The organism is Bacillus sp. PS196, from assembly GCF_037963555.1.
Lineage (GTDB): Bacteria > Bacillota > Bacilli > Bacillales > Bacillaceae > Bacillus > Bacillus subtilis.
This window is the reverse complement of record NZ_CP150159.1, coordinates 3,854,490-3,912,160: the sequence shown is the minus strand read 5'-3', so window position 1 is coordinate 3,912,160 and position 57,671 is coordinate 3,854,490. Positions and strand designations below refer to the sequence as shown.

At 46.3% G+C, this 57,671-nt stretch carries 57 protein-coding genes and 1 other annotated feature (2 of these 58 cut by a window edge); of the genes, 34 read left to right on the top strand and 23 right to left on the bottom strand.

All coding sequences use genetic code 11. The features are described 5' to 3' along the window. On the bottom strand, window positions 1-1,499 hold the 5' portion of the coding sequence (locus NST79_RS20250; RefSeq protein ID WP_212060185.1) for a M56 family metallopeptidase. The gene continues 190 nt to the left of window position 1, outside the view; 1,499 of the gene's 1,689 nt are visible here — the first part of the coding sequence; the start codon lies at window positions 1,497-1,499; its stop codon lies off the left edge, out of view. Between the two features lie 121 nt (window positions 1,500-1,620). Continuing rightward, on the bottom strand, window positions 1,621-2,973 hold the full coding sequence (gene cimH / locus NST79_RS20245; RefSeq protein WP_003227271.1) for a citrate/malate transporter CimH: 1,353 nt from the start codon (window positions 2,971-2,973) through the stop codon (window positions 1,621-1,623). Window positions 2,974-3,527: 554 nt separating this feature from the next. Here cimH and cydA point away from each other — a divergent pair. The 5 genes from cydA (at window position 3,528) to NST79_RS20220 (ending at window position 10,277) form a co-directional block, all read left to right on the top strand. After that, window positions 3,528-4,934, top strand: coding sequence for a cytochrome ubiquinol oxidase subunit I (cydA, locus tag NST79_RS20240; protein ID WP_003243795.1), 1,407 nt, complete (start codon window positions 3,528-3,530; stop codon window positions 4,932-4,934). Then, window positions 4,918-5,934 carry a cytochrome d ubiquinol oxidase subunit II gene (gene cydB / locus NST79_RS20235; protein ID WP_003244559.1) on the top strand — a complete coding sequence of 339 codons (1,017 nt, stop codon included), beginning with the start codon at window positions 4,918-4,920 and terminating at the stop codon, window positions 5,932-5,934. Before cydA ends, cydB begins: the two co-directional genes overlap by 17 nt. Then, complete coding sequence (gene cydD / locus NST79_RS20230; RefSeq protein WP_212060188.1) at window positions 5,934-7,637, top strand: thiol reductant ABC exporter subunit CydD; 1,704 nt, start codon at window positions 5,934-5,936, stop codon at window positions 7,635-7,637. The genes cydB and cydD overlap by 1 nt, the downstream gene beginning before the upstream one ends. Continuing rightward, complete coding sequence (cydC, locus tag NST79_RS20225; RefSeq protein WP_212060197.1) at window positions 7,634-9,361, top strand: thiol reductant ABC exporter subunit CydC; 1,728 nt, start codon at window positions 7,634-7,636, stop codon at window positions 9,359-9,361. Before cydD ends, cydC begins: the two co-directional genes overlap by 4 nt. Window positions 9,362-9,446: 85 nt before the next feature. Next, on the top strand, window positions 9,447-10,277 hold the full coding sequence (locus NST79_RS20220; protein ID WP_212060199.1) for an NAD(P)H-hydrate dehydratase: 831 nt from the start codon (window positions 9,447-9,449) through the stop codon (window positions 10,275-10,277). Between the two features lie 14 nt (window positions 10,278-10,291). Here the strand turns inward: NST79_RS20220 and NST79_RS20215 are convergent, their stop codons facing one another. Then, a complete protein-coding gene (locus tag NST79_RS20215; RefSeq protein WP_003244111.1) occupies window positions 10,292-11,665 on the bottom strand; it encodes a cytosine permease in 1,374 nt (457 codons plus the stop codon). A gap of 211 nt (window positions 11,666-11,876) precedes the next feature. On the opposite strand from NST79_RS20215, the gene sigY reads away from it, so the two are divergent. From sigY to NST79_RS20185, 6 genes are read left to right on the top strand one after another with little or no spacing between them, the layout of a single operon-like run. Further along, window positions 11,877-12,413: an RNA polymerase sigma factor SigY gene (sigY, locus tag NST79_RS20210; RefSeq protein WP_015250905.1), complete on the top strand. Its 537-nt coding sequence runs from the start codon at window positions 11,877-11,879 to the stop codon at window positions 12,411-12,413. After that, the gene (locus tag NST79_RS20205; protein ID WP_003227289.1) at window positions 12,406-12,726 is read left to right on the top strand and encodes a YxlC family protein; all 321 of its coding nucleotides are present in this window, start codon (window positions 12,406-12,408) and stop codon (window positions 12,724-12,726) included. Before sigY ends, NST79_RS20205 begins: the two co-directional genes overlap by 8 nt. Further along, entirely contained in the window at window positions 12,723-12,929 is a 207-nt protein-coding gene (yxlD, locus tag NST79_RS20200; RefSeq protein ID WP_003242917.1) for a sigma Y negative regulator YxlD, read from the top strand. Before NST79_RS20205 ends, yxlD begins: the two co-directional genes overlap by 4 nt. Continuing rightward, window positions 12,926-13,114, top strand: a complete 189-nt coding sequence (yxlE, locus tag NST79_RS20195) for a sigma Y negative regulator YxlE (RefSeq protein WP_003227293.1) — start codon at window positions 12,926-12,928, stop codon at window positions 13,112-13,114. The genes yxlD and yxlE overlap by 4 nt, the downstream gene beginning before the upstream one ends. 6 nt (window positions 13,115-13,120) lie before the next feature. Continuing rightward, window positions 13,121-14,008 carry an ABC transporter ATP-binding protein gene (locus NST79_RS20190; RefSeq protein WP_024573403.1) on the top strand — a complete coding sequence of 296 codons (888 nt, stop codon included), beginning with the start codon at window positions 13,121-13,123 and terminating at the stop codon, window positions 14,006-14,008. Then, window positions 14,005-14,781, top strand: coding sequence for an ABC transporter permease subunit (locus NST79_RS20185; protein ID WP_212060201.1), 777 nt, complete (start codon window positions 14,005-14,007; stop codon window positions 14,779-14,781). The genes NST79_RS20190 and NST79_RS20185 overlap by 4 nt, the downstream gene beginning before the upstream one ends. On the opposite strand, the gene NST79_RS20180 is transcribed toward NST79_RS20185, so the two are convergent. Together NST79_RS20180 and katX are read right to left on the bottom strand one after the other, a co-directional pair. After that, on the bottom strand, window positions 14,778-15,980 hold the full coding sequence (locus NST79_RS20180; protein ID WP_212060203.1) for an MFS transporter: 1,203 nt from the start codon (window positions 15,978-15,980) through the stop codon (window positions 14,778-14,780). The two genes, NST79_RS20185 and NST79_RS20180, sit on opposite strands and share 4 nt — an antisense overlap. Window positions 15,981-16,083: 103 nt before the next feature. Next, window positions 16,084-17,727, bottom strand: coding sequence for a catalase KatX (gene katX / locus NST79_RS20175; protein ID WP_003243042.1), 1,644 nt, complete (start codon window positions 17,725-17,727; stop codon window positions 16,084-16,086). A 128-nt stretch (window positions 17,728-17,855) separates the two neighbouring features. Here katX and NST79_RS20170 point away from each other — a divergent pair, with 128 nt between their 5' ends. The 7 genes from NST79_RS20170 (at window position 17,856) to licH (ending at window position 24,208) form a co-directional block, all read left to right on the top strand. After that, window positions 17,856-18,446 carry a DNA-3-methyladenine glycosylase gene (locus tag NST79_RS20170; RefSeq protein ID WP_003227303.1) on the top strand — a complete coding sequence of 197 codons (591 nt, stop codon included), beginning with the start codon at window positions 17,856-17,858 and terminating at the stop codon, window positions 18,444-18,446. A gap of 28 nt (window positions 18,447-18,474) precedes the next feature. Continuing rightward, window positions 18,475-18,633 carry a hypothetical protein gene (locus NST79_RS20165; RefSeq protein ID WP_009968374.1) on the top strand — a complete coding sequence of 53 codons (159 nt, stop codon included), beginning with the start codon at window positions 18,475-18,477 and terminating at the stop codon, window positions 18,631-18,633. A 162-nt stretch (window positions 18,634-18,795) separates the two neighbouring features. Then, the gene (licR, locus tag NST79_RS20160; protein WP_003243034.1) at window positions 18,796-20,721 is read left to right on the top strand and encodes a transcriptional regulator LicR; all 1,926 of its coding nucleotides are present in this window, start codon (window positions 18,796-18,798) and stop codon (window positions 20,719-20,721) included. Between the two features lie 128 nt (window positions 20,722-20,849). Then, window positions 20,850-21,158 (top strand): PTS lichenan transporter subunit IIB, encoded by a 309-nt coding sequence (licB, locus tag NST79_RS20155; protein WP_003218755.1) that lies wholly within the window; start codon window positions 20,850-20,852, stop codon window positions 21,156-21,158. Window positions 21,159-21,173: 15 nt separating this feature from the next. After that, a complete protein-coding gene (gene licC / locus NST79_RS20150) occupies window positions 21,174-22,532 on the top strand; it encodes a PTS lichenan transporter subunit IIC (RefSeq protein ID WP_015250911.1) in 1,359 nt (452 codons plus the stop codon). A gap of 18 nt (window positions 22,533-22,550) precedes the next feature. After that, window positions 22,551-22,883 carry a PTS lichenan transporter subunit IIA gene (gene licA / locus NST79_RS20145; RefSeq protein ID WP_003227313.1) on the top strand — a complete coding sequence of 111 codons (333 nt, stop codon included), beginning with the start codon at window positions 22,551-22,553 and terminating at the stop codon, window positions 22,881-22,883. Next, window positions 22,880-24,208, top strand: coding sequence for a 6-phospho-beta-glucosidase LicH (gene licH, locus NST79_RS20140; RefSeq protein WP_003244285.1), 1,329 nt, complete (start codon window positions 22,880-22,882; stop codon window positions 24,206-24,208). Before licA ends, licH begins: the two co-directional genes overlap by 4 nt. A gap of 33 nt (window positions 24,209-24,241) precedes the next feature. On the opposite strand, the gene NST79_RS20135 is transcribed toward licH, so the two are convergent. The 7 genes from NST79_RS20135 to NST79_RS20105 form a co-directional block, all read right to left on the bottom strand. Then, entirely contained in the window at window positions 24,242-25,333 is a 1,092-nt protein-coding gene (locus tag NST79_RS20135) for a branched-chain amino acid aminotransferase (RefSeq protein WP_003244231.1), read from the bottom strand. Between the two features lie 140 nt (window positions 25,334-25,473). Continuing rightward, window positions 25,474-26,232 (bottom strand): SDR family oxidoreductase, encoded by a 759-nt coding sequence (locus NST79_RS20130; RefSeq protein WP_015714939.1) that lies wholly within the window; start codon window positions 26,230-26,232, stop codon window positions 25,474-25,476. 90 nt (window positions 26,233-26,322) lie between these two features. Next, window positions 26,323-27,501: a D-alanyl-lipoteichoic acid biosynthesis protein DltD gene (gene dltD, locus NST79_RS20125; RefSeq protein ID WP_003227323.1), complete on the bottom strand. Its 1,179-nt coding sequence runs from the start codon at window positions 27,499-27,501 to the stop codon at window positions 26,323-26,325. Next, window positions 27,501-27,737 carry a D-alanine--poly(phosphoribitol) ligase subunit DltC gene (gene dltC / locus NST79_RS20120; RefSeq protein WP_003227325.1) on the bottom strand — a complete coding sequence of 79 codons (237 nt, stop codon included), beginning with the start codon at window positions 27,735-27,737 and terminating at the stop codon, window positions 27,501-27,503. Before dltC ends, dltD begins: the two co-directional genes overlap by 1 nt. 16 nt (window positions 27,738-27,753) lie before the next feature. After that, window positions 27,754-28,941, bottom strand: a complete 1,188-nt coding sequence (gene dltB / locus NST79_RS20115; RefSeq protein ID WP_003227327.1) for a D-alanyl-lipoteichoic acid biosynthesis protein DltB — start codon at window positions 28,939-28,941, stop codon at window positions 27,754-27,756. After that, complete coding sequence (dltA, locus tag NST79_RS20110) at window positions 28,938-30,449, bottom strand: D-alanine--poly(phosphoribitol) ligase subunit DltA (protein ID WP_038429848.1); 1,512 nt, start codon at window positions 30,447-30,449, stop codon at window positions 28,938-28,940. The genes dltB and dltA overlap by 4 nt, the downstream gene beginning before the upstream one ends. A 17-nt stretch (window positions 30,450-30,466) precedes the next feature. Beyond that, window positions 30,467-30,616, bottom strand: a complete 150-nt coding sequence (locus NST79_RS20105) for a teichoic acid D-Ala incorporation-associated protein DltX (RefSeq protein ID WP_003227330.1) — start codon at window positions 30,614-30,616, stop codon at window positions 30,467-30,469. Window positions 30,617-30,765: 149 nt separating this feature from the next. Between NST79_RS20105 and NST79_RS20100 the strand changes: the two genes are divergently transcribed. From NST79_RS20100 to NST79_RS20075, 6 genes are all read left to right on the top strand, one after another. After that, the gene (locus NST79_RS20100) at window positions 30,766-30,900 is read left to right on the top strand and encodes a hypothetical protein (RefSeq protein ID WP_003227332.1); all 135 of its coding nucleotides are present in this window, start codon (window positions 30,766-30,768) and stop codon (window positions 30,898-30,900) included. 162 nt (window positions 30,901-31,062) lie between these two features. Continuing rightward, a complete protein-coding gene (locus NST79_RS20095) occupies window positions 31,063-31,998 on the top strand; it encodes a 1,4-dihydroxy-2-naphthoate polyprenyltransferase (protein WP_015250916.1) in 936 nt (311 codons plus the stop codon). Between the two features lie 141 nt (window positions 31,999-32,139). Then, entirely contained in the window at window positions 32,140-32,772 is a 633-nt protein-coding gene (gene ywaC / locus NST79_RS20090) for a GTP pyrophosphokinase YwaC (protein WP_003244564.1), read from the top strand. A gap of 128 nt (window positions 32,773-32,900) precedes the next feature. Beyond that, on the top strand, window positions 32,901-34,094 hold the full coding sequence (locus NST79_RS20085; RefSeq protein WP_015714936.1) for an MFS transporter: 1,194 nt from the start codon (window positions 32,901-32,903) through the stop codon (window positions 34,092-34,094). Between the two features lie 6 nt (window positions 34,095-34,100). Further along, complete coding sequence (locus tag NST79_RS20080) at window positions 34,101-34,484, top strand: carboxymuconolactone decarboxylase family protein (RefSeq protein WP_033882888.1); 384 nt, start codon at window positions 34,101-34,103, stop codon at window positions 34,482-34,484. Between the two features lie 67 nt (window positions 34,485-34,551). Next, window positions 34,552-35,391 carry a helix-turn-helix domain-containing protein gene (locus tag NST79_RS20075; RefSeq protein ID WP_212060205.1) on the top strand — a complete coding sequence of 280 codons (840 nt, stop codon included), beginning with the start codon at window positions 34,552-34,554 and terminating at the stop codon, window positions 35,389-35,391. A 46-nt stretch (window positions 35,392-35,437) separates the two neighbouring features. Here the strand turns inward: NST79_RS20075 and ywaD are convergent, their stop codons facing one another. From ywaD to ywaE, 3 genes are all read right to left on the bottom strand, one after another. After that, window positions 35,438-36,805 (bottom strand): aminopeptidase YwaD, encoded by a 1,368-nt coding sequence (gene ywaD, locus NST79_RS20070; RefSeq protein ID WP_003242515.1) that lies wholly within the window; start codon window positions 36,803-36,805, stop codon window positions 35,438-35,440. A 154-nt stretch (window positions 36,806-36,959) separates the two neighbouring features. Further along, window positions 36,960-38,201, bottom strand: coding sequence for a tyrosine--tRNA ligase (gene tyrS / locus NST79_RS20065; protein ID WP_080351463.1), 1,242 nt, complete (start codon window positions 38,199-38,201; stop codon window positions 36,960-36,962). Between the two features lie 41 nt (window positions 38,202-38,242). Next, window positions 38,243-38,457: a binding site (T-box leader), on the bottom strand. Then, window positions 38,452-38,967, bottom strand: coding sequence for a tyrZ transcriptional regulator YwaE (gene ywaE / locus NST79_RS20060; protein WP_080529956.1), 516 nt, complete (start codon window positions 38,965-38,967; stop codon window positions 38,452-38,454). (Overlaps the previous feature by 6 nt.) 150 nt (window positions 38,968-39,117) lie before the next feature. Here ywaE and NST79_RS20055 point away from each other — a divergent pair, with 150 nt between their 5' ends. Next, window positions 39,118-39,831: a TIGR02206 family membrane protein gene (locus NST79_RS20055; protein ID WP_033882895.1), complete on the top strand. Its 714-nt coding sequence runs from the start codon at window positions 39,118-39,120 to the stop codon at window positions 39,829-39,831. Between the two features lie 109 nt (window positions 39,832-39,940). After that, window positions 39,941-40,801, top strand: a complete 861-nt coding sequence (locus NST79_RS20050; RefSeq protein WP_015250924.1) for a glycosyltransferase — start codon at window positions 39,941-39,943, stop codon at window positions 40,799-40,801. A 52-nt stretch (window positions 40,802-40,853) separates the two neighbouring features. On the opposite strand, the gene sacY is transcribed toward NST79_RS20050, so the two are convergent. From sacY to epr, 3 genes are all read right to left on the bottom strand, one after another. Next, window positions 40,854-41,696, bottom strand: a complete 843-nt coding sequence (sacY, locus tag NST79_RS20045) for a transcription antiterminator SacY (RefSeq protein WP_003227349.1) — start codon at window positions 41,694-41,696, stop codon at window positions 40,854-40,856. Between the two features lie 53 nt (window positions 41,697-41,749). Further along, complete coding sequence (gene sacX, locus NST79_RS20040; protein WP_212060215.1) at window positions 41,750-43,129, bottom strand: sucrose-specific PTS transporter subunit IIBC; 1,380 nt, start codon at window positions 43,127-43,129, stop codon at window positions 41,750-41,752. 426 nt (window positions 43,130-43,555) lie between these two features. Next, on the bottom strand, window positions 43,556-45,493 hold the full coding sequence (epr, locus tag NST79_RS20035; RefSeq protein ID WP_212060217.1) for a S8 family serine peptidase: 1,938 nt from the start codon (window positions 45,491-45,493) through the stop codon (window positions 43,556-43,558). A gap of 202 nt (window positions 45,494-45,695) precedes the next feature. Here epr and celB point away from each other — a divergent pair, with 202 nt between their 5' ends. Continuing rightward, window positions 45,696-47,027 carry a PTS cellobiose transporter subunit IIC gene (celB, locus tag NST79_RS20030; RefSeq protein WP_212060219.1) on the top strand — a complete coding sequence of 444 codons (1,332 nt, stop codon included), beginning with the start codon at window positions 45,696-45,698 and terminating at the stop codon, window positions 47,025-47,027. A 49-nt stretch (window positions 47,028-47,076) separates the two neighbouring features. Here the strand turns inward: celB and glxA are convergent, their stop codons facing one another. Beyond that, the gene (gene glxA / locus NST79_RS20025; RefSeq protein WP_003243380.1) at window positions 47,077-47,457 is read right to left on the bottom strand and encodes a glyoxalase GlxA; all 381 of its coding nucleotides are present in this window, start codon (window positions 47,455-47,457) and stop codon (window positions 47,077-47,079) included. Window positions 47,458-47,577: 120 nt separating this feature from the next. Here glxA and NST79_RS20020 point away from each other — a divergent pair, with 120 nt between their 5' ends. Beyond that, window positions 47,578-48,765 carry a class I SAM-dependent rRNA methyltransferase gene (locus tag NST79_RS20020; RefSeq protein ID WP_019712835.1) on the top strand — a complete coding sequence of 396 codons (1,188 nt, stop codon included), beginning with the start codon at window positions 47,578-47,580 and terminating at the stop codon, window positions 48,763-48,765. 33 nt (window positions 48,766-48,798) lie between these two features. Here NST79_RS20020 and NST79_RS20015 read toward each other — a convergent pair whose 3' ends face one another. From NST79_RS20015 to NST79_RS20000, 4 genes are all read right to left on the bottom strand, one after another. Continuing rightward, the gene (locus tag NST79_RS20015) at window positions 48,799-48,996 is read right to left on the bottom strand and encodes a YwbE family protein (RefSeq protein WP_015385004.1); all 198 of its coding nucleotides are present in this window, start codon (window positions 48,994-48,996) and stop codon (window positions 48,799-48,801) included. A gap of 33 nt (window positions 48,997-49,029) precedes the next feature. Beyond that, window positions 49,030-50,232, bottom strand: a complete 1,203-nt coding sequence (locus NST79_RS20010; protein WP_015250930.1) for a major facilitator superfamily domain-containing protein 6 — start codon at window positions 50,230-50,232, stop codon at window positions 49,030-49,032. Between the two features lie 103 nt (window positions 50,233-50,335). Continuing rightward, window positions 50,336-51,013: a CidB/LrgB family autolysis modulator gene (locus NST79_RS20005; protein WP_024713160.1), complete on the bottom strand. Its 678-nt coding sequence runs from the start codon at window positions 51,011-51,013 to the stop codon at window positions 50,336-50,338. Beyond that, entirely contained in the window at window positions 50,995-51,381 is a 387-nt protein-coding gene (locus NST79_RS20000) for a CidA/LrgA family holin-like protein (protein WP_003227375.1), read from the bottom strand. The genes NST79_RS20005 and NST79_RS20000 overlap by 19 nt, the downstream gene beginning before the upstream one ends. 105 nt (window positions 51,382-51,486) lie before the next feature. Between NST79_RS20000 and NST79_RS19995 the strand changes: the two genes are divergently transcribed. The 6 genes from NST79_RS19995 to efeB all read left to right on the top strand — a co-directional run. Further along, on the top strand, window positions 51,487-52,392 hold the full coding sequence (locus tag NST79_RS19995; RefSeq protein ID WP_015250931.1) for a LysR family transcriptional regulator: 906 nt from the start codon (window positions 51,487-51,489) through the stop codon (window positions 52,390-52,392). A 7-nt stretch (window positions 52,393-52,399) separates the two neighbouring features. Next, window positions 52,400-53,218: a hydroxyethylthiazole kinase gene (gene thiM / locus NST79_RS19990; RefSeq protein ID WP_212060221.1), complete on the top strand. Its 819-nt coding sequence runs from the start codon at window positions 52,400-52,402 to the stop codon at window positions 53,216-53,218. Continuing rightward, the gene (gene thiE, locus NST79_RS19985) at window positions 53,215-53,883 is read left to right on the top strand and encodes a thiamine phosphate synthase (protein ID WP_212060229.1); all 669 of its coding nucleotides are present in this window, start codon (window positions 53,215-53,217) and stop codon (window positions 53,881-53,883) included. The genes thiM and thiE overlap by 4 nt, the downstream gene beginning before the upstream one ends. A gap of 156 nt (window positions 53,884-54,039) precedes the next feature. Next, a complete protein-coding gene (efeU, locus tag NST79_RS19980; protein ID WP_212060231.1) occupies window positions 54,040-55,485 on the top strand; it encodes an FTR1 family protein in 1,446 nt (481 codons plus the stop codon). After that, a complete protein-coding gene (gene efeM, locus NST79_RS19975) occupies window positions 55,482-56,639 on the top strand; it encodes an iron uptake system protein EfeO (protein WP_212060233.1) in 1,158 nt (385 codons plus the stop codon). The genes efeU and efeM overlap by 4 nt, the downstream gene beginning before the upstream one ends. Window positions 56,640-56,657: 18 nt before the next feature. Next, window positions 56,658-57,671: the 5' portion of an iron uptake transporter deferrochelatase/peroxidase subunit gene (gene efeB, locus NST79_RS19970; protein WP_063334857.1), read on the top strand. 237 nt of this gene lie beyond the right edge of the window; only the first 1,014 of its 1,251 coding nucleotides appear in the window; it begins with the start codon at window positions 56,658-56,660; its stop codon lies off the right edge, out of view.

Sequence of the window (57,671 nt, the reverse complement as noted above, 5' to 3'; positions counted from 1 at the left end):
ATTTTAGAGCTGTAGGCACTTTGTTTCTGTATGTCCTCATCCTGCCGAACCGCCAAGATTTTCAAGGCTTCAGCCATTTGTTTGTAACCGCCCTCCAGCAATGATGCGCCAAGATTGTCAGCACGCACCTCCATCCATTGTGAACAAAAGGATTGATAGAGCTGGAATAGGATAATGATTGCCATAATGAAAGCCCAAAGCACAATTTTGTGGGCCTCGGGATGGGTGATATGCTGCTCAAACAAGAGGAAAATCCCAACGACAGCTCCAAGAAATAGAAAACGCAAAAGCTGTGATGACAGAACGTCACGTTTTTTGATATGAATTGCCTCATGGGCCAGAATGCCTTCAATGACACGCTGTGGAAGTGTTAGTGTGGCGCTTGTCAGGATGACCATTGACCTCCCGACATTCATGCCTACTGCCATTCCGTTGTAATCATCACTCTCCGTTTCGTATATGCGGACATGGGAAATGCCGGCCGATCGGAAAATCTTATCGGCCGCTGCCTGTACATGCGGATGATGACAAGGCTTGGCGTCCATCGCCGCCCGCAACACACGGTCTGACATATACATGTTGAATACCCAATACAGGATTACGGCAACAGCCATGACCCATGGAGAGGCGTGTAATGCGTATAACGCGAGCACCAATAAGGCGTAAGCGGATACCCCTTTTACGCTGGCGGCAAAATAAAGCTTACCGAGCAGCCGCTTCACATTTTTTCGATGATAAAACGGCAAAACAGAAATCACATTGTCCACATTGTTTTTTGCATCTGTGTATTCCTGAAGAATTGTTTTCCATTTTTGCGGTTCCTTCACCGTCAGAAACAGTGTTTCGCCGGGAAGAGACAGTTTAATGACTTGCTGAAAGCTTGTTGTCAAATCTAAACGTGATGAATACATCGTCAGAAGCGGATGGAGCTTTAAGAGATCAGCTGTTGATTCAAGCTGAATGTCCTTCAAATCGGAAAGCGGGTATGTACGGGTTTCATAGTGTGAGCTGATATGCAATTTTTCTAAGGCTGCTGAATAAAAAACCTTTACGCTGAAAACATTCAGTATACGCTTCACCAGTGCCCCTCCGCCGGAGATCATGCCGAGAAGGATCACATATTTGAGAGGGCTTGGGTCAGGTCCATAGATGAAAAAAATAACAGCCCCTGCAAACACAATGGCGGTCAGCGTAATGTCTGACAGGAGACGTGTTTTGTTTCTGGCCAGCTCGATTTCCTGCCAGTCTCCCGAAGGTTTTTCCACACGCTCTGAAACAATGAGATCCATTGCGGTCCAATAGCAGTAGAACATTGTCGCGAGTGAGACAATGCCGTCCATGAATGAGAGATGAGAGAAGATGTAAACTGCAGCGCCGACCCATAGAACAATATCAATCCAGAAGTCTATGGCCGGAATGAGTTTTGCAGCTAGGGCTGATATCAAATAAAATCCCAGCCCGAGAAGCATAAAGAGAAATAGATGAGTTCCCATAGGCATGCCAGATTCCTTTCTATCTAGTATTTCCAACTATTACTATAGCATGGGATGGGAACTTGCAAAAATATGGACATGCAAAAAAGCAAGCTCTTTCGTTTGACGAAGAACTTGCTTGCGGGGATCAATAAAACTGGTGCAGCAGCAATAAGGTTAAGGATACTGTGATCGCTCCCCCGATGCGGGTAGATACCTGGGCGAACGGCATCAACTCAAGCCTTTCAGCGGCGCTTAAAATGGCAACGTCACCCGTACCGCCTTGTCCAGAATGGCACGCATTGATAATGGCGGTTTCAATCGGATACATGTTCAGCCATTTTCCAGTGAAGAAGCCAACGGCCATCATGGTCACAACGACAGACAGAATCGTAATAATATTACTGAGGTTAAAAGCGGCGACAAGCTTGTCCCACGGCGTCATGGATACCCCAATCGCAAAGAGAAGCGGGTAGGTCACAGCTGTTGAAAAAAAGCGGGACACTCCAAACGCGCCATTTTCAATTGAGGCAGGCACCAATCTGAACAGCTTGATTAGAACAGCCAGTAACAGCATGGCAACGGGTGCCGGAAAACCGAAAAAATCGTGAGCGAGCATGCCGACTAAGTATAAAGAAACAGCAAGGATACCGCCTGACGCAAATAAAGAAAGGTTGAACATTTGTTGTCCGCTTTGTGATTCCTCCAGCGCAGGGGACTCTTCTTCGGAGCGGTCCACTTTGCCGTTGCCTGTCCATTCCGGTTTTTTCTTTCCGATTCGGTTCAGCAATCCCGCTAGAATAATCGCGCACAAGCTGCCCAGCATAATCGATGGCAGAACAAGTGCAAACGCTTCCCCTTGAGAAATGGGCATGATGTCAGAATATCCGATGGACAGCGGTATAGCGCCTTCTCCTACTCCTCCAGCCATGATCGGAATGACAATGTACAGCAGGGTATGCTGAAATCCGAGTCCGAGCAATGTCCCGACAGCCAGTCCGACAATAGCGGCTGTGACAGAACCGACAATAAGCGGAATAAAGATTTTCATAAATGCTTTTACGAGTGTTTCTCTTTTCATGCCGAGGATGCTTCCAACGACAATGCCGGCGATAAACAAATATAGAAAGTTTGAGTTTTCTGTAAATTCTGTGGTGGATTTGACGATATCATTAGGCAGAAGGTGATAGTACACGACAGCGGACGGAATAAAAGTAGCTAGGATGGCCGGGCCGCCGATAGAACGAACAATCGGTATCGATTTGCCGATTTGGGCAAAGGTAAACCCGAAAAACGCCATGACGGCAATGGATGTCAAAATGTCACTTTTTACATCGTGATGCATAACAAAAACAGTGATTAATATAAACAGCAAGGCATACACAGGAAGCGGTATGATGCCTACTTTTATATTCATGGCTTTCGCAAACCAATTCTCTTTTCGAACCCCTTCGTGAATTGTATCCGTTTGCAATTGCATGTGTGTTTGAAGCTCTCCCATTGAAAAACCTCCCCTATTCTTGATGCAGTGAAATTGTTCACTATGTTAAGTATACTAAAAAATTGAAATTATTAATATATTAAAAATTTACTATTCAACTTTTCTCCACTTGCCGGTTCAAATGAAAAGAGGCATCCTGCCTAAAATCTGTTTATGACGGAGTGCGGAGAAACGAGTGCTGGTGCAGGGCAAGCATTTTGTTCGCAAGGAACGATGTGTTGATGTACGATAATAAAGGGTCATTTATCCTAGCAGCCGACATAAATAAGCAACAAAATAGACAAAAATCCGTCACATAGTGCGGGACTTTTTAGGTATTTTAGGCTTTATTTTTGAAATGAATCGTTGTAAAGTACTTAATATGAACCAGTCAGAGGTTGTGTCATTTGGTCAGTCTGGCAATCTTGCCTCATATTGGACGACTTTTTGACACATTTGTGAAATATTGAACAATATTTTTTTCGTCTATTTTGTGAATTACTGATCAAAGTCTCGGTTCTATTTGTGAAGTAGTGAGCAAATTAACAGTTTTAACCGGAAATGGAGGAGAAAGCATGAGTGAATTGGTATTAGCCCGCATACAATTTGCATCAACAACGTTGTTTCACTTCTTGTTTGTGCCGATGTCTATCGGGCTTGTGTTTATGGTTGCGTTGATGGAGACTCTTTATCTTGTAAAGAAAAATGAGCTGTATCTCAAAATGGCAAAGTTTTGGGGACACTTATTCTTAATAAATTTCGCAGTCGGTGTTGTAACAGGGATTTTGCAAGAATTCCAGTTTGGACTGAACTGGTCTGATTACTCCCGTTTTGTCGGAGATGTATTTGGTGCGCCGCTTGCGATTGAAGCATTATTGGCGTTTTTCATGGAGTCTATTTTTATCGGATTATGGATTTTTGGCTGGGACCGCCTGCCGAAGAAAATTCACGCTCTCTGCATATGGCTCGTATCATTCGGAACGATCATGTCATCTTTCTGGATTTTAACAGCAAACTCCTTTATGCAGGAGCCGGTCGGCTTTACGATCAAAAACGGCCGCGCGGAAATGAATGATTTTGGCGCGTTGATTACAAACCCTCAGCTTTGGGTTGAATTCCCGCACGTCATTTTCGGTGCGCTTGCCACTGGAGCTTTCTTTATTGCCGGAGTGAGTGCTTTTAAACTGCTGAAGAAAAAAGAAGTGCCGTTCTTTAAGCAATCTTTTAAACTCGCAATGATCGTCGGCCTTTGTGCCGGTCTTGGCGTCGGCCTTAGCGGACACATGCAGGCTGAGCACTTGATGGAATCACAGCCGATGAAAATGGCTGCCAGTGAAGGCCTATGGGAAGACAGCGGTGACCCTGCTGCTTGGACCGCTTTTGCGACGATCGATACAAAAAATGAAAAAAGCTCAAACGAAATCAAAGTTCCTTATGCCTTGAGCTACTTGGCTTATCAGAAATTCAGCGGAAGTGTCAAAGGGATGAAAACCCTTCAGGCTGAGTACGAAAAAATATACGGAAAAGGCGACTACATTCCGCCAGTGAAAACGACATTCTGGAGCTTCCGCATCATGGTAGGAGCAGGTGTTGTCATGATTCTTGCTGCGTTAGGCGGCCTTTGGTTAAACCGCCGCAAAAAGCTTGAAAACAGCAAATGGTATTTGCGCATCATGATTGCTTTGATTTCCTTCCCGTTTCTTGCGAACTCCGCGGGCTGGATTATGACAGAAATCGGGCGTCAGCCTTGGACGGTCATGGGCTTAATGACAACCGCTCAATCTGTGTCGCCTAACGTAACTGCGGGCTCCCTGTTATTCTCAATCATCGCATTCGGTGTGATGTACATGATTCTTGGTGCACTGCTTGTCTTCTTGTTTATCCGTGAGATTAAAAAAGGTGCGGAGCATGATAATCATCATGATGTGCCTGTATCAACAGATCCATTTAGTCAGGAGGTATACCATGGCATCTCTTCATGATCTTTGGTTTATACTCGTTGCTGTATTGTTTGTAGGATTCTTCTTTTTGGAGGGCTTTGATTTCGGGGTCGGCATGGCGACCCGTTTTCTTGGCCATAATGAATTAGAACGCAGAGTGCTGATCAACACGATCGGGCCGTTCTGGGACGCGAATGAAGTGTGGCTTTTGACTGGCGCAGGCGCCATTTTCGCGGCATTCCCAAACTGGTATGCAACGATGCTGAGCGGTTATTACATTCCGTTTGTCATAGTGCTGCTTGCGTTAATGGGCCGCGGGGTCGCGTTTGAGTTCCGCGGCAAGGTGGATCATTTAAAATGGGTAAAGGTTTGGGACTGGGTCGTTTTCTTCGGCAGTCTGATTCCTCCGTTTGTGCTTGGTGTGCTGTTCACGACATTATTCCGCGGGATGCCGATTGATGCCGACATGAACATTCACGCACATGTATCTGATTATATCAATGTATATTCTATACTTGGCGGTGTGACGGTAACACTTCTTTGCTTCCAGCATGGATTAATGTTTATCACGCTGCGTACGATTGGTGATTTGCAAAACCGCGCCCGGAAAATGGCGCAAAAGATAATGGGTGTTGTTTTTGTAGCGGTTCTTGCCTTCGCGGCCCTTTCTGCGTATCAGACAGACATGTTTACACGCCGCGGCGAGATTACCATTCCGCTCGCTGTTTTGATTGTCATCTGCTTTATGCTCGCGGCTGTATTTATTCGTAAGAAAAAAGACGGCTGGACATTTGGGATGACAGGCGCTGGTCTGGCGCTGACCGTGGGAATGATCTTTATTTCCCTATTCCCTCGTGTAATGGTCAGCTCGCTTCATAGCGCATACGATTTAACAGTAGCTAACGCTTCTTCCGGAGATTATTCGCTTAAAGTCATGTCAATTGCAGCATTAACGCTATTGCCGTTCGTCATCGGCAGCCAGATCTGGAGCTATTATGTCTTCCGGAAGCGCGTCAGCCATAAGGAGCCTATGACTTATTAATGGGAAAAGACCTGTTTCGATATAAAGGAATGAAGCGGATTCTCACCTTGATTACTTGTTTAACGATGATTCAGACAGCCGCCATTATTATGCAGGCAGAGTGGCTGAGTGAGGCCGTAACCGGACTGTTCAACGGGAAGGGCATTACCTCCCTTTTTCCGATGATCGGCTTTTTCCTCATCGCTTTTATCGCCCGGCACGGGGTGACGGTGGCGCGACAGAAAATCGTCTATCAATACGCCGCCCGGACAGGAGCAGATTTGAGGAAAAGTTTTCTTGATCAGCTGTTCCGATTAGGCCCCCGCTTTGCAAAGAAAGAGGGGACGGGGCAAATGGTGACGCTGGCGATGGAAGGCATCAGCCAGTTCCGCCGCTACCTGGAGCTGTTTCTGCCGAAAATGGTCAGCATGGCGATTGTGCCTGCGGCAGTTGTCATTTATGTGTTTTTTCAGGATCGGACATCAGCCATCATTTTAGTCGCTGCTATGCCGATTCTGATTATCTTTATGATTCTCCTCGGCCTTGTCGCGCAGAGAAAAGCGGATCGTCAGTGGAAATCCTATCAGAGACTTTCCAATCATTTTGTTGATTCTCTTCGCGGGCTGGAGACATTGCGTTTCCTAGGTTTGAGCAAGTCACACAGCAAAAATATTTTCTATGTGAGTGAGCGGTATCGCAAGGCAACGATGAGCACACTCCGGGTGGCGTTTTTGTCATCATTCGCCCTCGATTTTTTCACGATGCTGTCGGTGGCGACAGTCGCAGTATTTCTGGGCCTGCGCCTCATTGACGGCGATATTTTGCTTGGCCCTGCTTTAACGGCGCTTATTCTGGCGCCTGAGTATTTTTTGCCGGTGCGGGAAGTGGGGAATGATTACCATGCAACGCTGAACGGCCAGGAAGCAGGAAAAACCATTCAAGAGATTTTGTCGCAGCCTGGTTTTAAAGAAGAGACGCCGCTTCAGCTTGAGGCTTGGTCCGATCAGGATGAGCTGAAGCTGTCAGGCGTGTCAGTCGGCCGTTCGGTGTTTGATATTCATCTCTCATTCAAAGGCAAGAAAAAAATCGGCATTATCGGTGCAAGCGGCGCCGGAAAATCAACATTAATTGATATTCTCGGTGGATTTTTAGAGCCGGATGGCGGGATGATTGAGGTTAATGGTACAAGCCGGTCCCATTTGCAGGACGGCAGCTGGCAGAAGAACCTTCTTTACATCCCTCAGCATCCGTACATTTTTGATGACAAGCTTGGGAACAACATTCGCTTCTACCATCCAAGCGCTTCGGCAGAGGATACAGCCCGTGCTGCTGCTGCGGCGGGACTGGCGGAGCTGGTGGATAGCCTTCCTGAAGGATTAGAGGGGCGGATCGGGGAAGGCGGCCGGGCGCTCAGCGGCGGCCAGGCACAGCGTGTCGCGCTGGCCCGCGCCTTTTTGGGAAACCGTCCGATCCTGCTGCTGGATGAGCCGACCGCCCATCTTGATATCGAAACAGAATATGAAATAAAAGAAACGATGCTGGATTTATTTGAGGATAAGCTCGTCTTTCTCGCGACTCACCGCCTTCACTGGATGCTCGATATGGACGAAATTATCGTGCTTGACGGGGGCAGGGTTGCGGAAATCGGGACTCACAATGAACTGCTGGAGAAAAACGGTGTGTATACCAAACTCGTGAAGGCACAACTGGGGGAAAGAGCATGAAGAAAGAAGAATGGATTTTGCCGTATATCAAGCAAAATGCCCGCCTGTTCGTTCTGGTTATCTTTTTGGGTGCGGTGACGATTTTTTCTGCTGCTTTTCTCATGTTCACCTCAGGTTTTTTGATTTCTAAAGCGGCGACAAGGCCGGAAAACATTCTGCTCATTTATGTGCCGATTGTCGCTGTGCGCACCTTTGGGATTGCGCGCTCTGTGTCGCGATATGTGGAACGGCTCGTCGGCCATCACATCATTTTGAAAATCGTATCTGACATGCGCGTCCGCCTTTACAATATGCTTGAGCCGGGTGCTTTGATGCTGCGTTCCCGTTTTCGCACGGGGGATATGCTCGGCATTTTGTCTGAGGATATTGAGCATTTGCAGGATGCTTTCTTAAAAACGATTTTTCCTGCGATCTCAGCCTTGCTCCTGTATGCTGTGTCAGTGATAGCGCTCGGCTTCTTCTCTTGGCCGTTTGCCATATTGCTTGCGCTGTATTTGTTTGTTCTTGTTGTATTGTTTCCGGTTGTGTCTTTGCTCGTGACGAGAGCGAAGAATGCGAAGCTGAAAAGCGGACGGAATGTGCTGTACAGCCGTCTGACAGATGCTGTGATGGGTGTCAGCGACTGGATGTTCAGCGGACGCCGGCATGCGTTTATTGATGCCTATGAAAAAGAAGAACATGATTGGTTTGAGCTTGAACGGAAAAAACAACGCTTTACAAGATGGCGGGACTTTGCCGCGCAATGCCTTGTCGCCGGTCTTATTTTGCTGATGCTGTTTTGGACAGCGGGACAGCAAGCGGACGGCGAGCTCGCTAAAACGATGATTGCCGCTTTTGTGCTAGTGGTGTTTCCGTTGACGGAAGCCTTTTTGCCGCTTTCGGATGCCTTAGGCGAAGTGCCGGGCTATCAGGATTCTATCAGACGCATGAACAAGGTGACTCCTCAGCCGGAGGCGTTACAAACTGAATCAGGGGATCAAATGCTCGATCTTCAAGATGTCACCCTGGCCTTTCGTGATGTGACGTTTTCTTATGACAACAGCAGCAAAGTGCTTGACAACTTTTCCTTTACGCTGCGCCAAGGAGAAAAAATGGCGCTGCTCGGCCGAAGCGGCTCTGGGAAATCAACATCGCTTGCATTAATCGAGGGCGCCTTGAAACCGGACTCCGGTTCTGTAACGTTAAACGGAGTGGAGACAGCGCTGTTAAAGGATCAGATTGCGGATGCGGTGGCCGTGTTAAATCAAAAACCGCACCTGTTTGATACAAGTATTTTGAACAACATCAGGCTCGGAAACGGAGAAGCAAGCGACGAGGATGTGCGCCGCGCCGCAAAGCAGGTCAAACTGCATGACTACATTGAGTCATTGCCTGACGGATATCATACCTCTGTACAGGAAACGGGCATCCGTTTTTCCGGTGGAGAGCGCCAGCGGATCGCACTTGCGAGGATTTTGCTGCAGGACACACCGATCATCATCCTCGATGAGCCAACAGTCGGCCTCGATCCTATTACCGAACGTGAATTGATGGAAACGGTGTTTGAGGTGCTGAAAGGAAAAACGATTTTATGGATTACCCACCATCTCGCGGGAGTGGAAGCGGCTGATAAAATCGTATTTCTCGAAAACGGCAAAACAGAAATGGAAGGAACCCATGAGGAGCTTCTGGCGGCAAACGAACGGTACAGCCGCCTGTATCACCTTGATGTTCCTGTAAAATAGAAGACAGCCCTAAAAGGCTGTCTTTTTTGTTTGAAAAAGAAAAGGGACAGGAAAAATAGGAAAAGAAAGCAGAGGAGGGATAGAGATGAATGTTCCATATTGGACGGAAGAGCATGTAAGGGCCACGCTTCCTAAAAGAGATGCGGAGAGCCATAAAGGCACGTACGGTACGGCTTTGTTGCTGTCTGGAAGTGACGACATGCCGGGGGCAGCGCTGCTTGCAGGGCTTGGGGCCATGCGGAGCGGTCTCGGCAAGCTTGTCATCGGTACATCAGAAAGCGTAATCCCGCTAATTGTTCCTGTTTTGCCCGAGGCGACCTATTGGCGTGACGGCTGGAAAAAGGCGGCGGATGCTCAGCTTGAAGAGACGTACCGAGCCATTGCCATCGGATCGGGCCTTCCGCAAACGGAAAGCGTACAGCAGGCAGTCGATCATGTGCTTACGGCTGATTGTCCTGTTATTTTGGATGCCGGAGCGCTGGCGAAGCGCACATATCCGAAACGGGAGGCCCCCGTCATCCTCACGCCGCACCCGGGCGAGTTTTCCCGAATGACAGGGGTGCCCGTGAACGAATTGCAGAAAAAAAGAGCGGAATATGCAAAGGAATGGGCGGCTCAGCTGCAGACTGTCATTGTGTTAAAAGGAAACCAAACCGTCATCGCGTTTCCTGATGGAGACTGCTGGCTCAATCCAACCGGAAACGGGGCGCTCGCCAAGGGCGGAACCGGTGACACGCTGACGGGCATGATATTGGGGATGCTCTGCTGCCATGAAGATCCAAAGCACGCCATATTAAACGCGGTCTATTTGCATGGTGCGTGCGCCGAGCTCTGGACGGACGAGCACTCCGCTCATACGTTGCTCGCTCATGAGCTATCTGACATCCTGCCCCGCGTGTGGAAACGTTTTGAATGATAAAAAAGCTGTCTTCAGAGAGAAGACAGCTTTTCTTGATACCCCGCCCGTTTTTTCAGACGCGGTTTCATTAATACATAGTAAAGCACAGAAGGCACGGCCAAGCCGATAATCCATGCGATGTCCCCGCCGCCAAACATTTTGGCAAGCGGTCCGATGTAAAAGCTTGTGTTGATAAACGGAATTTCCAGCAAGATAGACAGAACGAACGCAATTGTGGTGATCCAATTGACCTTTCCATAAGGCCCGTTTACGTCGAACATGGCTTTGACTTGATACTTTCCGTGGCGGACGAAGTAGTAATCGACTAAATTGATTGCCGTCCACGGAATTAAGAAATAACTGATGAAAAAGATAAAATTCAAAAACAGTTCCATAAAATTGCTCTGTCCCAGTAGGCTTAAGACTGTGCCGACAAGCGTGACACCCAGGATCATGATGATTCTGACTTTGGGCGTGACTTTTAATTTCAGAAACGGCTCCAGCGTTGTTGTCGTGGACATGAAAGCCCCATAAAGGTTAAAAACATTGATTGCCATTTGCCCAAATAGCACAATGATCAGCATAATAAACGAGAAGGGACCGAACAATTGGACAATCTGGCTGCCTGAGTTTGCCGTAAAGTCAGGAAGTGAGGTTGTCAGCAATGCGCCGAGCAGCATCATCCAGATGGAGCTGACAGATGTACCTGCATAGCTGTACCAAAATGTTTTTGAAGCCGGTGTTTTAACTGGCAGATATCTTGAATAATCGGCAACATACGGCGCGTAGGCAAGCTGCCACGTCGCAACTGCGCTGACTGCCACCAAGAAAATTGGCAGATCAATCGCTCCGGGAATCCAGCTGCCTGCTGGAATCGGCAATTGAAAAATGAGAATCGTTGCAGCAAAAAATACAGCAAAAGAGGTCCAAGAAAGGATTTTTTGCATTTTGTGAATCAAATCATGGCCGAAAATGGTGAGTAAAAAACATACGGCGCTTAAGCCTATAATGCTCCATGATCCCGGGATGGGAACAAAGCTGCTTAAGGTTCCGGCCGCCAGAATCGTGCTGCTTGCGAAGAAACCAAGGTAGATAAACATGACTAAGAAGAGGGGAAGAATCGCTCCGATTACGCCGAATTGGGCACGGCTTTGAATCATTTGCGGGATGCCTAGCTGAGGGCCTTGCGCGGAATGAGACGCCATAAATATGGCACCGATTAAGGTTCCGCAAATAATAGCGGCAACACTCCAAAACAGATTAAGTCCCATTGCAACGGGAATCGTGCCGGTCACTAACGTGGTGATATGCATATTAGCCCCGAACCATACGGGAAATAAATCTTTCGCTTTACCATGTCTTTCTTCATTCGGAATATATTCAATCGTTCGCCTTTCTACTTTCAATGCATCGTCCTCCATATTGGATGTTTTTTTGAAATCGACATAAAGTCATAGCTTAACAGACTATAAGAGGGTTTACAAATAAGGATATGCAGCCAAACGGCCGGGAAGCCTGATCTGTCAATAGCTGAAAAGAATTGTAAAAAAGATGAACGCTTTTGAATCCGGTGTCGTCTCATAAGGCAGAAAAACAAAAAAGGGGGGATCACGGTCATTGGATACACATGAAGAACAGCGGCTGATCCAGCAGGCGAAAGAGGGAAACGACGAGGCGTTTACAGCCCTTTTCCACTATCACTATTCTTTCTTATATAAATACTTGTTAAAGCTTTCCCTTCACCCCGATCTCAGCGAGGAACTTGTTCAGGAAACCTTTCTGAAAGGGTACATCCATTTAAGAAGCTTTCAGGGCCGTTCAAAATTCTCCACATGGCTGATCTCCATTGCATCGCGGCTCTATCTCGATCACCAGAAAAAGAGAAAGAGAGAATGGAAACGGAATCAGACAGTTACGGAGGAAACAATCCGCAAGATCAAGTGGGACGTGTCGGCGAAAGGGGCAGAGTGGAGCGAAACGCTCGATCTGTTTTCAAAGCTGGACCCTAAACTGCGCACACCGGTTTTATTAAGGCATTACTACGGCTATACCTACGCTGAAATCGGGGTGATGCTTCAAATCAAAGAAGGCACTGTAAAGTCCAGAGTTCATAAAGGGCTCCAGCAAATCAGAAAGGAGTGGGACGATGAATAAAGAAAAGCTTTCTGATCATTTAAAGTCAGAATGGAAAAAAATTGATCAAACAGCCAATCCCTCTATACCGAATCAAAAAGAACTGCTTCACCAGCTGTCACAAATGAAAGCTGAATACAGAAAAAAACTTCTTCAAGAGATCATTTTATTTGTATTCTGCGCGCTGATGGTTGTGAGTGCTGCAATCTTAGCTTTCACTCAAGCTCCTGCTGTGTTTATTGTGCTTCAGGTTTGTGTGCTTGCGGTGCTGCCGATTTTGATTGCGGCTGAGAAAAAAAGGCATCTCGGCGAATGCGAGGTGAAACGCGGATGACACAAACAGAAATTATCATAACGGTTGCGGCTTGTCTCATCGTATTGGCGCAGGGAATCTTTTTATTTATTGATGCGAAAAAACGTAATCACATGGCATGGGTTTGGGGGATTGTCGGATTGATTCAAGCACCGATGCCTCTGATTTGTTATTACTTTTTTGTCATTAGGCCGGATCGGAAGAAAAGGGGGATCAAGCAATGAATATTTCTTGGGAAATGATTTTGCCGCTGATTGTATTACAGCTGGCTTTGGCGGTGTTTGCCCTTATCAGCTGTATAAAAGAAGAGCGGACGAACGGGCCAAAGTGGATGTGGGCTGCAATCATCGTATGTATCAATATTATCGGGCCGATTTTATTTTTCACCGTCGGCAGAAAGCAAAGGTAAGCCGATATGCTGTCTATTGAATCATTATGCAAATCGTACAGGCATCATGAAGCTGTAAAGAATATCAGTTTTCACGTGAATGAAAACGAGTGTGTCGCGCTATTAGGTCCCAATGGAGCCGGCAAAACCACGACTCTGCAAATGCTGGCCGGTCTGCTTTCGCCAACCTCCGGAAACATTAAGCTGTTAGGAGAAAAAAAGCCGGATCGGCGTTTGATTGGGTACCTCCCGCAGTATCCAGCTTTTTATTCCTGGATGACCGCAAATGAATTTTTGACATTTGCGGGGAGACTGTCCGGCCTTTCGAAGAGAAAATGCCAAGAGGAAATCGGCGAGATGCTGGAATTTGTGGGTTTGCACGAAGCGGCGCACAAAAAGATCGGGGGCTATTCAGGAGGCATGAAACAAAGACTCGGTCTGGCACAGGCACTGCTCCATAAACCGAAGTTTTTGATATTGGATGAACCGGTGTCTGCGCTTGATCCGACAGGACGGTTCGAGGTGCTGGACATGATGCGGGAGCTGAAAAAGCATATGGCCGTTCTGTTTTCTACACATGTTTTGCACGATGCAGAACAGGTGTGTGATCAAGTGGTGATTATGAAAAACGGTGAGATTTCATGGAAAGGCGAGTTACAGGAGCTGAAACAACAGCAGCAAACGAACGTTTTTACCCTTTCAGTGAAAGAGAAGCTGGAAGGTTGGCTTGAAGAGAAGCCTTACGTCTCAGCTATTGTCTATAAGAATCCGTCCCAAGCGGTTTTCGAGCTGCCTGATATACACGCTGGCCGGTCATTATTAAGTGACTGTATCCGAAAGGGATTGACCGTCACCCGCTTTGAACAGAAAACGGAGTCTCTAGAAGACGTCTATCTAAAGGTGGTGCACGCATGAAGGTGATGATGGCGCTTTTGCAGAAGGAGTGGCTGGAAGGATGGAAAAGCGGCAAGCTGATTTGGCTGCCGATTGCGATGATGATCGTCGGGCTGACACAGCCGCTGACCATTTATTATATGCCGGAAATCATCGCACATGGAGGGAACCTTCCTGACGGCATGAAAATTAGTTTTACAATGCCCTCCGGGTCTGAAGTGATGGTCAGCACGCTTTCTCAATTCAACACGCTTGGCATGGCTCTGGTCATCTTTAGCGTGATGGGCAGTGTAGCCAATGAAAGAAATCAAGGGGTAACAGCGCTGATTATGTCGCGGCCTGTGACGGCAGCCCATTATATTGTGAGTAAATGGCTCATCCAAAGCGTGATCGGCATTATGTCGTTTGCAGCTGGATACGGGCTTGCTTATTATTACGTCCGGCTGCTGTTTGAGGACGCATCATTCAGCCGCTTTGCCGCAAGCCTTGGCCTTTACGCTCTTTGGGTGATATTTATTGTGACCGCCGGCCTTGCCGGAAGTACGATATTCCGGTCTGTCGGAGCAGCTGCGGCTTGCGGGATCGGGCTCACAGCAGCTGTTTCCTTTGCTGTTTCACTATTTCCAGATGGTGCGAAGTGGCTTCCGGCCGAGATTTGCAAGCAGGCGGAGCATATCCTTCTTCATGGAGAGCGGGCAGATTTTTTCGGATGGTCACTCACTTTCTCCATTCTGTGCATCATGCTTCTGGCCGTGTTTTCTGTGTGGCGCTTCCGGCGGTATAAAAACTATTAATTGATCATGTTACGTTTTTGCGCGAGCATCACAAAAAAGGCGGCAAATGCCAGAGACCCGGCTCCATAAAAAACTCCCGCAAGCCCGACAAGCTGTGCGATTTTTCCGGCAAGAAGGGGACCGAGGAAGATGCCTAGCGCATAAAATGATTGATAAAACCCCATCACTGACATTTTTAATCGGGCAGAACTGATTTCGACGACATGGCTTAGCAGCAGAGGAAAAACGAAGCCGAGCGCCAGTCCGATACAGGCGTGTGTGATGCAAACCGTGAACAATGCAGCTGAAAAAGGAACGTATAGCAAACAGACCCCGGTGACAGCGAAACTAATGAGCATCACGGAGTAAGCGATACGGCTTGTAAAGCGCAGAAACACAAAGCTTAATGTGGCGGCTGCGTGTGGGAGGAAAAAGGCGCTCATCACCCAAAGAAGCTCCGCGTCGCCCATTCCGAGCTGATTCATGTAAAGCGGCGTAAAACCAAACACTGTGATAAATAATACGGCATGGGCCGTCATAGACAGGATGGTGAAAAGCTTCAGCTTTGGCAGCCGCAATGTATCTTTGATGTACTGATTGACACGAATGGTGCCACGGTTTGCGGGAGGAGCAGACGGATCCTGAATAAAGCAGCAGATCACCAGACCTGCGGCAGAAGCTGCCAGCGCCATCCAAAAAGGAACCTGCCTCCCTAAATGGGCTGCGGCGAGCCCGCAGAACACAATGCTGGCAAACTGAGGCATGACGGTAAAAAACTGCATGATGCCCATTGCTTTTGATGCATTGCCATTGTCGAAATAATGTGCGTATAAAATGGTCGCCATCACCCACGTAGAAGCAGTGATTCCCGCGAAAAGCCGGGCGGCCAGCACGAAGAAGAAAGAATCAAACATCAGAAAAAGCAGGCTGCTGAGGACGGAAAAGCCGAACCCGGCAATTAACAATTGCTTGCGCAAGGAAAACAGGATGTCTGACAAAAGGCCGAGCGGGAATCGCAGAAGGATTTGCGTGACCCCGTAGCTGCCGAGAATGATGCCGATTGCGCCATATGAAAAGTGCAGATCCTCCAAATACAGACTGAATACAGGAACGTAAATATAGCCTGAAAACCAGAAACAAAATACCATGCATAAAAAAACGGCGTGATCTAAGGCGCCGATTGTTTTTTTCTGAGGAATCAAGTCCTGCTGTAATTCCATCGTATCTCTCCACCCCTTTCCTTCCAGTACAACACAATTGTTGAAAGCGTTTCAATAGAAAAATAAAAAAACAGGGCTTCAAAAAAAGCCCTGTTCGCTGTTGTTAATACGGATCAGATGGATGGCTCTCCTGTTCAGCCTGCTTTGCAGCCTGTTCCGTTTCAGTTGTGCCGATCGGCCCGTTGCTGTTGTTTTCGGAAACCTTTTTTAGCCCTTCTGCTACACGTTTTCCGTAGTCAGGATCAGCTTTTGTGAAATTCTCAATCATTTGATCCTGAATTTCTTTTCGGCACGTAGAAAGCGTATTCACCAAATTCGTAATCAATTCGTTCCGCTCAAATTCAGTAAATCTCCGGTACGTTTCTCCAGCCTGTCCGAAGTTGTTTGTTCTGTCAATCGCTTCACGCTTTACATCACCTTCGACATGCGGCGTATGGTCTTTTCCGTCCTGCTTCGCTTCCTTCAGCCCGCCCATAATGGATGGCTCATAGTTGACGTGCGGGTTTTGTCCTTCTGCTCTATCGACCCGATATTGCATTTGCCCGCCTTCCTGGTTGGTGGCGACATGCTTTTTCGGCGAGTTGATCGGAAGCTGCAGGTAATTTGCGCCTACACGGTAGCGCTGCGTATCAGAGTAGGCAAACGTACGCCCCTGGAGCAATTTGTCGTCTGAAAAATCAAGCCCGTCGACAAGCACTCCCGTTCCAAATGAAGCTTGCTCCACTTCCGCATGGTAGTTTTCCGGATTTTTGTTCAGAACCAATTTGCCGATCGGTTTCCATGGGAAATCGTCTTTATACCACAGTTTTGTTGGATCAAGAGGATCAAAGTCCAGTTCAGGATGCTCATCATCGCTCATGATTTGAGCATATACTTCCCACTCTGGATAATCGCCATTTTCAATCGCGTCATATAGATCCTGTGTGGCATGGTTAAAGTTTTTCCCTTGAATCTCTTCTGCTTCCTTCTGTGTCAGGTTGCGGATGCCCTGCTTCGGTTCAAAATGGTATTTCACGAGAACGGCCTTGCCCTCCTCATTCACCCATTTATAGGCATGTACGCCTGAACCCTGCATTTGCCGGTAGTTGGCCGGAATGCCCCAAGGCGAAAACAAGAAGGTGATCATGTGTGTCGCTTCAGGAGATTGAGAAATGAAATCGAAGATACGTTCACCATCCTGGATGTTTGTCACTGGATCAGGCTGAAATGCGTGTACAAGATCCGGAAATTTCAGCGGGTCGCGGATAAAAAAGATTTTCAGGTTGTTTCCGACCAAATCCCAGTTTCCGTCTTCTGTATATAGCTTTACAGCAAAACCGCGCGGGTCTCTCAATGTTTCAGGCGAGTGTTTTCCATGATTCACAGTTGAAAAACGGACAAATGCCGGTGTTTTCTTGCCTTTTTCCTGAAAGAGCTTGGCCCTTGTGTATGTTGAAATCGGTTCGTCTCCGAAGCTTCCGTACGCTTCAAAATATCCATGTGCACCTGCTCCCCTGGCATGAACAACCCGCTCTGGGATGCGTTCCCGGTCGAAGTGGCTGATCTTTTCGAGAAAATCATAGTTCTCAAGTGTTGTAGGCCCTCTATTCCCGACGGTTCTCACATTCTGGTTGTCAGTAACAGGATGCCCCTGCCTATTCGTTAAGGTATCCTCTGACTCGTTTTTCCCGGATGTCTTATGAGAAAACGCTTCCTCGCTCCCTTGGGCATTTGATTGGTGCTGCTTGTTTTGATGATCATCTTTCAATGGTTGGCCCTCCTTTTTTGAACGGTAACAATATTCCCTGAATGGAAAGATTTTAAAACAGCCGTTTTTTTTGATCTGCTTCGGGAATGGTACAATGTACAAAAATCGGTAAAAGGAGAGGTCGATTCGTGACGAGAGAAAAAAATCCGCTGCCCATCACGTTTTATCAAAAAACCGCTCTTGAGCTTGCCCCATCGCTTCTGGGCTGCCTTCTTGTAAAAGAAACAGACGAAGGCACAGCGTCAGGCTATATTGTGGAAACAGAGGCCTATATGGGGGCTGGAGACAGAGCGGCCCACAGCTTTAACAACCGCCGGACGAAGCGGACTGAGATCATGTTTGCAGAAGCTGGGCGGGTATATACATACGTGATGCACACCCATACATTGCTGAATGTCGTTGCGGCGGAAGAGGATGTCCCGCAAGCAGTATTAATCAGGGCGATTGAGCCGCATGAAGGCCAGCTGTTAATGGAGGAGAGAAGGCCGGGCAGGAGTCCGAGGGAATGGACAAACGGACCAGGAAAGCTGACGAAAGCGCTTGGCGTCACGATGAATGACTACGGACGCTGGATCACGGAACAGCCGCTTTACATCGAAAGCGGGTACACACCGGAAGCAATTTCAACCGGCCCGCGCATCGGCATTGACAACAGCGGGGAGGCACGCGATTATCCATGGCGTTTCTGGGTGACGGGAAACAGGTACGTGTCGCGTTAGCATGTTTAAGGAAGAGGCAATCAGGGGAATGGTTGAGAAAAAAGAAGGGAGAATCGGAGCTTTGAAAAAGATGATCAAAACCGTTATCAAATGGGCGCCGGTCATTTACCCGATTGTTCGAAAAATCATGAAGGACCGCAAGGCGTCTAAACAAAAGAATATGTCCGCATCTAGAACAGCCGGCTGATCCCGGCTGTTTTTTTATAGGTCAGTTTTCCCTCTAGTCCTCCGGATGTTCATTGACTTGCCATTCTCTCCATTATAGAATTTATATACATTTCGCATCCCTTCATCATCCTTTCTGCCTATTCACTGAATCCCTGCATCTACTAGTTAGGAGGTTTTTCTCATGCTTCATGGGCGACTACGTGATATTCTGCGCTTGCTGATGGCGGCTGAAGCCCCGGTGACAAGTTCGTTTTTTGCCGCGCAATTAAACGTAACGACGCGGACAGTCCGCAATGATATAAAGGAACTTCAAGGTGTGCTAAGCGGCCACGGTGCCTTTGTACAATCTGTAAGAGGCTCCGGCTACAAGCTCCGCATTGATGACGAGCAAGTATTCAGAACACTGCTGCAAGATGAATTTCAGCAAAAAAAGGGCCTGCCGGTATTGCCGGAGGAGAGAATGGCCTATCTTATGAAACGTCTGCTGCTGGCGGACCATTATCTCAAGCTCGATGAACTTGCTGAAGAACTATTTATCTCAAAATCTACACTCCAAACGGATTTAAAGGAAGTAAAGAAACGTCTGCTGCCTTACCGCATCGTCATGGAAACACGTCCGAATTACGGCTTCAAGCTGCGCGGGGACGAGGTGCAGATGAGGTACTGCATGGCGGAGTACATTGTTGATGAAAGAGAAACGGAGATAGATGTTTTAAATGAAAAGGCTGATATTTTGCCAAAAGAAGAAATTGAGATCATCCGTTCCGCCATCTTGAAAAAAATGAAAAACGACCGCATCCCTCTGTCCAACATGGGACTGAATAACCTCATTATCCATATCGCTATCGCCTGTAAACGGATCAGAACGGAAAACTATGTTTCTCTTTTCCCGAAAGATATGGATCATATCCTGCATCAAAAGGAGTACCAGGCTGCAGAAGCCATCGTAAAAGAGCTGGAATCAAAGCTTTCCGTTACGTTTCCGAAAGACGAGACGGCCTACATCACCATGCATCTCCTTGGCACAAAACGAATGACACAATCACAATGCGGAGAGGACACATTTTCAATAGAAGAGGAAACCGATCAGCTGACACTTGCCATGATCAAAGCTGTTGATCGTGAACTGAAGCTTGGCATCCTGCATGACAAAGAGCTGAAAATCGGCTTGGCACTGCATATGAAGCCGGCGATCAGCCGCAACCGATACGGCATGAATCTTCGAAATCCGATGCTGGCAGCGATCAAGGAACATTATCCACTCGCTTTTGAAGCCGGGATCATTGCCGGAATCGTGATAAAGGAACAAACGGGTATTGAGATTCATGAAAACGAAATTGGATATTTGGCTCTCCACTTTGGCGCCGCGATTGAACGAAAAAAAACAGAAAGCCCGCCGAAACGCTGTATCATTGTATGCGCATCGGGAGCCGGAAGCGCCCAGCTTCTGCGCGAAAAACTGCGTTCCCATTTCGGCAAGCGGCTCGATATTCTTGGAACGGCTGAGTATTATAGTCTTGATCAAATGTCCTACGAATCAATTGATTTTGTCATCAGCACCATTCCGATTAAAAAAGAGCTCCCTGTACCAGTACTGAAGGTTAACACCATCTTAGGCGGAACTGACTTTACAAAAATAGAATCTATTCTGAGTGATGAAAAGGAAAAAGCCAATCGCTACCTAAAAAAAGAACTCGTTTTTTTTCAGGAGGATCTGCGCTCAAAAGAAGAAGTGATTCAATTTTTAGGGCAGAAAGTGGTCGAATGCGGCTTTGCCGATGAAGAAATCATAGATTCCATTTTTGAAAGAGAAGACATGTCGCCAACGTGTTTTGGCAATCTTGTTGCCATCCCGCACCCGCTTGTTCCGCAGACGAAAACAACGTTTTGGGCCGTTTGTACGCTCAAAAAACCGATCGATTGGGAGAGTCAGCGAGTTCAATTTGTCTGTCTGCTTTGTGTCGAAAAGGAGAACAAAGCGGATTTACAAAGCATGTATAAACTGCTTGGCAGCATTTTGGATGACCCGGCGGCGATGAACCAGCTGATCAAATGCCGTTCATATCAAGAGCTTTCGGATGTGTTTGACCAAAAAATGCTGAGCTGACAGCCTGTATATACCTTTTTTCCGTTGCCTGCGGAAAAACCCTGAGTGTTTATGAAAGCGATTTCATAATATGATGATAGCAACAGCAGGACATTACAAAATTGATCAAACTCTAGGGGGTCTTTTACATGAATATATTACTCGTTTGTGCAGCAGGCATGTCTACTAGCTTACTGGTGAGCAAGATGGAAAAAAGTGCGCAGGAACAGGGAAAAGACTATACCATTTGGGCAGTTTCAGGCGATTCTGTACAAAATCATATCGATAAAGCGGATGTATTGCTTCTCGGTCCGCAAGTCCGTTACATGCTTCCGCAGCTCAAAAAATTAGGAGAGTCAAAGGGGGTTCCGGTAGACGTCATTAATACCGTCCATTATGGAACGTGCAATGGGGCGGAAGTGCTGAAATCAGCTGAACAGCTTGGACATGTGTCATAGAGAGGGGCGGGCTATGTGAATAAAGTCAATCAGATCTTAGAAGAAAAGGTCATGCCTATAGCGGGAAGAATTGCGGGACAGCGTCATTTGCAGGCGCTGCGTGATGGTATCATCCTCACGATGCCCCTGATTATCATCGGTTCCTTTTTCCTCATCATTGGCAACCTCCCGATCCCGGGATACGCTGAGTTTATGGCAAAAACGTTTGGCAGCTCCTGGTCTGAAAAACTGGCCTACCCAGTCGACGCGACCTTTGAAATTATGGGTCTTGTCGCCGCGTTCGGCATTGCCTACCGGCTCGCCGAGAAATACGGTGTTGATGCCTTGTCGGCCGGAGCCATTTCCCTTGCGGCATTTTTATTAGCAACACCTTATCAAGTGCCGTTTATGCCGGATGGCGCGACGAAAGAAATCATGGTTGGCGGCGGGATTCCGCTTTCGCTCATGGGAAGCAAAGGCTTATTTGTCGCCATGATTATCGCAATGGTGTCTACAGAGATTTACCGCCTTATTATCCAGCGCAATTTAGTCTTCAAAATGCCGGACGGTGTCCCGCCGGCGGTAAGCAAGTCATTTGTCGCGTTAATCCCCGGCTTTGCCGTCATCTTCCTAATTTGGGCAGCCCGGCTGATTGTTGAAGCGACACCGTTTGAAAGCCTTCATAATATTGTAAGCGTTTTATTGGGGACTCCGCTTTCCATTCTGGGAGGAAGCCTTGGAGGAAGCCTTGTCGCCGAAGCCGTCAAAATGCTTTTATGGGCCTGCGGCCTTCACGGTGCAAACATTGTTGGCGGCGTCATGGCACCGATTTGGTACGGCGCAATGGATGCCAACCGGATCGCATTCCAAGCCGGTGAGGAGCTTCCTAAGATTTTCACCCAGCAATTTTTCGATATCTGGGTCAATATTGGCGGAAGCGGCGCCACATTGGCACTGGTTGTCACGATGTTCCTGCGCGCCCGAAGCAAACAAATGAAGCAGCTCGGGAAGCTTGCGGTCGGCCCGGCCATCTTCAATATTAACGAACCGATTATATTCGGAATGCCGATCGTCATGAACCCAATGCTCTTACTTCCGTTTATCATCACGCCGCTTGTCACAGTGACACTCACGTACATCGGAATGAGCACCGGCCTTGTCGCCAAACCGGCGGGTATCGCAGTGCCGTGGACCATGCCGCCGATCTTTTCAGGCTACTTGGCGACAGGAGGAAAAGTCTCAGGCGCGGTCATGCAAGCCATTAATATTGCCGTGTCCTTTGTTGTCTACTATCCATTCTTCAGAATGTGGGATAAGCAGAAGCTGAAAGAAGAAAACGATCTGGAGCTGGTCCAAACGCCTGCAGCATCAGATGACAAAGAAGCGGCTCTGTAGAGAAAGGAAGTGAATCGCGTGAATGAGGAAATGGAACAAATCATTTTTCAAATCATCCTTCACGGAGGAAACGGTAGGAGCTCCGCAATGGAGGCCATTGCCGCTGCGAAAAGCGGTGACGCAGAAGAAGCGCGGAAAAAGCTTCAAGACGCTGCTGAAGAATTGTCAAAAGCCCATCATTATCAGACAGAGCTGATCCAAAATGAAGCGGGCGGAGAAAAGACGGAAATGACGCTTCTGATGGTTCATGCACAGGATCATTTAATGAATGCAATGACAGTGAAGGATATGGCTGCAGAGATCATTGAGTTATATGAAAAAATCACCGAGCAAAGGGGAGCAAGCATATGACAAAAGGATTGAAGATTGTAACGATTGGCGGAGGTTCAAGCTATACGCCCGAGCTAGTGGAGGGGTTCATTAAACGGTATGATGAGCTGCCTGTCCGTGAATTATGGCTTGTCGATATCCCCGAGGGCGAAGAAAAGCTGAATATTGTCGGCACACTCGCCAAACGGATGGTTGAAAAAGCTGGCGTCCCGATCGACATTCATCTTACGCTCGACCGGAGAAAAGCGCTGAAAGACGCAGACTTTGTCACGACCCAATTCCGTGTCGGACTTTTGCAGGCAAGAGCAAAGGATGAGCGCATTCCGCTAAAATACGGAGTGATTGGCCAGGAAACAAACGGCCCGGGAGGCCTGTTTAAAGGATTGCGCACAATTCCGGTCATCCTTGAGATCGCAAAGGACATAGAAGAGCTTTGCCCGAACGCCTGGCTTGTTAACTTCACAAACCCTGCCGGCATGGTAACAGAAGCCTTGCTTCGCTACTCCAACCTGAAGAAAGTCGTCGGTCTCTGTAATGTTCCAATCGGCATCAAAATGGGCGTAGCCAAAGCGCTTGATGTAGATGTGGACCGCGTAGAAGTCCAATTCGCCGGACTGAACCATATGGTATTTGGGCTGGATGTTTTCTTGGACGGCGTAAGTGTGAAGGAGCAAGTCATCGAGGCGATGGGCGACCCGAAAAACGCGATGACAATGAAAAATATCTCAGGCGCCGAATGGGAACCGGATTTCTTAAAAGCGCTCAATGTCATCCCTTGCGGCTATCACCGTTACTATTTCAAAACAAAAGAGATGCTGGAGCACGAACTGGAAGCATCACAAACGGAGGGCACCCGCGCAGAAGTCGTACAGAAGGTCGAAAAAGAGCTGTTCGAGCTTTATAAAGATCCGAACCTTGCGATCAAACCGCCGCAGCTGGAAAAACGGGGCGGAGCTTACTACAGTGATGCAGCATGTAACTTAATCAGCTCCATTTATAATGATAAACATGACATTCAGCCGGTGAACACAATCAATAATGGTGCAATAGCGAGCATTCCAGACGATTCCGCAGTTGAAGTGAACTGTGTGATGACGAAAACTGGCCCTAAGCCAATTGCTGTCGGCGACTTGCCGGTGTCTGTCCGTGGCCTCGTCCAGCAAATCAAATCCTTTGAACGTGTCGCGGCAGAAGCGGCAGTTACAGGTGACTACCAAACTGCACTCCTTGCCATGACGATTAACCCGCTTGTCCCGTCCGATACTGTGGCCAAACAGATTTTAGACGAAATGCTGGAGGCGCACAAAGCGTATCTGCCGCAGTTTTTCAACAAAATTGAAGCGTAAAAAAAGCCGGCCTGTAATGGGCCGGCTTTTTTCTTACTTGCTTTCAGTCAGCGCTGCGACTTCGGTCGTCCATCCGAATTCGTCTGCGACAGCGCCTTTTTGAATGCCTGTAATCGTGTCATATAGTTTTTTTGCGATTTCTCCTGTTTCACCGTTGTTGATCGAAAGTGTTTCATCCTGCCAGATCAGCTCGCCGACTGGGGAAATAACAGCTGCTGTACCTGTTCCGAAGGCTTCTTCCAGGATGCCGTCTTTATGGGCTTGGATGACCTCATCGATCGCAATTTTTCGTTCTGAAACTTGAAGGCCCCAATGCTTAAGCAAGGCGATGACTGAATTGCGCGTAATGCCTTCCAGGATGCTTCCGTTCAGCATCGGCGTTACGATTTCACCGTTGATTTTGAAGAAGATGTTCATGCTTCCGACTTCTTCGATGTATTTCTTCTCAATGCCGTCCAGCCAAAGCACTTGGGAAAATCCTTTCTCTTCGGCGACCTGCTGCGCTTTTAAGCTTGAAGCATAGTTTCCTGCGGTTTTGGCATTTCCTGTTCCGCCTTTTACCGCACGGACAAATTCACTTTCAACAGCGATTTTGACCGGCTTAATGCCTTCTTTGTAATAAGAGCCGACCGGAGAAAGAATGATCAAGAGCTTATACGTATGAGATGCCGCAACACCAAGGAAAGGCTCGGTTGCGATGATGAACGGACGGATGTAAAGGGACGTGCCCTCCGCATTTGGAATCCAGTCTTTATCAATTGCGACAAGCTGCTTTAAGCCTTCAAGAACCTGTTCTTCATCAATTTGCGGGATGCAGAGGCGGTCGTTTGATTGATTCAGGCGTTCCATATTTTTTTCCGGTCTGAAAAGCAGAACATGGTCATCCTCTGACACGTAAGCCTTTAACCCTTCAAACACGGTTTGGCCGTAGTGATAGACCATTGCGGCCGGATCCATTGATAAGGGCTGATAAGGAATGATTCTTGGATCGTACCAACCTTTATCTGCGGCATAGTCCATTACAAACATGTGGTCTGTAAACACTCTTCCGAACGAAAGCTGATTTGGGTCTGGTTTCGGTTTTTTTGTTGATGTCAATTCAACGCGAATCGTTTGTTTAGTCATGGTCAATCTCCCTGCTGTTAAATTGTTTATATTATCAAACTTATTTGAAAATAATTATATTCTATTGTATACCTTCAACAAATAATCGCAATAGGTTTGCTCAAATTTGTAAGAAATTCATATGAAAAAAGCAGGAGAAATTAATTCTCCTGCGTGTTCATATGCTCGAATAACCTGTCATAATCGGCGCGAGTGGCATCCCGAAGACCTTCAACACGTTCATTTGTAATCTCCTGTTTGCCTTCCTTCAAGCCGTCCAAGAAATATTGAACATATTCTTCAGATGAAATGCCCCGGTACGTCAGGCCTTGTTTATCGCGTGATTTTTGGTTTAAGCCCGTGTCCACCATAGGCGGTGCCATTTCAATCACTTCCACGCTCGTGTCGCGGAGCTGGTGTCTGAGCGTAAGCGAGAACGAGTGAAGTGCTGCTTTTGTTGCGCAGTACACCGGATAAACAGCTAACGGGTTAAACGCAAGCCCGGATGTGACCTGAACGATTGCCGCTTCAGGCTGCTTCATCAAATGAGGTGTGAAAAGGGCGGATAAATGGACAGGCGCTTGGAAATTAAGTTCAATTTCATCACCGTCCACAAAAAGATCCTCTGTCCCTTTTTTAAAGTCAATTTCCTTTTGAATGCCGGCGTTGTTGACGAGAACATTCAAGTTCGGATATTCCTTTAAAGCCCATTCATACAATGCTTCCCGCTGCGAACGGTCTGCAACATCACATTGCTTTGTATGGATGTTTGGGAGCTGCTGCTTCGCTTCTGCAAGACGTGCTTCGCTGCGTCCGCAAATGATAACTTCATTGCCGAGCTCCAGCAGGCGCTTGGCCAGTTCAAGCCCGATGCCAGCAGAACCCCCTGTGATTAAAACCGTATTGCCTGTCATCTTCATTGGATGTAACACCTCTTAATTAAGTTGGCTGTGATTCCTTTGCTATTTCAAATCTTAGCAGGAAATATGCAGCCGCGTCCTATGAGATGCTCAGGATGAAGTGACTTTTCCGGTTTTATAAAATTCGTCAATTGCTTTATCGACATACACCCAGCCTTTCCAGCCGATGTGAATGGTGTCTTTCATGAAATACGGGTCATATTCATGCCCTGAGAAATCAGCAACCTGGAAGCCCTTCGCTCTGATTTGTTTATTTACCTTTTTGTAATAGTCAGTGCGTCCTTTTTTCGGGAAGCCCGTGTAATCGTACCATTTCCCGTTAACAGGAATGGTGACAAACATAGGCTCTGCGCCCGCATCCTTCAGGATATCGAGCATCATTTCAAAGTCGCCATATTCCGGTGACACCGCATACGATCTTCCTTTGTTTTTCCCTTTCAGCTTAGGCACTTTCGGCTTCAGCTTTTTATAGACAGGGTTGTCGATGTGAAAATCGTTAGAACCGGAGTGGCGTTTGCCCGATTGATCCGCTAGTTTATTCAATTCAGACCATGACTTATCCTTTACTGACTGCGAGATATAGCGCTTTGGCCCGGATGATTCTGTCGTTGAATAATACAGATCTTTCTTTTCCAGCATGCTGTAATACACTTTCGCCGCCGGCTTCAGCGCGTTCACTTTCCACGTCTGGCCGTTTACCATTGCTTTGTACAGCTCAGAAAGAATGGCATCGTTTTGCACAGCCTTAAAGCGAAGCATGCGTTTCATCATTTTCTTTTTAATTTCAGGGTCGATCTGATCGTTAAATGCCAAATCAAGCCCTTGCAGCGCAGAATAGTTCGGCGCGAAATGCTGTTCATCAGACCCGCGCTTAATAAACCATTGCGGAGACACGATGAATACGATTTTTTTGCCCTTCAGCTGATCCATATGGGCAGCGAAGTTTAAAGAATGAATCAATGACTGGGATCCGCCTTTGCCGACAAGGTATGGCGTGAATCCCTCATTGTTTACCTGAAAATAATTAGATGGGTGGAACTCGTCCAGCCGAGAAAGCTCAGAAGACCCGTAAATCGGAAGATATGTCGGATCTTTGAGCATCTGATCTTGTAAATATAGCCCTTGAAACATACTCGGATTCAAGGCTGTTGCTGACTCTTTCACACGCTTATCGGTGATGAAGCCTGTCAGCCATGAAGATGGAATTGCGATGGCGCCTGCGAATAGAATAAACGCCAAAATAATTGGACCGAAAAAACGCTTTTTCATTATTTCAACTCAGACAGCTGATTTACAATGTTGTTAGGTGTATTCCAAACGTCCCGGTCAAATTCAGTGATCGGCACTAAAATATCAAAACGGTTTTCAATCGCAAGCAGCAATTCTACTGTTCCAAAAGAATCAAGCAAACCTTCTTCAAAAATTTCAATATCAGGATTTTCCTTTACGATGTCATCCTGGCAAACCTCTGCTAAAACGTCTAATACCTCTTGTTTAAAATCCATAGCTTTCTAATCTCCTTTAATGGTGGTGATGAAATGGTTTTCCTGAGAAAATATAAAACCCGAAGCAAACGAAATGGAATGTGATCACAATAGCGAGAATGGTTGTCCAGCGGTTGGACGGCAGCCATTTATATTTCTTATTCCACTTCTCAAAAAAGTTGTAACATGTCATCAGCACGGCATGATAAAGGCCGTAGATGATATATTGCGGCGCGAGCCCGTGCCAAACCCCCATCAGCATAAACAGCAGGAAATACCCGATGTTTGAGACGGCCATACGGTTTTTGATCCACTTTTTCTTAGTCATCCAAAATACGAATCTCATAAACACATAATCTCTGAACCAAAATGACAGAGACATATGCCAGCGATTCCAGAAATCTTTAATATTTTTACTGATAAACGGTTTATTAAAGTTTTCTGGTGATTTAATGCCCATAATGTAGCTGACCCCGACGGCAAACATCGTGTAGCCGGCGAAATCAAAGAATAAATACATGCTGTAGCCGTACATGTACAGCAGGTTCCCAAGAATCTTATTGTGCGTGATTGCGGGAAGATTCATGATGAAGTACGTATTGATCGCGTAGCCGATAATAAATTTATACAGGAAACCGATGAAGATTTTATGGATTCCCGTATACAACAGGTCGGCGTATTCTTCTTTCGTCCAAGCCTTCTGTTCATCCTTGACGAACCGGCGGTATCTGTCGATCGGGCCGGAGGAAATCGTCGGGAAAAACAGGATGAAATACAGCAGGCGGTGCAATGGCAGCTGTTCTTTCAGCAGTCCGTCTCTTGCTTCCATAATCAGCTGAACGCCTTTAAAGGTTAAATATGAAATCCCTAAAAAGCTGATCAGGTTATGCGGCGGATGATGCGGCTGCGGGTGTGAAAGAAACGGCCATATTTTTGACAGAAATAAAGGCAGAATCGACGCGATAACAGCCCCGCAGAAGACAAAGCCGCTGTTCGCTTTCTGCCGGTATGCCAGATAGCCGCTGATCAGGAGCACCTGCCATATTGTAAACAGGCACAGCGCGATGACCCCGTGTAAGTCGTGCGAAAAAATTAAAGCCAATATAATGATAGATATGAACATGTTGTATGCTTGAAATCTTTTTCCGTTTAAGCCGAGAATGATCGTCGGCAGAAGAAGAATGCCAAGCAGTATAAAGAATAAAAACGAGCTGTAAGGCGTCATACAAGAACCTCTTCGCCAATGCGTTTTCGGTCAATTTTGCCGTTAGCCGTCATTTGAATGTGATCCTGATAGATAAATTTTCTCGGGATCATATATGCCGGAAGAGAAGCGGCAAGCTCTTTTTTAATAGCGCTTGTCAGCTGGAATTCCTTCTCAAACTCATGCTCCTCAGGCACAATAGCAGCGATCAGGTACTCAACTGTTCCGTTTGGCTGATAAGGAATCACGACAGCAGAACGAACGTACTGTGACTGTCTGACATGGAACTCGATTTCCTCCAGCTCCATTCGATAGCCGTGAAGTTTAATCTGAAAATCCAAACGTCCTTGGCAGAAAATCTGACCGTCTTGAATAAAGCCGGCATCGCCAGTTCGGTATGCCCACTGGCCTTCATGAGAGAAAAACGCTTTTTCCGTCAGCTCTGGCTCACCAAGGTAGCCTCGGCTTACACTCGGCCCTGCAATGACGATTTCTCCTTTTTCTCCATCAGGAAGCGGCTGTCCCTCTTCATCCATAATGAAAATGTTCATATCTGGTTTGGCGAAGCCCACTGGAAGCGATTCGCTGCGGCTGATGACGTCATCCGTAATTTCAACCGATGTGACAGCCACTGTCGCTTCAGTCGGGCCGTACGTATTAAAAATCTTCGCTTTCGGAAAACGCTCAAGCAGCGCTTTTGCCACAGAAACCGGAAGAACCTCTCCGCAAAACATAAATGTGTCCGCATGAGGCAGCAGATCCTGTGAAAAACCCGGATCCATCAGGCACATTTGCACAAAGGAAGGTGTTGACGTCCACACATTCAGCCCGGACTTCTTCAGCTCTTCAAATAAGACTTTCGGCTTGTTCACAGCATCCTTTGTCACGCAATGTAAAGTCCCGCCTGATTGAAGGCACGGATATAGGTCCATGACAGACAAATCAAATGAGAACGGCGCTTGGTTTAAAAATATTTTTCCTCCGCTGACTGGAAAGTCTGCACAAATCCAGTCTGTGAAGCTTTGAAGGTTCGCAGCGGAAATCTGCACGCCTTTCGGATTTCCTGTGCTTCCGGAAGTGTAAATGATATAAAACGTTTCGTGTTCTTTGACCCATTGATCTTGGCTGACAGAGCCGCCTTCGTTTTCCAGCAGTTCTTCCGCAGAAACTGTCTGAATCTGCTGGCCGACTGCATCAATTGAGAGTCCTGCTGCATGGATCAGCAATTCTGCTCCAGAGCTTTCGATAATTTTCGCAATCCGTTCGGACGGAATAGACAGGTCAACCGGAATATAAGGATGTCCCGCTTTGACACTTCCCAAGAAGGAAACAAGCATGTGCGGCTCCATGTGGCCGTACACAAGGATAGGAGATTTCTTTTCCCCAGAAATGCGTTTTTGGATCGCGGCAGCCGCGCGGTCAGACTGCTCCCATAATTCCTGATACGTGAGCGACTGGCCTTGAGAGCGGAAGGCATCGGTTTGCGGATAAGTTTCCGCATGTGTTTGAATAGCATGTAAAAGTTTCATAGTTATTCTCTCTCCAATTAGAAATCGTTATAAATATATGAACCGGTATTCGCGGTGTGAAAACCATACATAAAAAACAAAACAAGCAGTATCATCAAATAAAAGCCTGTATGACATGTCCACTTGACAGCGGGTTTTTCATACAGCTGTTTCATTAATTGCAGCATATCAAAAATTCCCTTCCCGTTTTTTCGACAATCACATGATTATTTGACGATCAGATGCTCAAAAAGTTTCATTTTTTCCCTAATCTCCCTCAAATTAATATATCGGCGTATGTTTTTGAAAATGAATCTTTATACCTGCAAGGGCAAGAATGGAATGTTTCGAGCTGATTCATAATAAAGGAAAAGATACCTGGAGTCAAAAGATCTTTTTAACTTTTAAAAAGTGTAATGTACTTAAAAAAATTTTTCTGTACCTGTTCGTTCAAGTGAAAGCAGAAACCTAATGAAATCAGGGCGAGAAGCGTATAATAAGAAAGAAAACGCCTTCTTGCGGTATCTTGTGAAATAAGGGAGAAGTCATTATGATAGATAAGGAAGCAAAAGGAGTTTTTTATTAAGCTGCCGGCTGAAAAAAAGTAAGCCTTTTAATAGAAAGGAAGAGGAAGATGAACCAAACAAATAAGGGTGAGGGTCAGACAGCGCCGCAAAAAGAAAGCATGGGGCAGATCCTTTGGCAGTTAACCCGTCCTCATACGTTAACCGCATCGTTTGTGCCTGTGCTGCTCGGAACCGTTTTGGCGATGTTTTATGTGAAGGTTGATCTGCTGCTGTTTTTGGCTATGCTGTTTTCTTGCCTATGGATCCAGATCGCGACGAACTTATTTAATGAATACTATGATTTTAAACGCGGATTAGATACAGCAGAATCAGTCGGAATCGGAGGGGCAATTGTACGCCACGGAATGAAGCCTAAAACGATTTTGCAATTAGCTCTTGCCTCATACGGGATTGCCATTTTGCTCGGTGTCTATATTTGTGCGAGCAGCAGCTGGTGGCTTGCGCTGATCGGCCTTGTCGGCATGGCGATCGGCTATCTGTATACAGGCGGGCCGCTGCCGATTGCGTACACGCCGTTCGGTGAATTATTCTCAGGCATTTGCATGGGTTCGGTGTTTGTGCTGATTTCGTTTTTCATTCAGACAGATATGATCAACACGCAAAGCATTTTGATTTCCATCCCGATTGCGATTCTTGTCGGCGCGATTAACCTGTCGAACAACATTCGTGATATTGAAGAGGACAAAAAAGGCGGACGCAAAACATTGGCGATTTTGATGGGGCATAAGGGAGCTGTTACTCTGTTAGCTGCGTCGTTTGCCGTCGCTTATATCTGGGTTGTCGGCTTGGTTATTACCGGTGCCGCAAGCCCATGGCTGTTTGTCGTCTTTTTAAGCGTGCCTAAGCCGGTTCAAGCAGTGAAGGGCTTCGTCCAAAAAGAAATGCCGATGAATATGATTGTCGCAATGAAATCAACAGCCCAAACAAATACATTTTTCGGATTCCTGCTCTCGATCGGATTATTGATCAGCTATTTCCGATAATAAAAAAGACCGCTCGTTTCGTGCGGTCTTTTTTTGTTACAATCGACTGCATTTTGTAAAAAAATTCATAGAACCTTGCAGCAGACAGGGACGTCTAGTACATGGACAGCGGATAAAGTTCCGTTAAAGGAGATGACGAAAATGGATTTATCTGTAACACATATGGACGATTTAAAAACAGTAATGGAAGATTGGAAAAATGAATTATTAGTTTATAAATTTGCGCTAGATGCGCTCGATACAAAGTTCTCAATTATCAGCCAGGAATATAACCTCATTCACGGACACAACCCGATTGAACATACAAAATCCCGTGTCAAAAGCTTTGAAAGCATCGTGAATAAGTTAATGAGAAAGGGCTGTGAGATTACGACGAAGGAAATGAAGGAGCATATTCACGACATTGCCGGCGTGCGCATCATCTGTTCCTTTATTTCTGACATTTATAATGTCGTGAATGTGTTGAAGCAGCATGAAGATTTGAGAATCGTAAAGGTAAAGGATTATATCCAGACACCCAAACCGAATGGCTATCGAAGCCTGCATTTAATCATTGAGATGCCTGTGAATTTAACGAACCGTGTGGAATACGTCAAAGCAGAAATTCAAATCCGGACAATCGCGATGGATTTCTGGGCGAGCCTTGAACATAAAATTTATTATAAATTGAACAATGACGTTCCTAAGCAATTAACAGATGAGCTGAAGGAAGCCGCGGAGATTGCCCATTACCTAGATGAGAAAATGCTGGGGATTAAGAAAGAAGTGGATTGATAACAAAAGCGAAGCCTGACAGGGTTTCGCTTTTTTTCTTTGCTTGCTAGTACTTTTTATACCAGTATAAACTCACTTCTGTTTCCATGATTGAACCTGCTTTATCATGCATGGGAAAGGAGGTAAACATGAACCATTCCATTTCATTATCGAGAGGTTTGATTTTTCTTATAGCGGTGACTAGCGGGTTTACGGTAGCTAATGTCTATATCAATCAAACATTGCTTGTCAGCATGGCAGGCACGTTTCATGTGACGCCGGCACAAGCTGGGATGATTGCTACATTGGCGCAGATTGGCTATGCGGCGGGGAACCTTCTGCTTGTTCCATTGGGAGATCTTTTTGAACGCCGCCGCTTAATTGTGAGCCTGCTATTCTTAGTGGGGGTTTGTTCGGCCGCTTCAGCGTTAGCTGTAAGCTTTCCATGGCTAGTCATCACAAATTTATTATTGGGATTCTTCACGATTATTCCTCAAATCCTTGTGCCGTTTGCGGCAGGTTTAGCAAATGACAGGAACAGAGGAAAAGTACTCGGAAACGTAGCCATCGGCTTGGTTTGCGGAATTTTAGGGGCGAGAGTGGTCAGCGGGGCGATAGATGCCCATTATGGCTGGCGGGTAATGTATTGGATTGCCTGTGCAGCAGCCGTCATCATTATGTTGATCATTCACTTCTGCTTTCCGAAAAGCAAAGGGACACATGCATTTCATTACGGAAAACTCATTTCTTCATTATTTCCGCTTTTGATCAAGGAGAAAGTGTTAAGAAAAGCATGTGTAAACCAAGGCTTCATGTTCGGCGCCTTCAGTTTATTTTGGACGACGTTAGTGTTTATGGTGAGTGAACCTCCATTCTCGTTTGGCAGCCAGACTGCCGGAACAATCGGTTTGGTGGGAATTGGCGGGGCTTTTGCAACTCCGCTGATCGGCCGGATTATTGATCAAAAAGGAGCTGCTTTTTCCAACAAGCTTTGTATGTCTTTTACCTTATTGTCATTTGTTTTATTAATGGCAGGCCAGACTTCATTGATTGTGATTGTATTGGGCGCTTTATTCATCACCATGGGCATTCAGGCGAATCAGGTGGCGTGTCAGGCGGAGATTTTCCAATTGTCGGCTGAAATGAGAAGCAGATTGAATGGCCTCTTTATGGTCAGCACGTTTTTAGGCGGCGCCTTGGGATCGTATGCAGGAGGTGCAGTCTGGATGCTGTTTCATTGGAACGGTGTTTGTATTCTGGGGATGATCATGGTCGGTATTGCCTTCAGTTCAAGGATTACCATAAATCGTACTACTAAAAAAGCGATATTGGAAGGGAGATAGAAGCTGGTGCGAACAAGTGAACATTATAAAAAAGGGTTAGATATTCTGAAACAAATTGATGAGGAGAACTATGAAGCGATCGTGGGCAATTTTAAACATTCCATCGCTCCGGACCTTGGTGTGCTTGCCGTGGAGTTTAACTACGGTCAGATTTTTTCAAGACCAGGTCTTGATCTGAAATCCAGATTATTAGCAACCGTTGCTGGATTGACTGCATTGGGCAATACCCAGCAGCTAAAATTCTATATTAACGGAGCCCTGAATGTCGGATGGACACAAGAAGAACTCATAGAAGTCATGATGCAGATGATTATTTACTCAGGTTTCCCGAATGCACTGAATACCATTCTTCCTGTGGCCGCGGAAGTATTTGCAGAACGAAACAAATAATATAAAAACCTTCTCCTTTTTATGTAGAATACTAATAGGAAATTCTATGCAGAAGGAGAGTGTGTATGTGGACAGTATGGCAGAAAAACGGAAAGAGCTAGGGGAGTTTTTAAAACTGAAAAGGGCACAGCTTTCTCCGCAAGAGTTTGGATTGCCTATGGGCACCAGAAGGAAAACAACAGGCTTGAGAAGAGAGGAATTGGCCCAGCTGTCCGGTATAGGTGTCACATGGTACACATGGCTGGAGCAGGGAAGGGATATTCGGGTATCGACACAGGTACTGGAAAGCATATCGAGAGTGCTCAAATTGAATTATGAGGAAAAACGTCATGTCTTTCTGTTGGCTGACCATCATGTTCCTTTAGATGATCAGGATGAAGATAATAAGAGCCTTCCTCTGGCTGTGCGGCACTTTATTGATCATTTAACCAATTGCCCTGTTTATGTGACTGACGAAAAGTGGGACGTTATTGCTTGGAACACAGCAGCTTGTGCTGTGTTCGGCAATTTTGGCCAAATGGGCAGTAAGGAAAGGAACGCCATATGGCGATGTTTCACCTCGAAGGAGTATCGGAATCTGCTTGACGACTGGGAAAGCCACGCCAAAAAACTTATCGCACAGTTTCGATCGACAGCCAGCCGGTTTCTTGGGGAAGCATGGATAAAAGAGTTGATCGATGAGTTAACTGAAAGAAGCCCCGAATTTAAAAAATGGTGGAACCACCACGAAGTATTAGGCACACACGCAGGAGAAAAAGTACTTCATCACCCGGCAGCCGGAAAAATGGTGATGGAGCATATGACATTACAAATATATGACTCTCCTGATTTGAAACTGACCATTTATCGCCCGTTAGAAAAAGAAAATACAGTTGATAAACTGAAAGCTTTACTTATAGACGGCTAAACAGCTGATCATTATAAAAAAGACGGCACCCAAGTGCCGTCTTTTTTTATTTGATATCTTCAAAAATGTCAGATGCTTTCGCCTTCATTTGTTTCTTAATGGTTTTCGGTTTCTTCTCTTTTTTCACAGCCTCATAGACTGCGGCTGTCACAAGATCGCCTGCTTGCTGGAGGCGTTCTTTGCTGATATGTTCGATCGAGTCTTCAGGGGTATGATACCACGGCTCAACTTCTTCTGTTTCCGGGTCTCCCCAAATAAAGTTGGCGGAATCAATGCCGGCTTCGTGGAATGGCACATGATCAGATGATCCTCCCTGTGTCAGAGACAGGCTGTCAAATCCAATTTTTTCAGCAGCCGTACGGCTGGATTCCCAAACATAGTTAGATTGGCCGTCCAATGTGTTGACATACAGCTCAGACGCTTTTTCCCAGCTTGTGCCTACCATATCTAAGTTGAAGTTCACTTCGCTTCGTTTCAGCTCTTTTTCTGATAGATGATCTACATAGTGGGAGGAGCCGAGCAGGCCGAGCTCTTCGGCGCCGAAAGCGATAAAGCGGATTTCTTTATCAGATGGAACGCTTTTTAAGACACGCGCCATCTCCAGCATAACAGAGGTTCCTGAGCCGTTGTCATTTGCTCCGGGCGAAAAAGGAACACTGTCGTAATGGGCCGTCACGTACACAATGTCTGGATGTTTGATGTTCTTTGGTTTTTTGATTCCGATGATGTTCTGAGAGGTTTGGTTTGTGAATGCTTTTAGTTTTAAGGTGGCTTCTTTTTGCTGGGTAAGTGCTTCGCCGTCTTCTTTCTTAATGCCGACGACCGGAATGCCGACTTTATTTCCCGACAGGTTTGGCGTCATAGGCACGAGGCTTTCTTTGTTGTTATAAATGATGACAGCTTTCGCTCCGGCGGCTTCGGCATTTTTGGCTTTCTCGTAATAAGTCAGGTCTCCTCTGGAAATCAAGGCGATTTTGCCCTTGGCGTCAGCGGTAAAGTCCTTTTGATAGCCCAATCCCGCATTGTAAAGCGGGGCCGTCAGCCCTTGTTCTTCAGTCGGAGCTGAGCCGGACGCCGCTTGGAGAAGAATATCGCGTCCTGCTGAAGACAGTGTTCCCTCAAGCCGGTCAGGAATGTTGAATCGTTGAACCTTCACATCAAGCTTTAATTTTCTCATTGATGAGGCGATCAATAGGGCACTCTTTTTTTCAGCTGCAGTTCCGGCTATTCTGGGGCCGATTGCTTCACTTAGCTGAGAAATGGTAGAGTACGCATGCTTTGCTTTGAATGGAAGCTCGCGCTCGCTATTTGATATTTGTACAGCGTGCGCGGCAGGGGTGACACTCTGTGCCGGCAAGAGCAGTGTGCCGGCAGTTAAAACAGCCATCGTCATGACAGTCAAAAGCTTTTTCATCAAAAATAAACCTCCCCTAAATGTATGGTTGGGGAATATTTCGGGATGCTAAAGGAGTTTCCTGCAAGATGAAGAGCGTTTTTGAAAAGACAGTGCTTTATACCTGCAAAAAACGCTTATGAATGAAGGGTCATAAGCGTTTCGGAATATCAGACTATTGGAGCTTTAAAAACTTGCGTTTGCCGACTTGGATGATCATATTCTCTCTTATCTCTGCTTTGGCGTGAACATCTGTTATTTTCTCTCCGTCGATGCGTACACCTCCGTTTTGAATCATGCGGCGCGCCTCGCTCTTCGAAGAGAGGAGTTTTAGCTTGACGAGCAGATCAATCATCGCTATCGTTTTTTCGCCTTTCCAGTTTACGGCCGGTATATCTTCCGGCAGGCTGTTTTCCTGAAAGACTGTTTTAAACGAGTGTTCGGCAGCTTCTGCTGCTTTCTCTCCGTGATACATTCGGACGATTGTTTTGGCTAAAAGCATTTTGGCATCACGCGGATGAACGGCGCCGGTTTCTAAGTCTTTTACGAGCTGTTTTTTTTCTTCAAGCTCTAAGTCTGTCGCCAAGTGGATGTATTTTTTCATCAGGCTGTCGGGCAGTGACATCGTTTTTCCGTACATGTCGTTTGGATGTTCGTTAATACCAATGTAGTTGTGTTTCGACTTCGACATTTTCTCGACGCCATCCAAGCCTTCCAAGAGCGGCATAAGGATGACGACTTGTTTTTCTTTGTTGTATCGTTCTTGGAAATGCCGTCCCATGAGGACATTGAAATGCTGATCCGTTCCGCCTAATTCAATATCACTTTCGAGAACGACAGAATCATATCCCTGCATCAATGGGTAAAAGAATTCATGCAGTGAGATTGGTTTTTGCATGGCGATGCGTTCTTCAAAGTCGTCGCGCTCCATCAGGCGGGCTACTGTTATTTTCCCTGCTAATTCAATGACATCTTCCAGATTCAATGTTTTCAGCCATTTTGAGTTGTAGTGAAGCTCGACTTTTTCTGGATCAAGCACTTTTCCGAATTGCTCAAAGTAGGTTTTGGCATTGTGCTGAACTTCTTCATCAGTCAGTTGCTTTCTGGCTGCCGATTTTCCGGTCGGATCACCAATTTTTCCTGTGAAATCCCCAATTAACAGCTGGACAATGTGGCCGTTTTCTTGAAATTGGCGAAGCTTATTTAACACCACCGTATGGCCCAAATGTACATCCGGTGCAGACGGATCTAATCCGAGCTTAATTTTAAGCGGCGTGCCCGTGGAAATTGATTTCACGAGCTTTGCCTTTAATTCCTCCGGCGGTATGACTTCGTGGGCGCCTGTCATGTATAGCTGTAGCTGTCTTTCTACCTCTTTTTGCTGTGACGCTGTGAGCTGCTCAAATGTTCTCATCATTTTTCCTCCTTTTTTACAAACACAAAAAAGAGCCCATCCCGATAAGGGACGTGGCTCAATGCACGCGGTACCACCCTGGTTGAAGACATTGTCTTCCGCTCATTCGAATAACGGTTTCCCGTTCTTTGCTACTTTTAAGGTTCACAAAGAAAGCTCGGGGAGGTAATTCACGTTTGCTGTGTGCCGGCTCGCACCTTCCGCCGGCTCTCTGAAACAGGGAGACAAACCGCTACTGGATTCCCGTCAAAGCTTATGTTGTATGAAGATTGTCAGCTACCTTTCTAAGCAGCCCTGTCAATATTTTCTGTTCGTCCTTCGTCATTCCCGCAATGAGCTCTGTTTCCCCTTTGTGAAACACCGGGTAGAGTTCTTCGATCGCTTGTTTGCCGGAATCGGTGATAGAGACAAACACGAGTCGCCGATCTCTTGTGTCGATGCTTTTACGGCAAAAATTCTTTTTTTCGAGCGTTTTGATCACGTTGCTTGCTGTAGCTGTAGATATCCCTGACAGCTCAGCGATTTTTCTCGTTTCGAGCGCTCCCCATACCCATAGATCATAAAGAATGGAGAAAGCGGTCCAAGAAAGGTTATAGGAAGAAAGAACCTCAGTCTCCATTTTGACACGGAGCCTTTGTGCAGACCGATACAGATTCGTAGCGATCGAAATGGCTTCCAGGTTGAGTGACTCGACGGGCATTTGTTTGAGCTTAGAAAGTGTATCGTGTTCTTCCTTCCGAAGCTGCTGATGTTGATGTGAACGTTCCATTTTTTAGGCCTGCCTTAAATTATCAGAATCATTAGCTATGAAACGAATTGTAGCAGAGTCTGGTGTGAACTTCAAGCCCATATATCGGTTGAATAAAAAAAGCCCAAACAACGCCAAAATAAACAAAAAACCGCAAACGGGGGTGCAGTTTTGCAAAAATATGTTCAATCCGTCTATAAACATGATCCGTTTCATCTATTTTCGACAGAGCATGTAGTGACGTTAGCGATTATCGCCCTTTTGGCCATTCTGTTGTTTTTGTTCCAAGAGAGGGTCAAGCAGCCGAGGGCCAGCCGGTTTTTGCGTTCTCTGTTTGTGTTTCTTTTGCTTGGTTCGCAAATCGGCTATCAAATATGGATGGTCGCCACGGGCAGGTGGTCGGTGCGCACTTCATTGCCTCTCCAGCTTAGTGACCTGTCGGTATATTTGTCAGCTATTATGTTAGTGACAAAAAGCAGAAAGCTGTTTGTATTTTTGTTTTTTGTCGGCGTCGGCAGTTCGATTCAGGCTCTTGCCACTCCTGACCTCGGTATGTTTTCATTTCCGCATATACGATATATCCTCTTTTTTATTTCTCACGGATCTGTGTTTTTATCCTGTCTGCTGATGGCTGTGATTGGCACCTACAGAATGGGCCAGCGCTCATTATGGGTGACAGTCCTGCTTGTTAATGTGTACGGCGTCTGTATTTTCCTGATTGATCGCTGGCTTGGCGCAAATTATATGTATTTGACGAAAAAACCGGGCGGATCCTCTCTCTTAGATGTTCTCGGACCATGGCCGTGGTATATCGTCTCGGCTGAAGCCATCACAATCGCAAGCTTTTTCATTCTTTATTGGCTTTATCGCATCTTCAAAAAATGACACCTTTTTTGTTGTATCACACATTCTGTTTAAAAAAATGTCGGAGAACGTGTTTATTTTTTTGAAAAAGGGTATGTAACTTGTACAACAAAAAGGGAGATGAATACCATTGAGGAAAGATGAAATCATGCATATCGTATCATGCGCAGATGATAATTATGCTCGTCATTTAGGTGGGATGTTCGTTTCTTTATTGACTAACATGGATCAGGAGAGAGAGGTAAAATTATACGTCATTGATGGCGGAATTAAGCCTGATAACAAAAAAAGACTGGAAGAAACCACTTTGAAATTCGGAGTGCCGATTGAGTTTTTAGAAGTGGATACCAAAATGTATGAACATGCGGTAGAGAGCAGCCATATTACAAAAGCCGCGTATTACCGCATTTCGATTCCCGACTTAATTAAGGATGAAAGCATCAAACGAATGATTTACATCGATTGCGATGCGCTTGTCCTAGAGGATATTTCTAAGTTATGGGACTTAGACATTGCGCCATACACCGTAGCCGCTGTTGAGGATGCGGGGCAGCATGAACGCCTGAAAGAAATGAACGTCACTGATACAGGGAAGTATTTTAACTCAGGTATCATGATTATTGATTTTGAGTCTTGGAGAAAGCAAAACATCACAGAAAAAGTCATCAACTTTATCAATGAACACCCAGACGAAGACTTTCTTGTGCTGCATGACCAAGATGCACTGAATGCGATCTTGTATGATCAGTGGTATGAACTTCATCCGCGCTGGAACGCTCAAACCTATATCATGTTAAAGCTGAAAACCCCATCGACTCTGTTAGGGCGGAAGCAATATAATGAAACGAGAGAAAACCCGGCAATCGTGCACTTCTGCGGCGGAGAAAAGCCTTGGAACTCCAATACAAAACATCCGTATCGCGATGAGTATTTCCATTACATGTCCTATACGAAGTGGAATACGATCAGCAACCCGGCGATCAACCAATAATACAGATATAAAAAAACGCTTTTGAGATGATCAAAAGCGTTTTTTGTTTGTCTCAGCGTGCGACTGACCGTTGGTAGAACCGCTGAATATGCATGGCGATGTAGCACAATTCTTTTTCAGGAAATTCAAAGCCGTATTCCTTCTTCACAAAGGTGCCGATGCTTAGGGCACACAGGAAGGCATCCTTAAACTTCTCTTTAATGATGTCGATCATTTCTGCGTCCAGCTCGTAAATGGATTCGCCTGCTTTGATATGCTGAATGGCAAAGCGGAGATGGGTCACAAGCCGTTCATAAGAGATGGTATCTTCAACGATATTAATAGACAGTTGAATTTCGATAATCTCGATAATATCACGAATCATTGTTGTAATATCAAGCGTTTGTGTCATATCGCCGGCATTGTTTCTTGCTGTGTGGATATGCATGGCGATATTGCCGATTTCATCATCAGGAATGTGAATCCCCAGTTTATCTTTAATCAGTGTTCTGGCCCATAAGCCGATCTGGAACTCCTTTGGATAAAGGACTTTGATTTCATTCAGCAGCGGATTTTTGATAACCATCCCATTGCTCAGGCGTTCAATCGCAAAAGAAAGATGGTCTGAAAAAGCGACATGAATGCGCTCGTTGATTTTGATGTTCAGCTCTTTTTCGGCATGAGAGATAATTTGCTCAGAAATCTGAATGTGGTCTTCAGGCAATGTTTCTAAAATCTCTTCGAACTGCTTATAGTCAGGTGTATCTTTTCTGATAAAGGTTTTTTCTATTTTTGACGGATCGACAATATCATTCTTCTTTTTGTTAAACGCAATTCCTGCACCCAAGAGAATCTTCTCTTCATTTTGATCCTTTACGACGATAGCATTATGATTTAAGATTCTTTTAATTTTCATAGCTTTTTTGTCCTTTCATCCCCCGTTTTATGAATGAAAACGAATAAATCCAGTTATTCTGTCTCTTCTTTAAACCCGAGAAACAATGTAGCTATAAAAGCAGAGACGGCTGCGATCAAGAAACCGATCATATAATGAACAAAATTAGCGGCGCCAAACGGCAGCACGATTGAAATCATCGGAATGCCTGTCAGCCCGTAGGAATTTGCCACAACTTGTACCGCAACCACGTATGCTCCGCCAATAGCACCGCCGATGGCTGCTCCGATAAAGGGACGGATCAATTTGAGATTTACCCCGAATACAATCGGCTCAACAATGCCTAAAAACGCGGTCAGAGAAGCGGGGAGCGCAATTTTTTTCAGGCTTGATTGTTTCGTTTTGAGGAATACCGCAAGCCCCGCTCCGCCTTGGGCCACATTCGCCATCGACCATATCGGCACTAAAAAGTTGACACCGACATGCGGATTAGCAAGCAGCGTTGCCTCAATTGCATAAAAGCTATGATGCAATCCAGATAGGACGATGGTGGAGTAGATGCCGCCGAAAAGAGCTCCGGCGGCAATGCCGGCGTGATCATAAATATAGACGATCGATTGTGTCATGATCTGGCCGATGATGGACGCGGCGGGATTCATCACAATCAGCGCGAGGCATCCTGTCACCATGACCGTAATAAAGGGAATGATCACGACATCAAGCGACTTCGGCACAATCGATTTTAATAGCTTCTCAATTTTGCTCATGACAAAAACGGAAAGAAGAATCGGTATCATGGAACCCTGATAGCCCATCATTGGGATATGAAGCCCCCATATGTCTAAAGAAGACGGGGTTTTGCTGCCGAGCATAGACGGGTCCAGCAGATCAGGATGCGTCAAAAGCCCCGCGATCACTGCCCCTAGGTATGGGTTGCTGCCAAATTGCCGTGCGGCACTGAAGCCGACTAAAATCGGCAGTAAAATAAAGGCTGTGCTGGACACGAGGTCGAGCATTTTAATCCATGGGCTGCCGGCAGCGAACCAGTGAAACACCTTAATCATGCCGATCAGCCCCATGAGCAGGCCGCTTGCTGTTATTGCCGGAATAATCGGCACAAAAATATCGGACAGTGTTTTCGCAAAAGCTGCGGCAGGGTTCAGCTTCCGGCTGGCTTTTTTCTGGTGGACAGGTTCTTCAGAAGGCGCGTTCTCCCATACATGAACGACTTCTTTATATATTTTGTTGACGACGCCTGCTCCGAAGATAATCTGGAAAAGCCCATAGCGGAAAAAGGTGCCCTGCACACCTTGCAGGTTCTCAATGGCATGTATATCAATTTTCGTCTCGTCCTTTACATCAAAACGAAGACGGGTCGTACAATGGCTGATGCTAATAATATTGTTTTTTCCTCCTGCGAGCAGCAATAATTCTTTTGCAATCTCTTTCTGCAAGCAATCAAAACCTCCTTTGCTGAAGAAAAGTCGGCTTGTTCATCGTATCAAATGAAAAGTTGACAATCAAAATGAAAAAAGTGAGAAATACCGGCTGAAAATGACAAAAATGCCCGCGTCGACGACGGAGCATGAGAATAGGGGTTGTCCAAGGCGCCGTTATGAGCCCAACACGAAAAGAAGAGTTAAAATGCCCTGCTTTTTAGGCACTAATACTCCCTTTGCATCATTGGGTCTTGCCTGCCTGCCCAGTCACAATCCCGCCATATGTGGTGATAACTGTAATAACGTTCATTTTATGCTGTTCACGGCTGTATAGCAATAGTATGAAAAGCCTGTACAATGGATGGGAAAAAGGTTGTGTGTGGTGTTCTTAGAATGTAAAAAACCTTTAAGACTTGGAATGCAAATCTTAAAGGTTTTTGGTTACTTTTTCGGTTTGACGGCGTTCAGCCGTTTTTGCAGCTTTGTTTTTTCATTGGATGCTTTTAATTGATTCACTGCAGACTGAGCGGATGTCTTTGATTTCTTTGTTTTGTCTTTTTCCGCTTTCTTCACTTTTGCCTTGGCAGTTTCCACTTTTTTTGCTTCAGCCGCCGCCACCTTTTTCTTCACTTTGTCTAACCGTTTTTGCAATGCCGTTTTGTCCTTGCCTGCTTGAAGCTGATTGACGGCTGATTGTGCTTTTGCCGCATTTGCATCAGTTGATTTCTTTTCAGCCGCAGATACGGATTGCTGTGCCGTCTTCAAATTGGTGCTCTTCACTTTGTTAAGGCGTTTTTGCAGGGACGTTTTTTCTGAACTTGCAGGCAGCTTGCCAATTGCTGATTGTGCGCTGTCCACATCTGTTTTCTTTTTGCTTTTTTCCGCTTTCGCAACTTTGTCTTTCGCTTGCTTTGACGCGATGTATCGTTTTACTTGGTCTAAGCGTTTTTGAAGGTTCTTTTTGTCTGTTCCGTTTGGCAGCTTGTTGATGGCAGTTTGTGCTGTATCAACGGTTTGCTGTGTTTTATATTTTTCTGCCTTTGCGACTTTGTCTTTCGCATCTTTTACATTTCTGTATGACTGTACTTTATCCAGTCTTTTTTGCAGGGCAGTTTTGGCGTCGGAGCCCGGCAGCTGGCTGACGAGTTCTTGCGCTTTGTTGATATCGGTTTGTGCTTTTGTTTGTTCCGCTTTTTTCACCGCTTGCTCTGCTGCCGCGTACGCTGAATCTGTTGCCTGTGCTTTATATTGGATTAAGCCGTAGCCAAATTGCTGATCGCGGCCTGCGGTACCAAGATCAACGATGTTTTTCCGCATTTCCTCGCGAAGCTGGACGTTTGTCTCGGCAGGATCACGCTGTTTTAACAAGGCAAACATGGCTGCGGCGTGCGGTGTCGCTTGGGATGTTCCGCTTCCTGTTGCATAATACTGGTTTAAGTAAGTGCTTGTGATGTTTGTCCCCGGTGCTGAAAATTCAACTTCATCTCCAGTTGTTGAGAAGGAGGCAAGCTGATTCTTTTCGTTTGTTGCTGAAACCGCAACGACACTGCTGTATGCCGCCGGATAATTCACTGGCTTGCCGTTTCCGTCGTTACCGCTTGCGGCAACAAGCAGAACACCTTGTTCATATGCTTTGTTCACGGCGTCATGAAGGATTTTGCTGTCTGACGTCGTGCCAAGGCTCATATTGACGATGTCCATCCCGTTTGCGATCGACCAGTCAATTCCTTGGAGAAGGCTTTGAAGATCCCCCGAGCCGTTCTGATCAAGCGCTTTAACCGCGTATATTTGTGCTTCCGGTGCGATGCCGTCAATTCCGTAGCCGTTATGCTTGGCTCCGATAATCCCTGCGACATGTGTTCCGTGGCCGTTATCATCTTTGTAAGAAGAGGTATAACTGACAGCTGAATACCCGCCGGCAATCGACAGGTCATCGTGGGGGGAGATCCCGCTGTCAATGACGGCAATTTTGATATATTTTCCTGTCAGTCCTGCCTTCCAAGCCTGTTTCACCTGAATGGGCTCAAGATTCCATTGCTCAAAGTTGTCAGAGGTGTCAGTGCCGTCTGACAGCACTTTGAAATCCGTGCTGTCTGCTGCGGTAAATGATACGTTGTTTTCTACATACAAAATATCAGGATCCTGCTTTAATTCTTTTACTGTCTCCTGGTCTGCTGTGACCGCTACCGCGGGAAGATGTTTATACTGCTGTTCAACATCAGCATCACTGTCCAGGATGGTTTCCTTTCCGGCCTTGTTTTTATAAACCACAATAACCTCTTTCTCACTGTTGTTTTGCGCATGAGCGAGAGGGCCTACGGCGAGAAAACTGAAAAACAGAGTGACTGATACAACAAGTTTGCAAGACATGTTTTTCATGATTCATCTCCTTTTTCTATGATGTTTGATATATATATCGGAGAAAAAAGAGAGATTAATAGTTAGGATTGTTTGGCAAAATGCAGATTTTTTCCGCAGGAAGAGGAAATTTTCCAAATGAATTTGTAAGCGTTTTCAAAATAAGATAAAGAAAACATTGCGGAGGTTGTTCACAAAGCAATGAGAAAAGGGGGCTTTTAAGATGAGCACATTCACTCGGGTGATGGAGGAAAAAATAATGCCTGTCGCCGGGAAAATTGCCGGGCAGCGGCATCTCAGCGCTTTGCGTGACGGAATTATCCTGACCATGCCGCTGATTATTATCGGGTCTGTCTTCTTGATTTTAACGAGCCTGCCGATTCCGGGGTATGCTGATTTCATGGCGAGTGTGTTTGGGAACGAGTGGGCCGATAAGCTCGGATATCCTGTTAACGCTTCGTTTGATATTATGGCGATGATTGCCGCTTTTGGGATCGCCTATCGGCTGGCAGAAAGCTATGGTGTCGATGCCCTTTCTGCCGGAGCGATTTCAATTGCCGCATTTCTGCTGGCAACGCCGTTTGAGGTGCCGTTTACACCGCATGGCTCAACGGAGTCCATCATGGTAGGGGGCGGAATCCCGATCACGCTGCTCGGCAGCAAGGGCTTATTTGTCGCCATGCTGATCGCCTTGTTTTCAACCGAAATCTATCGGTACATTATTCAAAAAAATATCGTCTTCAAAATGCCAGACGGTGTGCCGCCTGCGGTAAGCAAATCGTTTGTCGCGCTGATTCCCGGCTTTATCATTGTGTTTCTCGTGTGGCTGGCGCGTCTTCTGATTGAAATGACACCTTTTCAGAGTCTGCACAATGTCGTAGGAGACCTGCTTGGCACACCGCTTTCCATCCTTGGCGGCAGTCTCGGCGGAAGCCTGATTGCTGAATTTGTACAGATGCTGCTTTGGTCGTGCGGGATTCACGGGGCTTCCATCATTGGCGGAATCATGTCGCCGATTTGGTACGGCGCGATGGATGGCAACCGTCTTGCCTTCCAAGCGGGCGAGGCGCTGCCGAGTATTTTTACGACTCAGTTTTTTCAAATTTGGATCAATGTCGGCGGGAGCGGAGCGACACTGGCGCTTGTCCTGACGATGCTTGTCCGATCTCGCAGCAAACAAATGAAGCAGCTTGGCCGATTAGGGATTGGGCCCGCGCTTTTTAATATCAACGAGCCGATCATTTTCGGCATGCCGATTGTCATGAATCCGCTCCTTATTGTCCCATTTATCATCGCACCGCTCCTCACGATTACGGCGACTTATATCGGCATGAGCACCGGGCTGGTGGCAAGACCGGCCGGAATCGCGGTGCCGTGGACGATGCCGCCGCTCATATCAGGCTACCTGGCGACAGGCGGAAAGGTGTCGGGCGCCGTTATGCAGCTGGTAAACCTGCTGATCACCTGTGCTATCTACTATCCTTTTTTCAGAATATGGGATCATCAAAAATGGCGGGAAGAGAGTGCGGTTGAATCTGGGGATAAAAATGTGTAGTGATGTAAGTGTTTAAATAATAAAAAAGCAGCGTTATGCTGCTTTTTTATTACCGCTGAAAGAACTCAATCCACTCACCATCAGGGCCTTCGATATAGAAATAACGGTATCCGTTTGGAAGTGTTGTGATCTCCTCGTCGATAAATTTCGCGTTCATTTTTTCCGCTTTTGTATATTCAGCCGCGATGTCATCAGTCAGCAGGGCAATGTGGTGCACTTTTCCTTCAGCGGGAAGCTCGCTGCTGTAGCCTTGAATCAGTTCAATTTCTGTTTCCGGTCCGTCTTCAAAGCCAAGAAATGCAAGCTCGATTACACCGTTCGTGTGAGTGATGCGATCCTTCAATTTCATGCCGAGTACCTCTTCATAAAATGTGATGGACGCGTTGATATCTCTTACCATGATGCCTGTATGGTCAATTCGTTTTGCCATGCTGCTCCTCCTCGTAACTCTTTTTGTCTATCGTAGAAAAACCTTTCCTTTCTGTCAATGCAGACATCTTGGCGTTTTGTGGTACGATAAGAGAAAGCAAACGGAAAGAGGACGACATATATGAAGCTACTCACCCTAAAAAAAGCACACGCTGCCAAAATCAAAAAAGGCTATCCCCTTATTGAAAAAGAAGCTCTCGTAGGGACTGCGGGGCACATGAAAGAAGGAGACCTCGTTGATATCGTGTCTGAGAGCGGCGAGTTTCTCGCGCGGGGCTATTATGGCCTGCAAAACAAAGGGGTCGGCTGGACGCTTACCCGCAATAAACATGAACAGGTTGACCAGGCATTTTTTCTCACCAAATTAACAAAAGCGGCCCAAGCGCGCGCCAAACTATTTGAGGCTCAAGATACAACAGCTTTCCGCCTGTTCAACGGTGAGGGCGACGGTGTCGGCGGCGTCACCATCGACTATTATGACGGCTACCTGCTGATTCAATGGTACAGCAAGGGGATTTACACCTTTAAAGACATGCTGATTTCCGCATTGGATGAGATGGATCTTGATTATAAAGCGATTTACGAGAAGAAACGCTTCGACACGGCTGGACAATACGTTGAAGATGATGACTTCGTGAAAGGGAGAAGGGGCGAGTTCCCGATCATCATCCAGGAGAATGGCATTCAATACGCGGTGGATCTGAATGAAGGCGCCATGACGGGCATCTTTTTGGATCAAAGACACGTGCGCAAGGCGATCAGAGACCGCTATGCAAAAGGGAAAACCGTTTTAAATACATTTTCTTATACGGGTGCATTCTCCGTGGCAGCGGCGCTTGGCGGAGCGGAGAAAACAACAAGCGTCGACGTGGCAAACCGAAGTCTGGCCAAAACGATCGAGCAATTCAGCGTGAACAAGCTGGATTACGAAGCGCACGACATTAAAGTGATGGACGTGTTTAACTATTTTTCATATGCTGCAAAAAAGGATTTGCGCTTTGATCTGATTATTCTCGATCCGCCTTCCTTTGCGCGCACAAAAAAACGCACCTTCAGCGCGGTCAAGGATTATAAAAACCTGCTGAAGGAAACGATCGCCATCACTGCTGACAAGGGTGTCATTGTTGCCTCTACAAACAGCAGCGCCTTTGGCATGAAGAAATTCAAAGGCTTTATCGATGCCGCATTTAAAGAAACAAACGAACGCTACACCATCATTGAGGAATTTACGCTGCCGGAGGATTTCAAAACGATTTCGGCATTTCCGGAAGGCAACTACCTGAAAGTGGTCCTTCTGCAGAAAAAATAATGAAAAAGCTGCCCTGTTCAGGGGCAGCTTTTTTTATGTAGAAATGATCTGCTGGACGCGGCCGATGCGGCCATCTTCAAGACGGACTTTAATGCCATGCGGATGAAAGCTTGATTTCGTCAAAATATCCTTCACTGTCCCTCTCGTCAGTTTTCCTGTTTTTTGATCTGCTTTCAATACAATATCAACCTGCAACCCTTTCGAAATGCTGTTTCGCTCTTGCCCGTTCATAACGCACATCCTTTCTTTTGTTCATTATAGTCATTATGGTTTAAAAGTAACAGCCGGCTGATGAAGTGTATGTTTGTTTTTTTCAGCCTTCATTAAATATAATGTCAGGCCAAAGCCTGCTATGCTCAGAATGCCAAAAAGCAAGTAGACCGCGAAAATCGACACGTAGTCAAAAATGTACCCGCCTGCAAATGTGCAGAACCAGTTGCCGAACCCGTTGCCAATGGCGGCGTACATGGTCAGCGCCGTCGCTTCAACGTGTCTTGGGGTAATCTTTTTTACATATTGAAGCGCCGCCGGGATAAATAAACCGATGGCCACTCCCTGAAGAAAGACCGTCGCATAAATGATCCATAGTGAAGGCGCCGTGAAATAGAGCGCCCACCTGAATAATGAGACTCCGCCTGACAGCATAATGACGTTGAGCAGCCCCATTTTATCTATAAATGTTTGGGCGAATCTCATAAATGGAATTTCTGAAATGACACCGATGAAAAATAAAATGCCGATAGCGGAAAGTGACGCGCCGCTTTTGTCCAGAAAAAGACTGAAATACGTATTGTTCGCTAAGTTTGGAGCAAATGTCGTAAAGGTGATGATCATAAAGATGAGGAAAGTTTTGTTGCTGATAAGCTCCCGGAATCCTTTGCGGATATTGACCTTTGTTTTTGTTTTCTGCTGGCCGGGCATTTGTGAAGCCAATATGGCAGCAATGCACAGAAAGGCACAGCCAAAGATAAAGATCACGTGAATGGGGTACAGCTGGTTCGTCACCTGTCCCATGGCAAACACCGCGACGCCGAAGCCGAGAGAACCAAACAGGCGGATTCCGCCGTAGTTGCCGTTTGTTTCTTGTGTGTACCTTAGTGAAATGCTGTCCGAAAGTGGAATAATCGTGCTTTGAAAGGCTGCAAAACAGGCCGCAATCAAAATAAACAGAGGGAAACTGTCAAATGCAATATAGGCTAATCCAATGATGCCTGTGATTGATGTGCAAACCGCCAGCAGGCCTTTCGTTTTTTGCGTATAGTCGCTCAGCATGCCCCAAAACGGCTGAAAGAAAATCATCACAATCGGGCCCAGTGACATGATCAAGCCGACCTGTGATCCGCTTAAATGCTGTTCCTTCGTTAAATACATACTGAGTAAGGGAATCATGCTGCCCGTACCGAGAAAAGCAAACAAATAAAATCCTTTTAACGCGGCATAATGCCGTCTCACCTGCAAGTTGTGCATCAAGGTGCCTCCTTTGGTATCCACAAATTACATTATATTGTAATTTGCGAGCTTTTCAATAAGGGGAAGCACATAAAAAAACTGCCCTCGAGAGGACAGTTTTTTACATAAATGAAAGTAAAAACGGCGCCGCGCAAAGCGTCATAATCGCAGCTAAGATCATCGATACGCTTGAAATCGTGCCGGACACAGAGCTGAGCTCAAATGCCTTTGACGTTCCCGCTCCGTGTGCGCTTGTGCCGAGCAGCACGCCCCGCGCGATTTCGTTATCAATACGGAAATAGCGGATGACCATCGGGCCGATCACTGTGCCGAGCAAAGCGGTTAAAATCACAAACACGGCTGTGACGGCAGGCATACCGCCGATCATTTCAGATACGTTCATCGCGATCGGCGTTGTCACTGATCTCGGGACGAGGCTGTCAATCAAGCCTGTGCCAAGGTGAAGCCATTTCGCAATAAGAGCGGTTGAAATAATCGCGATGCACGAACCGACGGCCACATTCAAAATAATTTCCACTGCGTATTTCTTTAAAACAGGGAAATATTTATATAGCGGGATCGCGAATGCCACGGTGGCCGGCTGCAGCATATCGGTCAAAAATCCGCCGCCGAGATTATAAGACTCGTACGGGACATTCACCAGCAGCAGCAGACCGACTAACACAGCGGGCGTCACCAGTAGCGGCGACGTATAAACACGCGGAAAGCGTTGATAGACCTTTTTTGCTCCTAAATACACCAAAACCGTTAAAAACAAACTTACAATTCCGATGAACACGTATGCTTTTTCTCCTTTCTTTTTGCAATGAGTTGTGTAAGCGTACCTGTAGACACCATCACGACAAACGTGCTGATGATGACAACGAGCAGAATGCTGACACCAAATTTCGACATAATGTCTCCGTATTCAATCACTCCGACGGCAGACGGGATAAAAAATAAAAGCAGCTCCCCGAGAAGCCACGCTGCACCAAGCTCGATCCATTCAAGCTTGATAATGTTAAAGTGTAATAATGTGAAAAGAATCACAATCCCTATTATACTGCCGGGAATATTTATATGAAGAAGGGCTGTCACCCAATTAATCAGCCGAGCAAATATAAATAACAGAGCGATTTGAATAACGGTTAGCAACAGTTTTTTCATATTGATGCCTCCCTTATATACTTATTGTACATAAGGTCTCGCTATAGGTAAAATATATATTAAGAATAAGGAGTATTCCTTTTGTCTATAGAAAGGGTGAAGCACATGGATATCCGCCATTTAACATATTTCTTGGAAGTCGCCCGTTTAAAAAGTTTTACGAAGGCTTCCCAATCCCTTTATGTTTCTCAGCCGACGATATCAAAAATGATCAAAAATTTAGAAGAAGAGCTAGGAATTGAACTGTTTTACCGAAACGGCAGGCAGGTGGAACTGACTGATGCCGGTCATAGCATGTATGTGCAGGCGCAGGAAATCATTAAATCATTTCAAAACCTGACGTCAGAATTAAATGATATTATGGAAGTCAAGAAAGGGCACGTACGGATTGGACTGCCGCCGATGATCGGATCGGGGTTTTTCCCGAGAGTGCTCGGCGATTTCCGTGAAAACTATCCGAATGTCACCTTTCAGCTAGTCGAAGACGGTTCTATAAAAGTCCAAGAAGGTGTCGGGGACGGCTCTCTTGATATCGGCGTTGTGGTCCTTCCCGCAAACGAAGATATCTTTCATTCGTTTACAATCGTAAAAGAAACCTTAATGCTTGTCGTTCACCCTTCCCACCGGCTGGCTGATGAGAAAGAATGTCAGCTGCGTGAGTTGAAGGACGAGCCTTTTATTTTCTTCAGGGAGGATTTTGTCCTGCACAACCGAATTATGACGGAATGTATCAAGGCTGGGTTCCGGCCCCATATCATTTATGAAACATCACAATGGGATTTTATTAGTGAGATGGTATCAGCCAACCTTGGGATCGGGCTTTTGCCGGAACGGATCTGCCGCGGCCTTGACCCGGAAAAAGTGAAAGTCATTCCGCTTGTCGATCCGGTCATCCCTTGGCACCTCGCCATTATTTGGAGAAAGGACAGGTACTTGTCGTTTGCCGCCAGAGCTTGGCTCGAACATACGAAATCGTATTTATGGGACCCGAAAAAAGAAAGTAAAGGATGATGCAAACATGGATGCACAATCAGCAGCAAAATGTCTTACTGCTGTCCGCCGGCATAGCCCACTGGTGCATAGCATAACCAACAATGTCGTAACGAATTTCACAGCAAACGGCCTGCTCGCGCTCGGCGCATCGCCCGTTATGGCGTACGCAAAAGAAGAGGTCGCCGATATGGCGAAAATTGCGGGTGCACTCGTTTTAAATATCGGAACGCTGAGCAAGGAGTCAGTCGAAGCGATGATCATCGCGGGAAAATCAGCCAATGAACATGGCGTTCCCGTCATTCTTGATCCTGTCGGTGCCGGAGCAACACCGTTCCGCACTGAATCGGCACGTGACATCATTCGTGAGGTGCGCCTTGCTGCAATCAGAGGAAATGCGGCGGAAATTGCCTATACCGTCGGCGTGACCGATTGGCTGATCAAAGGTGTTGATGCGGGTGAAGGCGGAGGCGACATCATCCGGCTGGCTCAGCAGGCGGCACAAAAGCTAAACACGGTCATTGCGATAACTGGTGAAGTTGATGTCATAGCCGACACGTCACATGTATACACCCTTCATAACGGCCACAAGCTGCTGACAAAAGTGACAGGCGCCGGTTGCCTGCTGACTTCCGTCGTCGGTGCGTTTTGCGCTGTGGCAGAAAATCCATTGTTTGCTGCTATTGCGGCCATTTCTTCGTATGGGGTCGCCGCGCAGCTTGCCGCACAGCAGACGGCTGACAAAGGCCCTGGAAGCTTTCAGATTGAATTGCTGAACAAGCTTTCAACTGTTACTGAACAAGACGTCCAAGAATGGGCGGCTATAGAAAGGGTGACTGTCTCATGACTCGTATTTCTCGGGAAATGATGAAAGAGTTATTATCTGTTTACTTCATTATGGGGTCAAACAATACGAAAGCCGATCCTGTTACAGTTGTACAAAAAGCGTTAAAAGGCGGTGCCACCCTGTACCAGTTCCGTGAAAAAGGCGGGGATGCGCTGACAGGAGAGGCTCGGATTGAATTTGCTGAAAAAGCGCAGGCAGCTTGCCGTGAAGCTGGTATTCCGTTCATTGTCAATGATGATGTGGAATTGGCTCTGAAGCTGAAAGCTGACGGTATCCACATCGGCCAGAAAGACGCAAATGCGAAAGAGGTAAGAGCTGCCATAGGTGATATGATTCTCGGCGTTTCTGCCCATACGATGTCTGAGGTGAAGCAAGCTGAAGAAGACGGAGCCGATTATGTCGGGCTTGGGCCGATCTATCCGACTGAAACGAAAAAAGATACGAGAGCGGTACAAGGGGTATCTCTTATTGAAGCAGTGCGCCGCCAAGGCATCAGCATTCCAATTGTCGGCATCGGCGGCATCACAATAGAAAATGCCGGACCTGTTATCCAAGCGGGGGCCGATGGCGTCAGTATGATCAGCGCCATCAGTCAGGCGGAAGATCCTGAGAGTGCTGCACGCAAGTTTCGTGAGGAAATTCAAACATATAAAACAGAAAGATAATCGTTCATCTTCCTTCAAAAGGCTGTTCTGTAAAAGGACAGCTTTTTTGCTCTCCATCAAGGTTTTCAGACCTTCAAATTTTAATTGACAAAGGACAAGAACTGGCTATGATTATGTTATACAATGATAATCATTTTCAATTATAGGAGGAACATGATGGCTCGGGGGCTGGCACTTATTCTATTCAGCTTGTTGATGGTTTTCGGTTCTGCGGCACATGCGGAAGATGATCCGATTGCCGCATTAATTCAATTAAACAAGCAAATGATCAAATCCGTAAAAGACGGGGATATGGATTCGGCACAACAAACGTTTGAAACCTTCAAAGCGAAGTGGAAAAAAGAAGAACCTTCTATTAAGAAAGAAAACCTTTCTTCTCACAGTGAAATGGACGCGAATATCGCGATGATTTCTCTTTCTTTTATCAATCAAGACGCAGGCAAGCTCAAAACACAGCTTGAAGAGCTTTCGTCTCATTTAGAAACCTACCAGCAGGCTGTCATGCTGAAAAAGACATCCTCAGGTCAATCAAGGGCGTCCTTAACAGCCTATATACAAAGCTTGAAAGACACAAAACAGTTCATAGAAAAAAAACAATTGGATGAAGCGTCATCCGCAATCGACAATTTAGTTACATCCTGGCTCGCCGTAGAGGGAGACGTCGTGTCCCAATCGAAAGAAGCCTATACGACATCGGAGGAAAATCTGGCACTGATGAAGGCGGAGATCGGCAGCCATCCCGAAAAGGTATCAAAGCAAATTGACGAAATGATTCAATTGCTCGAGCCGATCGCTTCAAGCAGCTACAGCTGGTGGGATGCGGCGCTGATCCCGATTCGTGAAGGAATGGAGGCCCTCCTTGTCATCGGAGCGCTATTAACCATGACAAAAAAAGCGCGGGTTACGCGTTCCTCGACATGGATCTGGGGCGGGGCGTCCGCCGGCATGGCTGTTTCCTTAGCAGCCGGCATCGGTGTCACGGTTCTGTTCTCCTCCAGTGTATTCGGAGAAAACAATTTCTTGCTTGGCGGCGTTACCGGCGTACTGTCTGCTGTCATGCTTTTGTATGTCGGGGTGTGGCTGCACAGAAACGCCTCAATGGATAAATGGAGAGAAAAAATCAATATCCAGAAGTCACAGGCACTAAAAAAACGAAGCCTGCTTTCCTTTGCGCTCATTGCATTTCTGGCAGTTGTAAGAGAAGGTCTCGAAACGGTCATCTTTTTCATCGGGCTTGTCGGGAAGCTCCCGCTCACTGAACTGATCGGCGGAACTGCCGCAGGGCTTATCGTTCTCGTCATCGTCGGTGTTCTGATGATCAAGCTCGGAATGCGCATTCCATTGAAGCCGTTTTTTCTTCTATCAATGGCGGTTGTCCTGTATATGTGCGTGAAATTTCTCGGAACCGGCGTTCACAGCCTTCAACTGGCGGGCATTCTTCCGTCTGATGCAGAAAGCTGGCTGCCGTCTGTATCGGTGCTAGGAATTTATCCGTCTGTGTACAGCACGATTCCGCAAATGTTGATTTTCCTCTTTTTACTGATTGCGCTTGTTTCAGAAGCGGCAAAACATTTTACAAACGGAAAGGAACTGACAAAATGAATTTCACAAAAATCGCTGTATCAGCCGGATGCATCCTTGCGCTGTGCGCAGGCTGCGGAGCCAACGACACATCTTCAACTAAAGAAAAAGCTTCATCTGAAAAAAGCGGGGTCACTAAAGAAATCACCGCATCCGTAAATAAAATGGAAACCATCATTTCCAAGCTGAATGACTCAGCGGAAAAAGGAGACCAAAAAGAGATTGAAAAGAAGGGGAAAGAGTTAAACAGCTACTGGCTTTCCTTTGAAAACGACATTCGCAGCGACTATCCATTCGAATATACAGAAATCGAAAAGCATCTTCAGCCAATCTACACAGAAGCGCAAAAAGACAAACCGGATACAGCAAAAATCAAGACAGAATCCGAGTCACTGAAAGCGTCCTTAGAAGACCTGACAGAAGCGAAGAAGAGCGGCAAAAAGGCTAGCGATCAGCTGGCAAAAGCAGCGGATGAATATAAAAGCTATGTCAAAGAGCAGAGCGATCAGCTTGTCAAAGCGACTGAATCATTTACAAGCGCTGTGAAATCCGGCGATATCGAAAAGTCCAAAACGTTATATGCGAAAGCGCGTGTTTATTACGAGCGAATCGAACCGATCGCTGAAAGCCTCGGAGATCTTGATCCGAAAATTGACGCCCGAGAAAACGATGTTGAAGAAGGAGACAAATGGACAGGCTTCCATAAGCTTGAGAAGGCCATTTGGAAGGATCAAGATATTTCCGGGGAAAAGGCAACAGCTGACCAGCTTCTCAAAGATGTAAAAGAGCTTGACGGTTCAATTCAATCACTGAAATTAACCCCTGAACAAATTGTAGCAGGCGCGATGGAGCTTCTGAACGAAGCCGGGATTTCGAAAATCACGGGAGAAGAAGAGCGCTACTCACGAATCGATTTAGTCGACCTTATGGCAAATGTGGAAGGCTCCGAAGCCGTTTATCAAACAGTGAAAAGCGCGCTTGTAAAAGATCACTCCGACTTGACGGAAAAACTGGATACGGAGTTCAGCGAATTTGAAGTTTTAATGGCAAAATACAAAACAAATGATCAGTCCTATACGTCTTATGATAAATTAAGTGAAAAGCAAATCAGAGAGCTGAGCACAAAGCTGACGACTCTTTCTGAAACCATGTCGAAGATTGCGAATGTGCTATAAAAGGAGTTTTGTAACAGCATGAGCGATGAACAAAAAAAGCCAGAACAAATTCACAGACGGGACATTTTAAAATGGGGGGCAATGGCGGGGGCAGCCGTTGCGATCGGTGCCAGCGGACTCGGCGGTCTCGCTCCGCTTGTTCAGACTGCGGCTAAGCCATCGAAAAAGGATGAAAAAGAGGAGGAGCAGATTGTTCCGTTTTACGGAAAGCATCAGGCCGGAATCACAACTGCCCATCAGACGTATGTCTATTTTGCTGCACTGGATGTAACAGCAAAAGACAAAAGCGACATCATTACATTATTTAGAAACTGGACAAGTCTCACACAGATGCTGACGTCTGGCAAGAAAATGTCAGCGGAGCAGAGAAATCAATATCTGCCGCCGCAGGATACAGGTGAGTCTGCTGATTTATCCCCTTCCAACTTAACGGTCACATTCGGATTTGGGCCTGGCTTTTTTGAAAAAGACGGAAAGGACCGTTTCGGGCTGAAAAGCAAAAAACCGAAGCACCTAGCCGCTCTTCCAGCGATGCCCAATGACAACCTGGATGAAAAGCAGGGAGGCGGGGACATCTGCATTCAAGTGTGTGCAGACGACGAGCAAGTGGCGTTTCACGCGCTGCGTAACCTGCTAAATCAAGCGGTCGGCACTTGTGAGGTCCGCTTTGTGAACAAAGGCTTTTTAAGCGGAGGAAAAAATGGTGAAACACCGCGCAACCTCTTCGGGTTCAAAGATGGAACAGGCAACCAGAGCACGGAGGATGACAGCTTGATGAACTCGATCGTGTGGATTCAGTCTGGTGAGCCTGACTGGATGACGGGCGGCACCTATATGGCTTTTCGGAAAATCAAAATGTTCCTTGAGATATGGGACCGCTCTTCCCTCAAGGACCAAGAGGATACCTTCGGCCGCAGAAAAAGCTCGGGGGCGCCTTTTGGGCAGAAAAAGGAAACAGATCCCGTGAAGTTGAATCAAATTCCGTCTAATTCACACGTCAGTCTAGCGAAATCTACGGGAAAACAAATTTTG

Bases quoted from the DNA above. Each gene is read 5' to 3' on its own strand.
- cydC (WP_212060197.1), top strand. From the start codon at position 7,634: ATGAAGAAAGAAGAATGGATTTTGCCGTATATCAAGCAAAATGCCCGC.
- yxlE (WP_003227293.1), top strand. From the start codon at position 12,926: ATGAATATTTCTTGGGAAATGATTTTGCCGCTGATTGTATTACAGCTG.
- licH (WP_003244285.1), top strand. From the start codon at position 22,880: ATGACAAAAGGATTGAAGATTGTAACGATTGGCGGAGGTTCAAGCTAT.
- NST79_RS20190 (WP_024573403.1), top strand. From the start codon at position 13,121: ATGCTGTCTATTGAATCATTATGCAAATCGTACAGGCATCATGAAGCT.
- NST79_RS20220 (WP_212060199.1), top strand. From the start codon at position 9,447: ATGAATGTTCCATATTGGACGGAAGAGCATGTAAGGGCCACGCTTCCT.
- dltB (WP_003227327.1), bottom strand. From the start codon at position 28,941: ATGACGCCTTACAGCTCGTTTTTATTCTTTATACTGCTTGGCATTCTT.
- NST79_RS20000 (WP_003227375.1), bottom strand. From the start codon at position 51,381: ATGAAAAAACTGTTGCTAACCGTTATTCAAATCGCTCTGTTATTTATA.
- cydB (WP_003244559.1), top strand. From the start codon at position 4,918: ATGGCATCTCTTCATGATCTTTGGTTTATACTCGTTGCTGTATTGTTT.
- ywaC (WP_003244564.1), top strand. From the start codon at position 32,140: ATGGATTTATCTGTAACACATATGGACGATTTAAAAACAGTAATGGAA.
- NST79_RS20010 (WP_015250930.1), bottom strand. From the start codon at position 50,232: ATGCACAACTTGCAGGTGAGACGGCATTATGCCGCGTTAAAAGGATTT.
- cimH (WP_003227271.1), bottom strand. From the start codon at position 2,973: ATGGGAGAGCTTCAAACACACATGCAATTGCAAACGGATACAATTCAC.
- NST79_RS20180 (WP_212060203.1), bottom strand. From the start codon at position 15,980: ATGGAATTACAGCAGGACTTGATTCCTCAGAAAAAAACAATCGGCGCC.
- epr (WP_212060217.1), bottom strand. From the start codon at position 45,493: ATGAAAAACATGTCTTGCAAACTTGTTGTATCAGTCACTCTGTTTTTC.
- licR (WP_003243034.1), top strand. From the start codon at position 18,796: ATGCTTCATGGGCGACTACGTGATATTCTGCGCTTGCTGATGGCGGCT.
- celB (WP_212060219.1), top strand. From the start codon at position 45,696: ATGAGCACATTCACTCGGGTGATGGAGGAAAAAATAATGCCTGTCGCC.
- licB (WP_003218755.1), top strand. From the start codon at position 20,850: ATGAATATATTACTCGTTTGTGCAGCAGGCATGTCTACTAGCTTACTG.
- thiE (WP_212060229.1), top strand. From the start codon at position 53,215: ATGACTCGTATTTCTCGGGAAATGATGAAAGAGTTATTATCTGTTTAC.
- glxA (WP_003243380.1), bottom strand. From the start codon at position 47,457: ATGGCAAAACGAATTGACCATACAGGCATCATGGTAAGAGATATCAAC.
- yxlD (WP_003242917.1), top strand. From the start codon at position 12,723: ATGACACAAACAGAAATTATCATAACGGTTGCGGCTTGTCTCATCGTA.
- NST79_RS20015 (WP_015385004.1), bottom strand. From the start codon at position 48,996: ATGAACGGGCAAGAGCGAAACAGCATTTCGAAAGGGTTGCAGGTTGAT.
- NST79_RS20085 (WP_015714936.1), top strand. From the start codon at position 32,901: ATGAACCATTCCATTTCATTATCGAGAGGTTTGATTTTTCTTATAGCG.
- dltA (WP_038429848.1), bottom strand. From the start codon at position 30,449: ATGAAACTTTTACATGCTATTCAAACACATGCGGAAACTTATCCGCAA.
- tyrS (WP_080351463.1), bottom strand. From the start codon at position 38,201: ATGATGAGAACATTTGAGCAGCTCACAGCGTCACAGCAAAAAGAGGTA.
- NST79_RS20020 (WP_019712835.1), top strand. From the start codon at position 47,578: ATGAAGCTACTCACCCTAAAAAAAGCACACGCTGCCAAAATCAAAAAA.
- efeU (WP_212060231.1), top strand. From the start codon at position 54,040: ATGGCTCGGGGGCTGGCACTTATTCTATTCAGCTTGTTGATGGTTTTC.
- NST79_RS20095 (WP_015250916.1), top strand. From the start codon at position 31,063: ATGAACCAAACAAATAAGGGTGAGGGTCAGACAGCGCCGCAAAAAGAA.
- efeM (WP_212060233.1), top strand. From the start codon at position 55,482: ATGAATTTCACAAAAATCGCTGTATCAGCCGGATGCATCCTTGCGCTG.
- NST79_RS20105 (WP_003227330.1), bottom strand. From the start codon at position 30,616: ATGCTGCAATTAATGAAACAGCTGTATGAAAAACCCGCTGTCAAGTGG.
- dltC (WP_003227325.1), bottom strand. From the start codon at position 27,737: ATGGATTTTAAACAAGAGGTATTAGACGTTTTAGCAGAGGTTTGCCAG.
- dltD (WP_003227323.1), bottom strand. From the start codon at position 27,501: ATGAAAAAGCGTTTTTTCGGTCCAATTATTTTGGCGTTTATTCTATTC.
- cydD (WP_212060188.1), top strand. From the start codon at position 5,934: ATGGGAAAAGACCTGTTTCGATATAAAGGAATGAAGCGGATTCTCACC.
- NST79_RS19995 (WP_015250931.1), top strand. From the start codon at position 51,487: ATGGATATCCGCCATTTAACATATTTCTTGGAAGTCGCCCGTTTAAAA.
- ywaD (WP_003242515.1), bottom strand. From the start codon at position 36,805: ATGAAAAAGCTTTTGACTGTCATGACGATGGCTGTTTTAACTGCCGGC.
- cydA (WP_003243795.1), top strand. From the start codon at position 3,528: ATGAGTGAATTGGTATTAGCCCGCATACAATTTGCATCAACAACGTTG.
- NST79_RS20165 (WP_009968374.1), top strand. From the start codon at position 18,475: ATGGTTGAGAAAAAAGAAGGGAGAATCGGAGCTTTGAAAAAGATGATC.
- NST79_RS20100 (WP_003227332.1), top strand. From the start codon at position 30,766: ATGGAATGTTTCGAGCTGATTCATAATAAAGGAAAAGATACCTGGAGT.
- NST79_RS20135 (WP_003244231.1), bottom strand. From the start codon at position 25,333: ATGACTAAACAAACGATTCGCGTTGAATTGACATCAACAAAAAAACCG.
- sacY (WP_003227349.1), bottom strand. From the start codon at position 41,696: ATGAAAATTAAAAGAATCTTAAATCATAATGCTATCGTCGTAAAGGAT.
- NST79_RS20185 (WP_212060201.1), top strand. From the start codon at position 14,005: ATGAAGGTGATGATGGCGCTTTTGCAGAAGGAGTGGCTGGAAGGATGG.
- NST79_RS20130 (WP_015714939.1), bottom strand. From the start codon at position 26,232: ATGAAGATGACAGGCAATACGGTTTTAATCACAGGGGGTTCTGCTGGC.
- NST79_RS20205 (WP_003227289.1), top strand. From the start codon at position 12,406: ATGAATAAAGAAAAGCTTTCTGATCATTTAAAGTCAGAATGGAAAAAA.
- ywaE (WP_080529956.1), bottom strand. From the start codon at position 38,967: ATGGAACGTTCACATCAACATCAGCAGCTTCGGAAGGAAGAACACGAT.
- thiM (WP_212060221.1), top strand. From the start codon at position 52,400: ATGGATGCACAATCAGCAGCAAAATGTCTTACTGCTGTCCGCCGGCAT.